Below are 57,671 nucleotides of genomic sequence, written 5' to 3' on the forward strand. Positions count from 1 at the left end.
AGGACTTCGTCCACCACGTCTCCTACGAACTGCGCTCGCCGCTGACCAACATCATCGGCTTCGTGCAGCTGCTCGATGCCGAGACGGTCGGCCCACTCAATGACAAGCAGCGCGAATACGCCTCGCATATCACCAAGTCCTCGGCGGCCTTGCTCGCCATCATCAACGATATTCTCGATCTCGCCACGGTCGACAACGGCGCCATCGCCCTCGCCTGCGAGGAGATCGATATCCGCGAGACGATCGATGCCGCGCTCACCGGCCTGCAGGACCGCTTGGCAGAGCGCGACATCGGGGTCGCCATCGACGTGCCGGCCGACATCGGCCGCTTCGTCGCCGATGCCAAGCGCGTGCGTCAGGTGCTGTTCAACCTGTTGTCGAACGCCATCGGCTTCTCCGATCCCGGCCAGACCGTCACCGTCACGGCGCGCCGCGAGGGCGAGGAGGTCGTCTTCACGGTCAGCGATACCGGGCGGGGTATCGCGCCGGAGGTTCGGGCCCGCGTCTTCGACCGCTTCGAGAGCCACACCCTCGGCTCCGGCCACCGCGGCGTCGGGCTCGGTCTCTCCATCGTGCGCTCCTTCGTCGAGCTGCACGGCGGCACGGTGGCGCTCGATTCGGCGCCCGGCCGCGGCACCACAGTGACCTGCCGCTTTCCCCGCGTGCCGAGCCGCACGGCAGCGGAGTAACGAGTTGGCTTTCGAGTGGACGAGACGATGGTGAGTTCTCCCTTCCCGGCCGGGCAGGCTGCGGCTTCCGGCACGCGCGGCGGCGGCGAGGCGGCGACGGCTACCTGGCAGCTCGACCTGCCGAACGAGGCCGCGACGCAGCGCCTCGCCGAGGTGCTGTGCGAGGAGCTGAAGGCGGGCGATCTCGTCACTTTGTCGGGGGACCTCGGTGCAGGCAAGACCACCTTCGCCCGCAGCCTCATCCGCACCCTCGCGGGCGATGCGGGCCTCGAGGTGCCGAGCCCGACCTTCACCCTGATGCAGCTCTACGACACCGCGTGCCCGCCGGTGGTGCATGCCGATTTCTACCGGCTCGGCGGCGCGGATGAGCTCACCGACCTCGGCTGGGAGGAGGCCTGCGAAGGCGCACTTGTCCTCGTCGAATGGCCGCAGAAGGCCGAGGAGGCCCTGTCACCCGACCGGCTGGACATCGCCTTCCATCTCCTGCCGCACGAGCATCCCGGGCGCCGCCGGATCGTGATGACCGGCTACGGCCGCTTCGCGCCGCGGCTCTTCCGGTTGCGCGCGATCCGCACATTGCTCGACGCTGCCGGCTGGGGCGACGCCGAGCGCCGGCACATCCAGGGCGACGCCTCCTATCGCGAATACGAGCGCCTCATCAGGCCGGACGGCGCAACCGCCGTATTGATGATCTCGCCGCCCCGGCCGCCGGGCCCCGTGCTCCGCGGCATCAAGCCCTATCCGATCGCGGCGAAGCTCGCCCTCACCGTCCATCCCTTCGTCGCCGTCGACAAAGGTCTCAGGGCCCTCGGCTTCAGCGCACCGGACATCTACGCCGCCGATCTCGACACCGGCCTCCTGCTGCTCGAGGACCTCGGCAGTGAGCCAGTCATCGCCGACGGCTCCCCCATCCCGGAGCGCTACCGCGAGGCGACCCTGCTGCTTGCGAAGCTCCACGGCACCACCTTGCCGGACGTCCTGCCCGTGGCAGACGGCATCGATCACGTCATCCCGCCCTACGACCTCGAGGCGCTGTTGACGGAGGTCGAGCTCATCATCGACTGGTATGCCCCTCACATCGGCGGCAAGGCCTTGTCCGCCGTCGCCCGCGCTCAGTTCAACACCTTGTGGACGCGCCTGCTGGCGGATGTCGTGACTGCCCCCTCCACCTGGACGCTGCGCGACTTCCACTCACCGAACCTCATCTGGCTGCCGGAGCGACAGGGGCTCGCCCGACTCGGCCTCCTCGACTTTCAGGATGCTGTCCTCGGCCACCCGGCCTACGACCTCGCAGCCTTGCTGCAGGATGCGCGCGTCACCGTGCCGGCCGAGCTCGAACTGTCGCTGCTCGGCGCCTATGCCCGGGCCCGGCAGGGGCAGGATCCGGACTTCGACGTTGGCGGCTTCGCCGCCGCCTATGCCGTCCTTGCCGCCCAGCGGGGCACCAAGCTGTTCGGCACCTTCGCGCGCCTTGCCAAGCGCGACGGCAAGAGCATCTATCTCAACCACCTGCCGCGGCTCAGGACTTATCTGGTGCGCAACCTGGCCCATCCGGTGTTGTCCGAGCTGCGGCTCTGGTATGAGACGCACCTGCCGGCGCTCGTCGCCGACACCTGACCTTTCGCGATGCGAACACGATGAGCCGCCCTGCCGCCATGCCTCGCCGCACCATGCCTCGCCGTGCCATGATCCTTGCAGCCGGGCTCGGCAAGCGCATGCGCCCGATCACCGCCACGACGCCGAAGCCACTCGTGCGCGTGGCGGGGCGCTCCCTGCTCGACCGGGCGCTCGACAGGCTCGCGGCCGCTGGCGTCGAGGATGTCGTCATCAACGTCCATTATCTCGCCGACCTCGTCGAGCAGCACGCTCGCCGGCGCAAGGGCGGGCCGAAGGTGCACATCTCCGACGAACGGCAGAAGCTCCTCGACACCGGCGGCGGCATCCGCAAGGCGCTGCCCCTCCTCGGCGAGGAGCCGTTCTTCCTCGTCAACAGCGACACCTTGTGGCTTGAGGGCCCGCTGCCGAACCTCGACCTCCTGGCCGACGAATGGGACGCTCAGCGGATGGACATCCTGCTGCTGATGGCCCCGACTGCGACGAGCCTCGGCTACGACGGACGCGGCGACTTCTCCATGGATGCCTCCGGCCGCCTGACGCGCCGTCCCGAGCGCGAGGTCGTGCCGTTTGCCTATGCGGGCGTCGCCATCGTTAAGCCGCAGCTCTTCGCCGACGCGCCGGAGGGCCCGTTCTCGCTCAACCGCATTTTCGATGAGGTGGCGGAGCGGGGCCGGCTTCACGGCGCACGCATCGAGGGCCAGTGGCTGCATGTCGGCACGCCCGAGGCACTGCGCGCGGCCGAGGCCCGCTTCGCCACGACGGACTGACGATGGCAGGGCAGGCGCCGGCACGGGTCTTCACCATCCCCCCGGGGGCGCCGTTCCTCGCAACCTTCGCCGATGCGCTGCTCGCCGGCCGCATCGTGCCCGGTTTCCCGGGCACCGACGATCCCCTCGCGCTCGCCTCGGCCACCATCTACCTGCCGACCCGACGTGCCGCCCGCGCACTCGCCGCGACCCTCGCCGAGCGGCTGCCGCAGCGCAGCGTGCTGCTGCCCGACATCCAGCCGCTCGGCGACCTCGATGCCGCGGAGCTCGCCCTCGCGGGGGAGGCGGAGCGCGCCTTCGGCGACGCGGCCGTGCATCTGCCGCCGGCGCTGGCGCCGACTGAGCGGCGCCTCATCCTTACCCGCCTCGTGCTGCAATGGGCCCGCGCCCTCGACGGCGCCATCCTGCCGGCCGAGGCGCACGAGCCCCTGCTCGTGCCCGCATCGCCGGCCGACGCCCTTGCCCTCGCCGACGATCTCGCCGCCCTCATGGACGGGCTCGCGACCGAGGACATCCCCTGGGCGGCGCTCGCCGGCCTCGTGGAGGAGCGCTACTCGCGCTATTACGGCATCACGCTCGACTTCGTGAAGATCGCCGCCGAGATGTGGCCGGCCATCCTCGCCGAGCGGCAGGCGAGCGACCCCGCCCGGCGCCGCTCGGCCCTCATCGACGCGCGGGCCGCCAGCCTCGCGGCGGCGGCGCCCCAAAGACCGGTGATCGTCGCCGGCTCGACGGGCTCCATCCCCGCCACAGCCCGGCTCATCGCCGCCATCGCACGCCTGCCCAAGGGCGCCGTGGTGCTGCCGGGGCTCGACACCGGGCTCGATGACGACACCTTCGCGCTCATCGGCGCGGGCGCCGACCTAACGGTGCATAACCACCCGCAGGCGATGCTCGCCCGCCTTCTCGCCACCATCGGCATTCCGCGCGCCGACGTCGCCGTCCTCGGCGCGCCCCCGTCGGGCCTTGCCGCTCGCTCGCGCTTCCTCTCCGAGGCCATGCGGCCGGCGGAGACCACGGACCTGTGGGCCGAGCCCGCCCACCGCCCGTCGGAGGCCGATCTTCACGCCGCCTTCGACGGCCTCGCCCTCGTCGAGGCGGCGGACGAGCGGGAGGAGGCGCTGTGCGCGGCCATTGCCCTGCGCGAGGCGCTGGAGGATCCGAAGGCGACGGCGGCGCTGGTGACGCCGGACCGGGCGCTCGCCGAGCGCGTGGCCGCCGAGCTCGCCCGCTGGGGCATCGCCGCCGAGGATTCGGCCGGCCTGCCGCTGCGGCGCAGCCCGCACGGCACGCTCGCCCGCCTCGTCGCCGATGCGGCTGCCGCCGACCACGAGCCCACGATCCTCGCCAGCCTCGTCGCCCATCCCCTCGCCCGCTTCGGCTGGCCACGGGCGACAATGGAGCGCGCTGCCCGCACGCTCGAGATCGGAGTGCTGCGCGGCCCCGCGCCGCCGCCGGGCCTTGCCGGTATCGCCGCCGTGCTCGCCGAGCGGCGGGCGGAAGCAAGCGACCACCGCGCGCCGCGGCCGCTGCGCCGCTTGACCGACACGGATTGGGACCTCGCCGAGACGCTCCTTACGCGCCTTAGCGAAGCCTTCTCCGGCTTTCGCGCCGAGGACGGAGAGGAACTCGACCTCGTCGCCCTCGTCGGCGCCCACCGCGCCGCGCTCGATGCAGTGGCGCGCCCCGGCGCCGACGAGCCGCTGCCCCTCGCCGCGGGAGAGGCGGGAGAGGCCCTGGCCGAGGTCTTCGACGCGGCAACGAGCGCGAAGGTCGACGGCCTCACCGGCCGCTTCGCCGATTATCCGGCCTTCTTCGCGACGCTGATGGCCGACGCGGTGGTGCGCCGGCCGATGTCCGGCCACCGGCGCGTCAAGATCCTCGGCCTGCTCGAGGCGCGCCTCGTCGAGGCCGATCGCCTCGTCCTCGGCGGGCTCGACGAGGAGGTGTGGCCGCCGACGGCGCGCACCGATGCCTTCCTCAACCGGCCGATGCGCGCCGCCCTCGGCCTCGCCCCGCCCGAGCGGCGCATCGGCCAGACGGCCCACGACTTCGTGCAGGCGCTCGGCACGCGCGACGTGGTGCTGACCCGGGCCCTGAAGCGCGGCGATGCGCCGACCGTCCCTTCGCGCTTCCTGCAGCGCATGCAGGCGCTGGCGGGCGACGAGCTGTGCGCGGAGCTGAGGCGACGGGGCGAGCGCCTGCGCCGCTACGCCGGGGCGCTGACGCGCCCGCCCGCACTCAGGCCCATCGAGCGGCCGCGGCCGAAGCCCGACCCGGCGCTGATCCCGCGCCGCCTCAGCGTCACCGAGGTCGAGACGCTGGTGCGCGACCCCTATGCCATCTTCGCCCGCCATGTGCTGAAGCTCGATCCGCTCGATCCCATCGCCGTGCCGCCGGGCGCCGCCGACCGCGGCACCATCGTGCACGAGGCGCTCGGCGCCTTCACCGCCCGCCATCCCGTGACGCTGCCGGCCGAAGCAGCCGAGGAACTGGTCGCCATCGGCCGGCAGGCCTTTGCCCCCATCGCCGCCTATCCGGATGTCGCGGCGCTGTGGTGGCCCCGCTTCCTGCGCCTCGCCGGGGCTTTCATCGCCTGGGAGACGGAGCGACGCGCGGATATCGATGTCGTTCAGGCCGAGGTGGCCGGCGCCCTCGCACTGGCGCTAGCCGACGGCAACCCCTTCCGCATCACGGCACGCGCCGACCGCATCGAGCGCCTGCGCGACGGCCGGGTGGTGATCGTCGATTTCAAGACAGGGCAGCCGCCGAGCTCAAAGCAGGTCTTCGCCGGCTTCTCCCCGCAGCTCACGCTAGAGGCTGCCATCCTTGCCGCAAGCGGCTTCCGCGACGTTGCACCAGTGCCCCCCGGGCTTTGTGAGCTTCTTTACATGCACGCCGGCGGCGCCCGTGACCCTCTGAGGCCCTGCCCGGTCAAGCCGCCGCGCGACGAGACGCGCTCCGTCGCCGAGATCGTCGTCGAGCACGAGAGGAAGCTGACGACCCTTCTGTCGCGCTACGTCACCGGCGAGATCGGCTTCGCGTCGCGACCCTTCCCGCAATTCGCCGGCCGCTTCGGCGCCTACGACCATCTCGCCCGCGTGCGCGAATGGTCGCTCGCCGGCGACGAGGCCGATCTTGGCGAACTCGGAGGCGAGGCATGAGCGGCCCGGCGCCCGGCGGGCTCAAGGTCCCGACGAAGACGATCCTCGACCAGCAGCGCGCCGCCCGGCCGGACGCCTCGGCCTGGGTGTCGGCCAATGCCGGCTCGGGCAAGACCAAGGTGCTCGCCGACCGCGTCATGCGGCTCCTGCTCTCCGGCACGGAGCCCTCGCGCATCCTCTGCCTCACCTTCACCAAGGCGGCGGCGGCGAACATGGAGAACCGCATCTTCGCCGAGCTCGGCAAGTGGGTGCGGCTCGACGACGAGGCGCTCACCGCCGCGCTCGAGAAGCTCGAGGGCCGCCGGCCGGACCGGGCCCGGCTCGCGCGCGCTCGCCGGCTCTTCGCCCATGCCGTCGAAACCCCCGGCGGCCTCAAGATCGAGACCATCCACGCCTTCTGCGAGCGCCTGCTGCACATGTTCCCCTTCGAGGCGAACGTGCCGGCGCGCTTCACGGTGCTTGACGACAACGAGAGCGCGGTTCTGCTCGCCGAGGCGCTGTCCACAGTCATGGCCCGGGCCGCCCTCGGCCGCGAACCCGGCCTGCGCGAGGCCCTGACGCTGCTCGCCGAGAACCATTCGGACACAGCCATCGCCGAGACGATCCGCGAGGCGCTGCGCCACCGCACGGCGCTCCTCGCCTACGCGCGCGAGCCCGACGCCTTCGCCGACACTATGGCCAGCCTTGCCACTGCCCTTGGTCTCGCGGAGGGCGAGACACTGCAGACCATCGCCCGCGCCATGTGCGAGGACGGCATCGCCCCGGCCGAATGGCCGGCGATCGCCGAGGTGCTGCGCGGCGGCAAGAAGACCGACCAGACGAATGCCGAAGCGCTGTCGCTGGCGGCGCGGGCGGACGATCCGTGGGAACGGCTGGCGCATTACCGCTCGCTGTTCTTCACCCAGAAGGGAACGCCGGCGGCCAACAGCAGCGTGGCGACGGCCGGCGTCCCGCGCGATCTTGCCGAGCGTCTTTTTGCCGAGCGCGATCGCCTCGCCGCCCTCGACGAGCGGATGAAGGGCGCAAGGACGCTTGAGCGGACGCAGGCCCTGCTCACCCTCGCGCAGGCTGTCCTCGCTCGCATCGAGGCTGTCAAGCGGGCGAGGGGCGCGCTCGATTTCGACGATCTGGTCGAGCGCACGCTGACCCTGCTCGAGCGCGCTGATACGGCCTGGGTGCTCTACAAGCTCGACGCCGGCATCGACCACCTCCTCGTCGATGAGGCGCAGGACACGAGTCCGACGCAATGGGCCATCCTGAAGCGGCTGACGGAGGAACTCTTTGCCGGTGAGGGCGCCGTCGCGAAGACACGCACGCTCTTTGCCGTAGGCGATCCCAAGCAGTCGATCTACGGATTCCAGGGCGCTGCACCGCAGGAATTCGAGGGCTCGGGCCGCTATTTCCAGACACGGGCAAAGCAGGCTGACCTCCTGTTCGAGCCGGTGGAGCTCACCGTCTCCTTCCGCTCCGCGCCGGCGGTGCTGAGCGCCGTCGATGCCGTCTTCTCGGTCGAGGCCCATTATCGCGGCCTCAGCTTCGCTGATGTCGCGGTCGGCACCGCGCATGAGAGCGCGCGCCCCGATGCCCCGGGCCTCGTCGAGATATGGGAGACGGAGCGGCCGGCAGATAGCGAGGAGCCGGAAGCCTGGGCGCTGCCGCTCGACGAAGTCACCGAAAGCGCGCCCGCCATCCGCGTGGCCGAGCGCATCGCCCGTACCGTCGAGCGGCTGACGCGGCACGGCGACGATGCCGGCCAGCGCTTCGCCCCGGGCGACATCCTCATTCTCGTGCGCAGCCGCGGCGCCTTCTTCGAGGCCGTCATTCGGGCCCTGAAGCGACGCGGCGTGCCGGTCGCCGGCGCCGACCGTCTCGACGTCGGCCAGCACATCGCCGTGCGCGACCTCGTCGCCGCGGGGCGGGCCGCCGTCCTGCCCGACGACGACCTGACGCTGGCCGCCGCCGTTAAGAGTCCGCTCCTCGGCCTTGATGACGACGATCTGATGCGCATCGCCGCACGGCGGGAGGAGAGCGAGAGCCTCGCCGACGCCATCGCGCGGACCAGCGCGGCCGGCGATGCAGCGGCTGCACGGGCGGGCGAGGCGCTCGCGCGCTGGCGCAATGCCGCCGCCCGCCGCGGTCCCTTCGCCTTCTATGCCGGGCTGATCGGCCCGGAAGGCGGCCGCGAACGGCTCGTCGCACGGCTCGGCCAGGAGGCGGGCGACGCCATCGACGCCTTTCTCGCCATGGCGCTCGACTTCGAGCACCGCCACGCGCCGTCGCTGAAAGCCTTTCTCCTCTCCTTCGAGAGCGACGGCCGCGAGGTGAAGCGCGAGATCAAGCGCGACCTCGACGCCGGACGCGACGAGGTCCGCGTCATGACGGTGCACGGTGCCAAGGGGCTGGAGGCGCCCTTCGTCATCCTCGCCGACGACTGCAGACAGCCCAACGGCCGCCATGATCCCAAACTCTTCGCGCTGCCCCTGCAGCACCGCGGCCGCGCCGGCCCGGCCACGGTGCCGGTGTGGTCGCCGAAGCGCGACGAGGACACTCCGGCCATTGCACGGCTCAGGGAAGCGGTACGCACGCGCGAGGCCGAGGAGCACAACCGCCTCCTCTATGTCGCCATGACCCGCGCGAAGGACCGGTTCGTCGTCGCTTCCTATAGCAACGGCAAGCGCGGCAAGGACGGCAACTGGCCCGAGCTGCCCGCCATGTGCTGGACTCGCATGATCCGCCGCGGCCTGGAGGGTCGGCTGGAAGAGGTCGAGGTGGACGGCCTGAGGGTCCAGCGCTGGCGAAGCGGCCCCCTCGACGCTCTCGCAGCCGCGCCGGCCTCCGCCGAGGATAGCGCCGGCATCGCCATGCCCGATTGGCTCGATCGGCCGGCGCCTGCGGAGCCGGAGGCGCCGCCGCCGCTCAGCCCCTCGAGCGCGCTCGCCGCCGCCGACAGGCCGCACCGTCCGGGTGACGGGCCCTTCGCCGCCGACGCGCGCCTTGCCGGCACGCTCGTACACCAGCTCGTCGAGCATCTGCCCGGCCTGCCTGCCGCGGCGCGCCGGACGGCGGCCGAGCGATTCGTCGCCGCGCGGGCCGGGCGCCTCGACGAGGCGAAGCGGGCCGGCGTTGTCGCCCAGGCCCTCGCCCTTCTCGACGAGCCGGCGCTCGCGCCCCTCTTTGGCCCTGACGCGCGCGCCGAGGTCGCCGTTGCCGGCGAGATCGCTGTCGGCAGCACGAGGCGCGCCGTCTCGGGACAGATCGACCGGCTCGTGGTGAGCGACGAGACCGTCGTCTTCGCCGATTTCAAGACGAGCGTCCGCCCTCCGGCGGATCTCGCGGCGGTGCCCGAGGCGCATGTCGTGCAGCTCGCCGTCTATGCGGCGCTGCTTGCGGACATCTTCCCCGGACGCAGCCTCAGGGCCCTTCTCGTCTACACCGCCGGGCCGCGTGTGCTGGAGGTTCCCGGCGAGGCGCTCGCCGCCGCGCTCGGCCGGATCCCGGTGTTGTGAACGGCCAGGGTGCCACCAGATCTAGCGTCAACGTGTGGGCACGCACACAAGTTGCCTTGACCGGAACGGGGGGCCTTCCTACGTTCGAATCGACTTGCTGCGCAGACTGCGCCGCGCATATGGAAAGGAACTCATCATGGCGACTGCGAAGGTGACAGATGCGAGCTTCGAGGCCGATGTCCTGAAGTCCGCAGAGCCCGTCGTCGTCGATTTCTGGGCCGAATGGTGCGGACCCTGCCGCATGATCGCGCCCGCGCTCGAGGAAATCGCCACCGAGATGGCCGGCAAGGTCAAGGTCGTCAAGCTCAACGTCGACGAGAACCCGAACACAGCCGCCCAGTTCGGCATCCGCTCGATCCCGACCCTCATGATGTTCAAGGACGGCAAGCTCGCCGGCCAGAAGGTCGGTGCCCTGCCGAAGAGCGAACTGTCCAAGTGGATCTCGACCGCCGTCTGAGTCGCGGCGCATCGACGCTGGAAGAAGGGCCCGCCGGGGCCCTTTTTTCTTGCCGCGATTGCCTGTTGCCGCCGCCGGGCCGCCGTGGCATGCCGGAACCATGCAGGACACGGACCTCCCCATCGCCCATCTCGTCCTCGGCGGCGCCCGCTCGGGCAAGAGCCGCCATGCCGAGGCGCTGGTCAGGGCGATGCCGGGACCGTGGATCTATATAGCCACTGCCGAGGCGCGCGACGCCGAGATGTTGGAGCGCATTGCCCGCCACCGTCATGACAGGGAACCCCAATGGCGGACTGTGGAGGCGCCTCGCGCCCTCGTCGCGGCCATCGCCGCGGCGCCGGAGGGCGCGCCCGTCCTCGTCGACTGCCTGACCCTCTGGCTCACCAACATCATGCTCTCGGACGAGGATGTCGAGACCGCTTGCCGGCAACTAACGGAGGCGGTAGCCCGCCGAAGGCGGCCGCTCGTCCTCGTCGCCAACGAGGTCGGCTTCGGCATCGTGCCGGACAATGCGCTCGCCCGCCGCTTCCGCGACCATGCCGGCCTCCTCAACCAACGCCTTGCCGCCGTCGTCGACCAGGTCACCCTCGTGGTCGCCGGCCTACCGCTCACCGTGAAGGGACGCGACCGATGACCGCCATCTCCCCCGAGGAAGCCGCCCGCCATCGCGAGAAGATGGTGAAGCGCAAGGCGGTGCAGGATGCGGAGGTGGCGGCAAAGACACGCGAGAAGGGCCTCCTCATCGTCAACACCGGCCCCGGCAAGGGCAAGTCCACCGCCGCCTTCGGCCTCATGCTGCGGGCGCTCGGCCACGGCTGGAAGGTGGGCGTCGTCCAGTTCATCAAGGGCAGCTGGGAGACGGGCGAGCGCCGCGCCATGGAGCGCTTTTCCGACCTCGTCGAATGGCACAGCATGGGCGAGGGCTTCACCTGGGAGACGCAGGACAAGGCCCGCGACATCGCCGCCGCCTCGCGCGCGTGGGACAAGGCGAAGGAGTTGATGGCGCGGGACGACGTCCGCCTGGTCATTCTCGACGAACTCAACATCGCCCTGCGCTATGATTACCTGCCGCTCGACGCGGTGGTGGCGACGCTCACGGCGCGGCGGTCGGATCTGCACGTGGTCGTCACCGGTCGCAACGCCAAGCCGGAGATGGTCGCCGCCGCCGATCTCGTCACGGAAGCGGGGCTCGTCAAGCATCACTTCGCCGCTGGGGTGAAGGCACAGGAAGGTATCGAATTCTGATGGTAACGCCCGCGGTGATGCTCCAGGGCACCGGCTCCAACGTCGGCAAGTCGCTGATCGTCGCGGGCCTGTGCCGCCTCTTTGCCCGCCGCGGGCTCACCGTGCGCCCCTTCAAGGCGCAGAACATGTCGAACAACGCCGCTGCAGTGGCCGGCGGCGAGATCGGCCGCGCCCAGGCGCTGCAGGCGCGGGCCGCCCGCGCCGAGCCTACCGTGCACATGAACCCGGTGCTGCTGAAGCCCGAGAGCGACCGCGGCTCCCAGCTCATCGTGCAGGGCCGGCGCCACGGCCATCTCGATGCACGCGACTTCACCGGCCGGCGCAAGGCGCTGATGCCCTTCGTGCTCGGCAGCTTCGCCAAGGTCTGCGAGGGGGCCGACCTCGTCATCGTCGAGGGCGCGGGCAGCCCGGCCGAGATCAACCTGCGCGCCGGCGACATCGCCAACATGGGCTTCGCCACCGAGGCCGACGTGCCGGTGGTGCTCGTCGGCGACATCGACCGCGGCGGCGTCATCGCCAGCCTCGTCGGCACCCATGCCGTGCTCGACGAGGCCGACCGGGCCATGGTGCGCGGCTTCCTCGTCAACAAGTTCCGCGGCGACCCCGCCCTCTTCGCCGCGGGCATGACGGCGATCGCCGAACGCACCGGCTGGCAGCCGCTCGGCCTGCTGCCCTGGCTTCCGGAGGCGAGCCGGCTGCCCGCGGAAGATGCGCTCGACCTCACCGGCACCGGCCGCAAGCCTGGCGACACGTTCCTCGTCGCCGCCCCCGTCCTGCCGCGCATCGCCAATTTCGACGATCTCGACCCGCTCAGGCTGGAGGAGGGCGTCTCCCTCGTCCTCGTGCCGCCCGGCCGGCCGATCCCGTCCGATGCCGACCTCATCGTCCTGCCGGGCTCGAAGGCGACCATCGCCGACCTCGCCCATCTCAGGGACGAGGGCTGGGACATCGACATCCTCGCCCATGTGCGCCGCGGCCGGCGCGTCGTGGGCCTGTGCGGCGGCTACCAGATGCTCGGCCGCACCATCGCCGATCCCGAGGGCATCGAGGGCACGGCCGGTGTCGTGCCGGGGCTCGGCCTTCTCGACATCGACACGGTCCTGACGGGCGATAAGACGGTGCGGCCGGTCGAGGCCGTCCATGCAGGGACGGGCTATGCGGTCACCGCTTACGAGATCCACCTCGGCCGCAGCGAAGGGCCCGATTGCGTGCGCGCGCCCTTTCGCGTCGCCGGCGAACGCGAAGGGGCCATGTCGCCGGACGGGCTCGTCATCGGCACCTATCTGCACGGCATGTTCGCCGCCGACGACTTCCGCCGGGTCTTCCTCGCCCAGGCGAGCGGCGGCACCTTCCGCGCCAGCCTCGCCTACGAGCGCAGCATCGAGGAAGCCCTCGACAGGCTCGCCGCCCATGTCGGCCGGCACATGGACGTCGCCGCACTCCTCGCCATCGCGCAGGAGCGAGGCGGCGAGTCGATCCGCTAACGCTCCCCGTTCACCTTGGCACGCACCTCGGCCGCAAGCGCCTCGATGGCGGCCGGCGTCGACGGCCCGCCGCAGATGGTGAGCCTGTCGGACAGGAAGAGGCGCCGCTCGGGCGGCAGCACGCGGGCAAGCGCCGGGTGGACGAGAAAGGCCGTGCCGTTGTCGATGGCGCGGGCATCGGCCTCGTCCATCACCACGAAGTCCGGCGGGTCCATGACGAGTTGCTCGAGGCGCACGAGGCCGCCCTGCGTCAGGCCGAGGCGGGCCTGCATCGGCTGAAGGCCCATGTGGCCGAGGAGTTCGCCGACGAGCGAGCGTTCCCCCGGCACATAGCCGCGCCGGTAGAGAACGAGCGCGGTGGCCGGGCGCCGTGCGATGCCCCTGGTACGCGCGAGCGCCGCCTCGATCTCGGCGGCAAGCGCCGCGCCGCGCTCCGGATGGCCGAGCCGGGCCGCAACGGCCCTGAGCTGCTCGCGCCCCCCGGCGATGTCGCGCCAGGGGTCGAGCACCATCAGCTCCACGCCGTGGCGCTCCAAAAGCTCGCGCTTGACGCGCGTCCCGTACCGGCCACTGAGCACGAGGTCCGCCTCGCCGACAAGGATCTCCTCCCCCGTGCCGCCGTTGACCGGAAGGTCATCAACCAGCCCCGCGAGGAAGGAATAATCCTCATCGCGCGACAGGGGGCTGAGCGAGGCGATCTGGCCGCGGTCGGCGAGTGCCAGCAGGAGTTGGTCGGCGCACAGGTTGAGCGAGACGACCCGCGCCGGAGGCGTTTCGGTGTAGCGGACAACGGACGGCACGGTTTCCGATCGGCCGGCCGCGGCGAGGCGCACCATATCCCCCTCCCCCCGCTCGCGGCGGGAAGGGGTCAGGGGTGGGGGGCCGGCGGGTGCAGGCCGGAAGCCTTCCGGGCCGACGGACACACCACCTGCAATCGTCGAACGCCCGCCGGCGGAACCGCCCCCCACCCCGGCCCTCCCCACCACTGCGTGGGGGGAGGGAGGAGAGAGGCGCTCCGGCTCGCTGCTGCCGGAAGCCGGCCCAAGGCCGAGCCCTGTTGCAAGCACGATCGCGAACGCGACAGCCGTCCTCATATCCTCATGTCCTTGCCTGCCCTTACGGGCGCAATCTCGGCCGCAGCCTTACGGCGCTCCTTGCGCCGGCGCAAATGCACGGGCGGTGTATCCGCTCCGCGTGCTTGCGGCCGAGCCGCGGTCTGCGTAAAGAGGCCCTGCGTTGGTGCCCCGCCGCAGCGGGGTGAAACGGGAACGCGGTGCAAGACCGTGGCTGCCCCCGCAACTGTGAGCGGCGAGCGGCGATTCGACGAAGCCACTGGGGCCATCGGGCACCGGGAAGGCCGAATCGCCGCAGGGACCCGCAAGCCAGGAGACCGGCCAGCGCGCGAGGCAACCCTGACATCCGCCGGAGGGGCGGAATGGAGGTTTTCATGGCCGGTTCCGCCGGCCGCCGGACGCTCTCCGGCGGTATCTTCCTTTTGTCTTCCCTCATCCTTGCCGCCACCGATGCCGCCAGCAACGAGATAGCCCTGCGCGAGATCGTCGTCACGGCGACGCGCGGCCCGCAGGCCATTGCCCGCAGCGGCAGCGCCGTTACCGTCATTACCGGCGAGGAGATCGCCCGCGCGGGCGCTCGCACGCTCAACGAGGCCCTGCGCCGCGTGCCCGGCCTCGACCTCACCGAGAGTGGCGGCACGGGCGCCACCGCCTCTGTGCGCCTGCGCGGCGGCGAGCCGGGCCAGACCCTGGTGCTGATCGACGGCGTGCGCGTCAATGATCCGTCCACCGGCAACGGCCAGTTCGACTTCTCGTTGCTGGTGCCGACCGGCATCGAGCGCATCGAGGTGCTGCGCGGCCCCCAATCGGCCCTCTACGGCTCGGACGCGATGGGCGGCGTCGTCAACATCATCACCCGCAAGGGCCGCGGCGAGCCGCGCGCAGCCATCGCCGCCGAGGGCGGCAGTTACGGCAGCAGGGGGGTGCAGGCCGCCGTGTCCGGCGGCGATCCGCGCTTCAACTATGCCATCTCGCTCAACGGCTACGACACCGCCGGCTTCTCGCGCTGGGGCCACCGCATCGGCCGCCTCCGCGCCCGGCACCCATGGCCGCTGGAGAACGACGGCGCGCGCCGCTTCGGCCTCTCCGCGCGCTTCGGCTTCTCGCCGAGCGAAGACGTCGCCTTCGACGTCGGCGGCTCGGCCTATGTCAATGCCACGCAATACGACGCGGCCTTCGGAGCCTTTCCCGACACCCCGTCGTCGAGCGTCCAGCGCCTCGGGCAGGTCCATGCCAGGGCGACCGTCCACGCCTTCGACCGGCGGCTGAAGAACACCTTTCTCGTCTATGCCAACCGCACCGAGCGCGACTATCGCTCCATCAGCTATTACGGCAGCACGGCAGCGCCGGTGACGGACTGGTCGAAGGATGGCTATGTCGGCGGGCGCGTCGGCGCCTCCTATCAGGGCGATCTCTCGCTTGATGCCTTCGGCCTCCTTACCTTCGGCGGCCAGGTGGAACGCGAGACGTTGACGAGCACGAGCCAGCCGGTGCTGCCGGTGCCCGGCCTACGCACGACGCTCGACGATGCCGCCCAGACCACCCGCTCGCTCTTCGCCCTGCACCAGATCGCCCTCGCCGAGCACTTGAACCTGTCGCTCGGCGGGCGCATTGACGACATCGAGGGGGCGGACCGCTTCGCCACCTGGCGCGCCACCCTCGCCTACGACATCGCGGAGAGCGGCACCGTGCTGCGCGCAAGCGCCGGGACGGGCGCCAAGGCTCCGACGCTCTACCAGCGCCTCGATCCGCTCTACGGCAATGCGGCGCTCAGCCCGGAGCGCTCCTTCGGCATCGACGCCGGCATCGACCAGAAGCTGTTCGACGGGCGGCTCACCCTTTCCGGCACGCTGTTCCTCAACCGCTTGCGCGATCTCATCAATTTCCAGAGCGATCCGTCCTGCCGGCCGGACCAGCCCTTTGGTTGCTACGTCAATGTGGCGCGGGCCGAGACCAGCGGCTTCGAACTGGCGGCGAAGGCCGAGCTCATTCCCGGGAGGCTTGGGCTCGACATCGCCTATACGAACCTTGTCGCCATCGACCGCACCACCGACCTCAGGCTCGCCCGCAGACCGGAGAACGCCGCGCGCATCGGCCTCACCTTGACGCCCGCGCCGGGCCTCGTCATCGCGCCGACGCTCGTTCTCGTCGACGCGCGCTATTCCGCGGCGCACGAGAAGGACAGGCTCGCCCCCTATGCCCGGCTCGACCTCTTCGCCTCCTATGAGGTGTCGGAGGGCGTGTCGCTCTTCCTGCGCGGTGAAAACCTCACCGATGCGCGCTATGAGGAGGTGAAGAACTACGGCACGGCGGGGCGCTCGCTCTACGCCGGCCTCAAGGCCAGCTGGTGAGGCGATGGACGGCGCAGGGGGCAGGGAGATCGAGGAGGAGGCGGCCCGCCGCTCCGGGCGCTGGCTGGTGCCGGCGCTCGTCGTCATCCTCCTCGTCCTGTGCGTCCTGTCGCTGATGCTCGGCCCGGCGCGGCTCACGCCAGCCACGGTGATCGAGGGCCTCCTCGGCGACAGCGGTGGTGCGGGCGTCGTCGTGCGCGACATCCGCCTGCCGCGCACCCTGCTCGCCGTCATCATCGGCGCGACGCTCGGCCTTGCGGGCGCCGCCTTGCAAGGTCTGCTGCGCAACCCGCTCGCCGCACCCTCCGTCTTCGGTGCGCCGCAGGCGGCGGCGCTCGGGGCCGTCGTCGTCATCTATTTCGGCTATGCGGAGGTCTATTCGCCCGCCCTGCCGCTCGCCGCCATCGCCGCCTCCTTCCTGTCGGTGCTCGTCGTCATCCTCATCGCCGGTGAGGGTGCGAGCCTCGTCGTCCTCGTCCTTGCGGGGCTTGCCATCTCTAGCCTCGCCGGGGCGGCCACCTCGCTCGCCATCAGCCTGTCGCCCAACGCCTTCGCCGTCACCGAGATCGTCTTCTGGCTCATGGGCTCGCTGGAGGACCGGACCATGCGCCACGTCGCGCTCGTGGCGCCCTTCGCGCTTCTCGGGGCCGCGCTCCTCCTCTCCCAGGGTGGGGCGCTGCGCACGCTGGCGCTCGGCGAGGAAGCCGCCCGCAGCCTCGGCATCGACGTGCGCCTGCTGCGCCTTGCGGTCGTCACCGGGGTGGCCGTCGGCGTCGGCGCGAGCGTCGCGGTCGCCGGCACCATCGGCTTCATCGGCCTCGTCGCCCCGCACATCGTGCGCCCGCTCGTCGGTCATGACCCGGGCCGCACGCTCGTGCCGGCAGCGCTCGCCGGGGCGGTGCTGCTGACTGCGGCCGATTGCGCCGTGCGTGTCATCCCCTCCGCCACCGAGGTCAAGCTCGGCGTGCTCACCGCCATCGTCGGCGTCCCCTTCTTCCTCTACATCATCGTGCGCCGCCGGGCCGAGCTGACGGGAGCGCCGGCATGACGGGTCCCACTCTCGCCGCCCGCGCCGTCGCCGCGCGCCTCGGCGGCCGGCAGGTGCTCGCCGGCGTCGACCTGACACTTTCGCCCGGCAGCCTGACTGCCATCATCGGCCCGAACGGCGCCGGCAAGACGACATTGGTGCGGGTAATGGCCGGGCTCGTGCGGCCGGAGGTAGGCACGGTGCTCCTCGGCGAACGGCCGCTGCCGGCGCTCTCAACCCGCGAGCGGGCCCGCGCCATTGCCTATCTGCCGCAGGGTGGCACCGTCGCCTGGCCGCTGCCGGCCGCCGACGTCGTCGCCCTCGGGCGCGTGCCGCACGGCGGCGGGCCGGGAACGGGCCGGATTGATCCGGCTGTCGCCCGCGCCATGCGCGCCACCGACAGCGAGGCCTTCGCCGGACGGGCCGTCACCACCTTGTCGGGCGGCGAGCGGGCGCGCGTCCTGCTCGCCCGCGCGCTCGCCGTCGAGGCGCCGGTGCTCATCTGCGACGAGCCGGTCGCCGCGCTCGATCCGCGTCACCAGCTCGCGGTGATGGGCGTGCTCGCCGCCGAGGCCCGGAAGGGCCGCGCCGTCGCCGTCGTGATGCACGACCTCGCCCTTGCCGCGCGCCATGCCGACCGGGTTGTCATCCTCGCCGAGGGACATCTCGTCGCCGCCGGCACGCCGCACGCGGTGCTGACCCCGGCCCTGCTGGCGGAGGTCTTCGGGGTCGCCTCTCTGCGCGAGGAGCGGCCGGACGGGCTGCTCGTCCTGCCCTGGCGCCCGCTTGCGCCCGCATCCCCTGTTTGACGACTGACGCACAACGTCATACCTCTAATCGACATACCCCGGTCCCGAAAGGCGGGACGGAGCATTCGGTTCGAGAGAAGTCGATCATCTGCCATGAAGGACGGCAGCCCAAGCCCGGACACCCGCGCGCGTATCATCGCCGCCGCCGAACAGCTCTTCCGCGACATCGGCTTCCAGAAGACGACCGTTGCCGACATCGCCAAGACCCTCTCCATGAGCCCAGCCAACGTCTACCGTTTCTTCGCCTCCAAGAAGGACATCAACGAGGCGGTGGCCGAGCGCATGACCGGCCGCAAGCGAATCCGGCTCGAAGCCGTCGCCAGCGAGCCGGGCACGGCGCGCGAGCGCATGCGCCGCCTCCTGACTGAGATGCACATCATGATGGCGGAATTCGCCGATGCCGATGCCAAGATCCAGGAGATGGTGGCCGTCGCCATCGCCGAGAGCTGGAGCGTCATCCACGACCACATCCGCGACATCGACACGATCATCGCCAATGTGGTGCGCGAGGGCATCGCCGAAGGCGAATTCTCGGATGTGGATCCGGAGGTGGCCGGCCCCTGCGTGCGCGCGGCGATGACACGCTTCTGCCATCCGAGCGTGCTCGTGATGTGCCGTGACATCCCGCAGCCGACCCTCGACGAGCAGATCGACTTCATCCTGGCGGCCCTCGGTGCGGGGCGGCAGGAGACCCCGCGCCGGGCCCGCGAGGCGACCCGCGCAACCTGAACCGCCCGCAGCTCCCGTCGGTTCGGCGCGTTGACAAACCGCCCCGTCAGGCTGATACCGCGCACACATCCATTCAGAACGGCTCCAGATTCTTGGCACAACTCCTGGCGAAGAAGACGCTGATCATTGCCCACGACCTCGGCGCGACCATCCTTGCCGTGGTCCTGGCCTTTATCGTGCGCTTCGAGGGCCCGCAGCTCGGCGAGCGCCTGGCGCTGCTGCCGCACGTCCTTGTCGTCTTCGTGCCGCTCGCCGCCGTCACCTACTGGTACTTCGGCCTCTACCGCTCGCGCTGGCGCTTCGCCTCGCTGCCCGACCTGTCGAACATCTTCAAGGCGGTCACGATCCTGGCGCTGGCACTGCTCGTCGGCGACTATGTCCTCGCCTCGTCGCGCTTCTACGGCTACTTCTTCTTCGGCAAGATCACCATCGCGCTCTACTGGGTGCTGCAGATGTTCCTGCTCGGCGGGCCTCGGCTTGCCTGGCGCTATCTGAAATACGCCCAGTCGCGCCACAGCATCGAGCGGCAGGACGCCACCGCCTCCCTTGTCCTCGGGCGCAGCGCCGAGGTGGAGGTCGCGCTGCGGGCCATCGAGAGCGGTGCTTTCTCGAAGATCGCGGCCAAGGGCATCCTGTCGCCGCGCGAGTCTGATCTCGACCAGGCGATTCGCGGCGTGCCGGTGCTCGGCACCTTCGTCGAACTTGAGCAGGTCATCGCCGATCTCGCCGAGCGCGGGATCAACGTGCGCCGTCTCGTGATGACGCCGAGCGCCATCAACGCCCCCGAAGCCGACGCCCTGCTCGCCCGCGCGCGGCGCCTCGGCCTGCCGCTGTCGCGGCTGCAGGGCCTTGATGAGGAAGGCCTGCGCGACCTCACCCTTGCCCCCGTCGACATCGAGGACCTGCTGCTGCGCCCGACGGTCGAGATCGACAAGGCGCGCCTCGCCCGCTTCATCCGCGGCAAGCGCGTACTCGTCACGGGCGGCGGCGGCTCCATCGGCAGCGAGATCTGCGCCCGTGTCGCCGCCTTCGGCGCCGATGCGCTTTACGTGCTCGAGAGTTCGGAGCCGGCGCTGCATGCGGTGACCGAGCAGCTCGCCGTGCTCGACGCGCCGACGCGGATCGAGGGCGGCATCGCCGACGTGCGCGACCGCGAACGCATCGAGCATCTCTTCCGGCAGTTCGCACCCGACGTCGTCTTCCACGCCGCGGCCTTGAAGCACGTACCCTATCTGGAGCAGGACTGGAGCGAGGGCATCAAGACCAACGTCTTCGGTTCCGTCAACGTCGCCGATGCGGCAGTCGCTACCGGCGTGCGCGCGCTCGTCATGATCTCGACCGACAAGGCCATCGAGCCGGTATCCATGCTCGGCACGACGAAGCGCCTCGCCGAGATGTATGCCCAGGCGCTCGATGCCGAGACGGCAGCGAATGGGGGCAGCGGCACGCGCCTCATCGCCGTGCGCTTCGGCAACGTCCTCGGCTCCGTCGGCTCGGTGGTACCGAAGTTCAAGGCCCAGATCGCCCGCGGTGGCCCCGTCACCGTCACCCATCCGGACATGGTCCGTTATTTCATGACGGTGCGCGAGGCCGCCGACCTGGTCCTTACCGCCGCCTCCCATGCCGATGCTGAGGGCCGCATGGCCACCGGCGCCGGCCGGCGCGCCGCCGTCTACGTCCTCAAGATGGGCCAGCCTGTCCGCATCTACGACCTCGCCCAGCGCATGATCCGACTCGCCGGCTTCGAGCCCGGCGTCGATATCGACATTGCCATCACCGGCGTGCGCCCCGGCGAGCGCCTGCATGAGATCCTCTTCGCCCGCGAGGAGCCGATGACGGAGACGGGCATCGACGGTGTCATGGCGGCCGAGCCGGTCTTCGCCGACAAGGCGCGCATCGCGGGCTGGCTGGCACGGCTCGAGAAGGCGGCGCGCACCTACGACCGCGCCAGCGCCGAGGCGGTGATGGCGGAGGCCATCCCCGAGTTCAGCCGCCGGCAGCCCCCAGCCGCCGCAGGCCTTCCGGTGTCGTCAGAAGCGGTCGCCAGCCGAGCGCCGTGAGGCGGCCCGGCTCGACGACGAGCGAGCCGGCTAGACGCTCGAGCACTGCTTGGCGGCCGGCAAGCCGCAACAGCTTGGCGATCCACCGCTCGTCAATGTCGATGACCCCCGGGCGCCGTCCCATCCCGGCCCTTAGCGCCGCGATAATCTCCGCCAGCGAGACGGGTGCCGCATCGGCCACCAGCATGGCCCCTGACAGCGGGCCGGGCTGCGCCAGCACATGGACGATAGCATCGGCAAGGTTCTCTACCGCAAGAAGCGAGCGCCGGGCGCCGAGCCCGCCGAAGGGCAACGGCAACGGCAGGCGCGCCAGCCTGACGAGGGCCCCCATGTTGCCCGCAACACCCCGGCCGTAGACCAGCACGGGCCGTAGCGACACATGGTCGATGCCGCGCTTGGCAAGGCCGCGCTCGGCCGCGAGCTTGGAGCGGCCGTAAGGATCGACCGGGGCGGGCGAATCGTCGTCCCTGACAGTCGCCGTCGCGCTCGCTCCGCTCTGAGCGCGGACGGAGGACAGGAAGACGAAACGGCGCACGCGGCCGGCCGCGGCATCGGCCAGCGCGAGCGTCGCATCGGTATTGACTGCCTGATAGCGCGCCTCCGCGACACCGGGCCCCACATGGGCGATGCCGGCCCCGTGCACGATGGCGTCGACGCCGCCGAGCCCCGACGCCCAATCGACCGGCCCGGCAAGATCGCCGATGACGAAAGGCTCACTGCCGGGCGGCACGCGGCCCGCATCGCGCACGGCAGCGCGGACGGCATAGCCGGCTTCGCGCAAGCCGGCAGCCACGTGCCGGCCGACGAAGCCGGAGGCTCCGGTGAGGAGAACCGTGCCGCGCGCGCCCGTCATCATGCCGCGGCGATGCCAGCGCGCGGACGCGAGAAGCGCAGCAGCACAAAACCGACGCCCGCCGCCCCGAGCGCGACGATGGCCACCTGAAGCGCCGGAGAGGTGACGCCCAGCGAAATCGCCGCCAGCACGGCAAGGAAGAGATTGAGGACCAGCACCTGGCCAACGACGGCCGGCACCGAATAGCCGTTATCGGTGGCGCGCTGGTAGAAATGGCTGCGGTGCGCCTGCCATACGCGCTCGCCGCGCGCGAGCCGCCTGAAGAGCGTCAGCGTGGCGTCGGCCAGATAGTAGAGCGGCAGGAGGACGGCGGCGGCGAGCCCGCCATGGGCGGCGAGCACGAGCAGCAGGTAGCCGGCGATGAGCCCGATGGGCAGCGAGCCGACATCGCCGAGGAAGAGCCGGGCCACCGGCCGGTTGAAGGGCGCAAAGCCGAGGAGACCGCCAAGCAGGGCCGCCGCGAGCACGCCCTCCGCCGGTGGCAGTAGGCCGGACAGGGCGAAGGTGGTGAGCGCGGCGCACAGCGGCGCGAATTCCGCCACCGTCATCAGGTCGAGCCCGTCCATGAAATTGACGAGATTGACGAACCAGACGCCAGCGAGCACCAGCAGGGCCTGCTCGCAGCCGAGGGGTAGCCAGTCCGGCCCGATGCGTGCGACGTTCGTCGCTGCGACGACCACGAGACCGACAGCGGCGAACTGCGCGCCGAGGCGCGGCAGCACGGGCAGCGGGCGCATGTCGTCGAAGGCGCCAAGCCCCGCGAGCACGATGGCTGCTATTGCGACGGCGAGGAGCGCGGCACCGCCACCGGCACCAAGCGGCGGCAGGCCGATCGCGAAGGCCACCGCACCGGCCGCGAGCGCGGCACCGAGCACGGCGATGCCCCCGCCCTGCGGCGTCGGGATGCGATGGCTCGAGCGCGCGTTGGGCCGCGCCAGCGCATAACGCTGCAGCAGCGGGCGCAGCAGGATGATGGCGAGCCCTGCCAGCAGGGCGGCGCCGAGGCAGGTGGTGGCGAACAGCGCCGTCACGTCGCGCTCCGGATGACGAACCGATCCCGCTCTCCGGCGGGCGGCGCGACAATAGCCGATGGTGCCACAGCCGCAAGCGGCGAGGCTGTCGTGCGGTCGCGATCAGGCGGCTACGCGCGCGGCGGCGAGGTGAACCTCCTGCCCCTCGCGCGCGACGAACGAACCGGGCAGCATGGCGGCGAGGCGCCGCTCCATGTCGGCGAGATCGGCATCCGTGTGCCAGGGATGCACGTGGAAGGCCGCGAGCCGGCCGACGCCGGCCGCCCGGCAGAGCGCGACGCCCGCATCGCAGGTCGAGTGGCCCCAGCCGCGGCAGCGGCAATATTCCGCTTCCGTATACATGGCGTCGTAGATGACGAGGTCGGCGTTGCGCACGAAAGCGAGCAGTTCCTCGTGCGGCCAGGGGCCGAGCTCGTCGTGCTCGATGTCGCTGACGTAGCAGACGGCCCGCCCGCCGTGGTCGAAGCGATAGGCGGTGGCGCCGGAGGGATGCTGCAGCGGGCACGTGCGGACCCTGAGCCCATCGTCGAAGGTCAGCGTCTCACCGGCATGGAAGCCGACGTGCTCAATCGTCGCCGGCAACTGGGCGAGCGTCACTGGGAAGAGCGGCGGCGCAAACAGCCGGTTGAGCGCCGCCTCGGCACTCTCGCCGCCGAGATTGCCGCAGTGCAGCCGCAGCGTCGTGCCCTTCATCAAAGCCGGCCGGAAGAAGGGCAGACCGATGACATGGTCGAGATGAAGGTGGCTCAGAAGCAGGTCGATGTGCGCCGGAGCATCGGCGCCGAGCGTCTGTCCGAGGCGGGTGATGCCCGTGCCGGCGTCGATGACAAACAGCCGCTCACCACAACGTACCTCGACGCAGGCCGTATGACCGCCGAACGTGCATACGTCCGGCCCCGACACGGGATGCGAGCCCCGGACGCCCCAGAAGCGGACGCTGAGATCACTCTCCGTCGGTTTCTTGTCCATAGCCATCTATCATCTCTACCTTAGAAAAACCGCAAACGACGTGCGCTAGCGCACATGCAAGTCACGATTCGGGAGAGTCATGATTGCTCCGCCATTTCCGCCGCCGTCCGTGGCTGCGCCAGCCCGGAGCGCGAGAAATGGACGGTCCTGCCAAGGCAGTCTTCGGACAGGCCCGGCGGCAGCACGGCGACGAGGCTGCGGCTCTCGAACCCCTGGCGCAGACGGCCGACGAGTGCCTCGGCATCGCTCCGCGTCATGCCGTCGAAAATGTGGCTGACCACGAGCACCTGCGGCTCGCGCGCCAGGCAGCGGATAAGATCGACCAGCCGGTCCGGCACCGGCGAGACGAGCCCCTTGCGCGGGCCGACGCGGGCGGAGAGCCCGAGCCGCAGCACCTCGGCGTCGAGATCGAGCGAGGCGAGGACGCGGCGCACGGCGGCATGCACCCGCTCCTCCGCCCCGGCGATGTCGTAGGCCACGCGGCCGAAGAGCAGGTTGTCGCTGAGCGAGGCAGCGCTGCACAACCGCTCCGCTTCCCAGAACTCGATGGCCGGCGCAAGGCCCGGCGGCAGCAGGCGCGCGAAGGTGCGCCGGGCCGCAACGATGCGCGCCTCCAGCGTCTCGTCGAGCAGGCCGAGGCGGTGCCGCGTCTCCACATAGCGCAGGGCAAGCGCGATCAAGAGATCGCGGTCCTCGGCCTGTTCGCTGCGCCGGCGCTGGGCGCGGCGTGCGATCAGGCCCTCGTAGCGGCCGCGCTCCTCGGCGCTGAAGAAGGAGAAGCGCTCGATGAGAGCGTTGTCGTCGGGAATGCCGGCGAACATCTCCACCATCTGCGTGGCGATGGCGAGCCCCATCTCCGTCAGCGGCCGCGTCAATTCCTCCGCCTCCAGCACAGCCCTGAGGAAGGGGTTGCGGGCGAGACGCCGCTCCTCGAACGTGTCGCCCACGGGCACGCCGAAAAGGATGTTCTCGGCCACGGTGCCGTGGCGGTTGTAGCGCTCGGCCGCAAACGGATCGACGAGATCTTCGGTTCCGTCGGAAGCGAGTTCCTCCCTCACCGCCCGCCGAGCGTCGGCGATGAAGGGAGCGAGGCGGCCCGCCGCATGGGCGCCGACGGCCCCATTGAGCCCCAGGCTGTAGACCTCCGCATCGACCCCGACGAGCTTGAGCGCGGCGATGAGCCGGGCATCGCACGCATCCTTGTCCCGCGTCAGCTCCGGCGGCACGCCGTAGGTCAGGTTGTCCCTGAGGCTGCCGTCGAGCATCACGGGATCGGCCCCGGCGAAGGCGATGACGGCCGCCCTGTAGCCGTCGGACATCTCGCCGACGTCGACACCGTCGAAGAGGACGCGCCCCTCCGTGGGATCGAGCGCGCCGCCGAGGATCGCGGCGAGCACATCCGCGCCGGACCCTGGCGGCCCGACGAGAGCGACGTGTGCCGGCAGGTCGAATGCCAGGTCGACGTCCTCGAGCCTGTGTCCGGAATGGGGATCGAAGGCCGCGAGACCCTTGACCTCGATGCGCTGCGGCGAGGGTTGCGGCAGGCGCGCCGCCCGCCGGCGCCGCTCGCCACGCGCATTGAGGCTGCCGACGGCGCGGGCCAGTTCCTCGAGGGCGGCCCGGCCCTCGCGCTGCCCGGCGATCCAGCGCGTGAGCACATCCACAGGCCGTAGCATCAGGAAGGCGGCGAAGAGCGCGGCGACAAAGGCACCGGCGGACAGCATCCCTTGGGCCGCGAGATTGCCTGCGATCACGATGAAGAGCGCGGGAAGGCCGTAGCGGACGACGGCAACGAGCGCCTGCAGGACAATGTGGCGCCGCGCCTGCGCGGCCTGCCGGGCAGACAGGTGCGCCAGCATGGCGCCGAAGCCCGAGAGCTCCGCCTTGCCCGTGCCATGAATGCGGATGGCTGGCAGCCGCCGCGCCGCCTCCTGGGCCATGCGCCCCGATTCGCGATCGCCCTCGCGCGCAACGAAGCCCAGCGCGGCCCTTGCCTCGTCGAGAGGCCGCATCAGGACGGCGGCAGCGATGGCCCCGCCGAGGAACAGGAGCCCGATGAACAGATGCTGCGCGAAGCCGAAGGCGAGAATGACGAGGATTTCCGGACCGACGCTGAGCGGCACGGCGAGCGCTTCCCCGAGCACCGACGCGAGCCGGCCGACACCCTCGCCGATCTGCCGCGCGGCCGCCTCCGCCTCGTCCCGCGCCGAGGGCCGGGCCGTGACGATGCGGCCGAAGATATCCTTCCTCAGCCCGTTCGTGGCGCGGCTCGCTGCCGTCGCAGCAAGAAGGGAGACCAGCGCCCTGAGCCCCACCTGCAGGAGGACGAGGGCAATGAGCGTCGCGATGGCCGCCGCCATATAGGCATCGCGGCCAAGGAGAATGCCCTCGGACACGACGACCTCACCGCCGCCGAAGACCGCGGGCAGCCCGAAGGCGAGGCGCAGGAAAGGCGCCTGCGCATCGATATCGGTGAAACCCCCGCCGATTATGACGTCATCGATCAGGGTCGCCAGCACGACGAGGAAGAGGAGGACGGCGGCCGCCAGCATGAGGCCGACAAGAGCGATCACCAGATTAAGGCCGCGATTGCTGCGCCAAGCAAGTCGTAGGGGATCGCGTTCCATGGTTCTCCGGCGGCCAGTGGCGGGCCGCGGTGCGGCAACCCGTGGCCCCGACCCTACTGACGTTTCGCAAAAGTTTGAACCGCTTTTGCAGGACGATGGCCGGGCGCGGTGCGGCGAGCCGACTGCGGTCTGGCCAAAGCATCACCGCAGCGTGGCTTGCCATGAGCCGCCGCCCCGTGTCCTTCTGCACACCAGATAACAGCAAGGCTCGGGGAGGACGGCGTGGCACCTGCGACCGGGGAGGGGGAAACCTTCGACTACATCGTCGTCGGCGCCGGCTCGGCCGGCTGCGTGCTCGCCAACCGCCTGTCGGCGGACCCGAAGCGGTCCGTCCTCCTTCTGGAGGCCGGCGGCCGCGACGACTGGATATGGTTCCACATCCCCGTCGGCTATCTCTTCGCCATCGGCAATCCGCGCGCCGACTGGATGTTTCGCACGGAGGCCGTGGCCGGCCTCAACGGCCGCGCGCTCGCCTATCCGCGCGGCAAGGTCATTGGCGGCTGCTCCGCCATCAACGCCATGATCTACATGCGCGGCCAGGCGGCAGACTACGAGCGCTGGCGGCAGATGGGCCTTCCAGGCTGGGGCTGGGACGACGTCCTGCCGCATTTCCTGTCGATGGAGAACCACGTCGCCCCGCCCAATGCGCTGCACCGCAGCGGCGGGGAATGGTGCGTCGACTATCCGCGCATGCGCTGGGACCTGCTCGACGCCGTGCAGGACGCCGCCGAGAGCCTCGGCATCCCCAAGGTTGACGATTTCAACACCGGCGACAATTTCGGCTCCTCATACTTCCAGGTTAACCAGAAGAACGGCCGGCGCTGGAGCGCGGCGCGCGGCTTCCTGAAGCCGGTCCTCGGCCGTCGGAACCTTCGTCTGGAGACGGGAGTGCACGTGGAGCGCATCCTCGTCGAGGACGGCCGCGCCACGGGCGTCGTCTTCTCGCGCGGCGGCGAGCGCTTCACCATGCGGGCCCGCGGCGAGGTGGTGCTCGCCGCCGGCGCCATCGGCACGCCGCAGCTGCTCGAAGTGAGCGGCATCGGCGATGCCGCCCGGCTCGCCGGGCTCGGCATCGATCCCGTGCGCGACCTGCCGGGCGTCGGCGAGAACCTGCAGGACCATCTGCAGCTCCGCCCCATCTTCAAGGTCTCCGGCGTGCGCACCCTCAACGAGGATTACGCAAGGCTCGTCAGACGCGCTGCCATGGCGCTCGAATTTGCCCTCTTCCGACGCGGGCCGCTGACCATGGCCCCGTCGCAGCTCGGCATCTTCACCCGCTCCTCGCCGGAGTACGAGACGCCGAATCTTCAGTTCCACATTCAGCCGCTGTCGCTCGACAAGTTCGGCGACCGGCTGCATCCCTTCCCCGCCTTTACTGCGAGCGTCTGCAACCTGCGCCCGACGAGCCGCGGCTCGGTTCATGCGAAGAGCCCGGAGGCGCGTGTGCCGCCGGCGATCGCCCCGAACTACCTCGCCACGGAGGAGGACCGGCGGGTCGCGGTCGACGCCATTCGCCTCGCGCGTCGGCTGGCCGCCGCGCCGCCGCTCGCGCGCTTCTCGCCCGAGGAATTCAAACCGGGGCCGCATCTGACGAGCGACGACGATCTCGCCGGGGCGGCGGGCGATCTCGGTACCACCATCTTCCATCCCGTCGGTACGGCCCGCATGGGCCGTGACGACGATCCCCTCGCCGTCGTCGACGCGCGCCTTCGGGTACGCGGCATCGCCGGCCTGCGCGTCGCCGATGCCTCGGTGATGCCGACCATCACCTCCGGCAACACCAATTCGCCCACGATGATGATCGCCGACAAGGCGGCCGCCATGATGGCGGAGGATGCGCGCGTCGCCTGAGCGGGCGCGACCGCAGCCGGTTTCCGCCCGGGCGTTTCCGGCATATGTTGCGTCGTTTCGCCGCGGCGGGAGCTGCGGCCTCCGGCAGGGAGAATGTCACATGGGGCTGGTCGACAGGGCAAGGAACATCATCGTCACGCCACGAACCGAGTGGCCCATGATCGCGGCCGAGGGGGGCACGGTCGGCGACGTCTACCGGAATTACGTCGTCCCGCTTGCGCTCATCCCGGCCGTCTGCGGCTTCATCGGCATGTCGGTGCTGGGCTTCAGCATGGGCGAGGGGCACATGCGCATGCCCTTCTTCAGCGGCCTCGTGATGGCGGCCCTGCAGTTCGGGCTCGGGCTCCTCATCGTCTATCTCGTGGCACTTGTCATTGATGCGCTGGCGCCCAGCTTCGGCGGCCGCAAGGGCATGCTTCCCGCCTTCAAGCTGGCGGCCTATTCCTACACGCCGGCCTGGCTGACGGGCGTCTTCCTCCTCGTGCCGGTGCTCGGCTTCCTCGCCATCCTCGGGCTCTACGGCATCTATCTGCTCTATGTCGGGGCGCCGCGGCTCATGGGGGTGGCCGAGAGCAAGGCCGGCCTGTTCACCGCCATCGTCGTGATCATCGCGCTCGTCATGAGCTTCATCCTGTCGCTCGTGATCGCCTCCTTGATGCCCATGCCCGCCATGATGTGAGACCAAAGCTGTGCGAAGGCAGGAGCGCCGGCGAAGAACGGCGAAGTGACGGGCGGATGATATCGATGGGTGACATGGCCTCTCGGGCGGGGAGCGTGCTGGTTTTGCCGGAGGACGGGCGCCAGTCGCCCGTCGCACTCGCCGTCCAGCGGGGCGTGCGCCGGCTCTTCGCCGGTCTCGGGCAGGTGACGGTAACGGAGCTCACCCTTGCCTCCGGCCGGCGGGCCGACGTCGTGGCGCTCGCCCCCGACGGGCGCATCACCGTCGTCGAGGTCAAGTCGTGCCTCGCCGACTTCCGCACCGACGGCAAGTGGCAGGACTACCGGGCCTATTGCGACCGCCTCTTCTTCGCCGTCACCGACGACTTCCCGCAGGAGGTGCTGCCGGAGGCGACAGGGCTCATCGTCGCCGACCAGTACGGCGCCGCCGTACTGCGTGAGGCGCCCCTCCATCCGCTGCCCGGCGCCCGCCGCAAGGAGGTGACGCTGCGCTTTGCCCGCGCCGCCGCCTCGCGCCTCCACGCCGCCTTCGATCCCGAAGGCGCGCGCGGCATCATCTGAGGTCCTCTCCGCCATCCGGCACGCCGCTTGCTGGGCAAAGGCCGGAAGAGCGTACGCCGGACACCGACCGGGCCGGCGTCGCATTGCGGGACAGGGCGTGCCATAACGGGAGCAGCCAGCATGACGTCGCCATTGCCGACCGGCGAGCGCATCGCCTGGGTCGATACCGCCAAGGGCATCTGCATCATCCTCGTCGTCATGATGCATGCGACGCTCGGCCTCGGCGAGGCGGTAGGTCGCGAGGGCTGGATGCATGAGGTCGTCGCCTTCGCCAAGCCCTTCCGCATGCCCGACTTCTTCCTCGTCTCCGGCCTCTTCCTCGGCCGGGCCGTGGCGCGCGACTGGCGCACCTTCGCCGACCGGCGCATCGTGCATTTCCTCTATTTCTACCTTGTCTGGTATGTCATCCAGTTCGCCATGAAGGGCTGGGGCCTCGCCGGCGGCGATCCGGCCGAGCTTGTCCGCCTCTTCGCGCTCGGCTTCATCGAGCCCTTCGGCACCCTGTGGTTCATCTACATGCTCGCCGTCTATTCGGTGGCGGTGAAGCTGCTGCGCCGCCTGCCGCCGGCCGTGATCCTCGCCGGCGCCGCCGCCCTGCAGATCGCCCACGTCGAGAGCGGCTGGCTCGTGATCGACGCCTTCGCCGCCTATTTCGTCTATTTCGCCGCCGGCTATGTCCTCGCCCCGCGTGTCTTCGCCATTGCCGCCTGGGCGGGCCGCAACGCGGCGCTCGCGCTCCTCGGGCTCGCCCTCTGGGCGCTCGTCAACGGTTTCGCCGCCTTCGCGCCGAGCGGGGTGAGCGGCCACGCGACGGTCGCGGCCCTGCCGGGGGTGAGCCTGGTCCTCGGTCTCGCCGGCGCCATCGCCATCACGGCCATCGCCGCGCTGCTCGTCGCGCGCGGCCTCGCCGGCCCGCTGACCTATTGCGGCGAGCGCTCCATCGTCGTCTATCTCGCCTTCTTCCTGCCCATGGCGGTGATGCGCCTCATCCTCGTCAAGACCGGCCTCGTCGAGGTCATCGGCGTCGGCTGGGGCGCCGCCGTCGTCACGGCGGCGGGGGTCGTTGCGCCCCTCATCTTCGAGCGGCTGATCCGCGGCACGATGCTCGACGCGCTTTTCGTGCGGCCGCGGGCCTGCCACATCGCCGCGCCGGCACGCCTCGCGACGGCCGGCTAAAGGCGGCTTTCCGGGACGGCGAGCGAAACGGATCGCGAACGCGGACAAGGCGTGGCATAGTCCCGCCCCGACCTTACCGGCGATTCCCGAAAAGCATCCGTCCGAGAGCCATGTCCGAGCAAGCCGCCCCCGCCGTTGCCGTCCACGCCGCCCGTGCGCTGAAGCCGGGGGATCACGTCTTTCTCGTCGACGGCTCATCCTTCGTCTTCCGCGCCTATTTCCAGTCCATGAACCAGGACCGGAAATACAACTACCGCTCGGACGGCCTGCCCACCGGTGCCGTGCGCCTGTTCTGCACCAAGTTGTTCCAGTTCATCCGCGAGGGCGCGGTCGGCATCGTCCCGACCCATCTCGCCATCATCTTCGACAAGTCGGAGCAGTCCTTCCGCAAGGAAATCTATCCGCCCTACAAGGCAAACCGGCAGGAACCGCCGGAAGATCTCATCCCGCAGTTCCCGCTGATGCGCGAGGCGGTCCGCGCTTTCGGCCTCAAGCCGGTGGAGCAGGACCGCTACGAGGCGGACGATCTCATCGCCACCTATGCGCGCGAGGCGACGGAGGCCGGCGCCGACGTGCTCATCATCTCCGCAGACAAGGACCTCATGCAACTCATCCGGCCCGGTGTCGCCATGTACGACCCGGCCTCCGGCACCCAGTCGAAGGGCAGCTTCCGGCCCGAGCGGCGTATCGGCCGCGACGAGGTGCTGGAATATTTCGGCGTCGAGCCGCACAAGGTGGTCGACGTGCAGGCGCTCGCCGGCGATTCGACCGACAACGTGCCCGGCGCTCCCGGCATAGGCATCAAGACGGCCGCCCAGCTCATCGCAGAATACGGCGATCTCGACACGCTCATCGCGCGCGCAGGCGAGATCAAGCAGCCCAAGCGGCGCGAGACGCTGACGAACCCGGACATCGTCGAGCAGATCCTCATCTCCCGTCGGCTCGTCTCGCTCGTCGACGACGTGGCCGTGGAAACCCCGCTCGCCGACCTCGCGCTCGTGCCGCCGGATCCGCGGAACCTCGTCGCCTTCCTGAAGGCGATGGAGTTCACAACCATCACCAAGCGCGTTGCCGAGCTCTACGAAATCGACATCGCCGCCGTTGAGCCAGACGCGCGCCTCGCCGCCCCAGGCGCCGGCCTTGGCTGGAGCCCCGGCGAGACGGCCGCGGCAACCGCGCCTGCCACCCCGTCGGCCGCATCGGCCCGGCCAGGCGACGAACTCCTCGTCCCGGCCGCTCTCGTCGCGAGCCGCGCGGCCGAGGCCGCCGTCCCGGTCGACCGCAATGCCTACGAGACGGTAACGAGCCTCGCGCGCCTTGACGAATGGATCGCCGAGGCGCGCGAGCGCGGCCATGTCGCCGTCGATACGGAGACGAACTCGGTCGACGCCATGCGGGCCGAACTCGTCGGCTTCTCGCTCGCGACCGATCCCGGCAAGGCCTGCTACGTACCGCTGCAGCACAGAGACGGCGACGACCTCTTCGGCAACGGCCTCGCCGCCGGCCAGCTTCCGTTGCGCGAGGCGGTAGCGCGGCTGAAACCGCTGCTCGAGGACCCTTCCGTCCTCAAGATCGGCCAGAACCTGAAATACGACTGGCTGATCTTCGCCCGCCACGGCATCACGCTGGCGCCCTACGACGACACCATGCTGATTTCCTACGTGCTCGATGCCGGCCGCGGCTTGCACGGCATGGATGCCCTGTCGGAGAAGCATCTCGGCCACACGCCCATCGCCTTCTCGCAGGTCGCCGGTTCCGGCAAGACGCAGGTTACCTTCGACAAGGTGGCGATCGACAAGGCGACCGCCTATGCCGCCGAGGATGCGGACGTCACCTTGCGCCTGTGGCTCGCTCTGAAGCCGCGCCTCGTCGCGGAGAGCCGCACGAGCGTCTACGAGACCCTGGAGCGGCCGATGGTGGCGACGCTGGCACGCATGGAGAGCCGCGGCATTGCCATCGATCGCGCCATCCTCTCGCGTCTGTCCGGCGAGTTCGCCCAAAAGCTCGCCGGGCTCGAGGAGGAGATCTATGCCCTGGCCGGCGAGCGCTTCACCATCGGCAGCCCCAAGCAATTGGGCGACATCCTCTTCGGCAGAATGGGCCTGCCCGGCGCCAGGAAGACGAAGACCGGCCAGTGGGCGACCGGCGCCGGGGTGCTGGAGGACCTCGCCGCCGAGGGCCATCCGCTGCCGTCGAAGATCCTCGAATGGCGCCAGCTCGCCAAGCTGAAGTCCACCTACACCGATGCGCTGCCCGGCTACGTCAATCCCGAGACGCACCGCGTGCACACGTGCTTCTCGCTCGCCGCGACCACGACCGGGCGGTTGTCATCATCGGAGCCGAACATCCAGAACATCCCGGTGCGCACGGAAGAAGGGCGCAAGATCCGCACCGCCTTCGTCGCGTCGCCGGGCACGAAGCTCGTATCGGCCGACTACAGCCAGATCGAGCTGCGCGTCCTTGCACATATCGCCGACATCCCGCAGCTGCGGCAGGCCTTCGCCGACGGCATCGACATTCACGCCATGACCGCCTCGGAGATGTTCGGCGTGCCGGTGAAGGGCATGGACCCCCTGGTGCGCCGGCGCGCCAAGGCCATCAACTTCGGCATCATTTACGGCATCTCGGCCTTCGGTCTCGCTAACCAGCTCGGCATCCCGCGCGAGGAGGCCTCGGCCTATATCAGGAAATATTTCGAGCGCTTCCCCGGCATCCGCGACTACATGGACGAGACCAAGCGCTTCTGCCGCGAGAACGGCTATGTAACGACGCTGTTCGGCCGCATCTGCCATTATCCGCAGATCAGGTCGTCCAACCCCTCCGAGCGCGCCTTCGTCGAGCGCCAGGCGATCAATGCCCCGATCCAGGGCACTGCCGCCGACATCATCCGTCGCGCCATGGTGCGCATGGACGAGGCGCTCGAGAAGGCGGGCCTCAATGCGCGCATGCTGCTGCAGGTTCACGACGAACTCGTTTTCGAGGTGCCGGAGAGCGAGGTCGACAGGACGCTGCCGGTCATCACCCATGTGATGCGCGAGGCGCCCAAGCCCGCCGTGGCGCTCGCCGTGCCGCTCGAGGTCGAGGCGAGAGCCGCGAGCAATTGGGAAGAGGCGCATTGAACCGCGGCTGCGGACGCTTCCAGCAGGGCGCCACCATGCCCCGCAGGGCGAGACGGCGGTTTTCGGCTGACAGGCAGAAGCAGGTCAAAAGGGCCGCGCCCGGACAAGCGTGGGCATGACGGGGAGGCCATTCGGCTCAGCGGATATCAGCCACGTCCACCTGGGCGATGCCGAGCGCCGCGAACGCCGCCTCGGTCGCGGCCAGCGACCCGTCGAGATCGATAGCGCGGCAGGCGTCCTCGACGACGGTGACCGCGAAGCCGTGGCCGTGCGCGTCCTCGGCCGAGTAGCGCACGCAGAAGTCGAGCGCGAGGCCGGCGAGGAAGACGCGCCTCAGGCCCCGCTCCTTGAGATAGCCGCCGAGCCCCGTCGGCGTCATGCGGTCGTTCTCGTAGAAGGCCGAGTAGGAATCGATCGCCGGGTCGAAGCCCTTGCGCAGGATGAGTTCGGCATGAGGCACGTCGAGGTCCGGGTGGAATTCGGCGCCCGGCGTGTCTTCGACGCAATGGTCCGGCCACAGCACCTGCGGTCCGTAGGACATCTCGACGGTCTCAAAGGGCCTGCGGCCGGGATGGGCCGAGGCGAAGGACAGGTGGCCCGGCTTGTGCCAGTCCTGCGTCAGGATGACGTGGGCGAAGCGCCGCGCCAGCGCATTGACCACCGGCACGATGGCGTTGCCGCCATCGACGGCCAGCGCCCCGCCGGGGCAGAAGTCGTTCTGCATGTCTACGACGAGGAGGACGTCCGTTTCGTCGACCTTGATACCCGCCATGACCCGCCCCTGTTCGCGTCCCCAGCATCCGGCGCGCCGGACACTCCGTCAATGCCCGCCATTGACACGGCCGCCAATGGCTGGGAAGAACGCGCCAACCGTGGTTCCAGGCTGCCGGAGCCGGCGAGGCCTGTCCTCCCTGCCATCCGCCGCCGCAAAATTTTTCGATGTCCCATGCATAGCCCCCTCGTCAACGGCGGGCCCGCCGACCCCATCGCGCGGCGGCGCACCTTCGCCATCATCTCCCACCCGGATGCGGGCAAGACGACGCTCACCGAGAAGCTGCTGCTCTTCGGCGGCGCCATCCAGCTCGCCGGCGAGGTCAAGGCCAAGCGCAACCGCGTGCAGACGCGCTCGGACTGGATGGGCATCGAGCGCGAACGCGGCATCTCGGTCGTCACCTCGGTGATGACCTTCGAGTACGGCGGCTGCGTGTTCAACCTGCTCGACACGCCGGGTCACGAGGACTTCTCGGAGGACACCTACCGCACGCTCACCGCCGTCGATGCCGCCGTCATGGTCATCGACGCGGCCAAGGGCATCGAGGCGCGCACGCGCAAGCTCTTCGAGGTGTGCCGCCTGCGCGACATCCCCATCGTCACTTTCGTCAACAAGCTCGACCGCGAGAGTCGCGACCCCTTCGACCTGCTCGACGAAATCGAGAAGACGCTGGCGCTCGACACCGCCCCCATCAACTGGCCGATCGGCGCCGGCAAGAGCTTCGCCGGCACCTACACCTTCGGCACGAAGACGGTGCGGCGTATCGCCGACGATGAGACCATGACGGTCAGCGGCGCCGAGGATTCGGCTGTGGCAGCACTGTTGCCGGCGCACGAGGCCGGGGCCTGGCAGGAGGAGGCGATGCTCGCCGAGGCCGCGCTGAAGCCCTTCGACCTCGCCGCCTTCCGCGAGGGGCACCTGACGCCCGTCTTCTTCGGCAGCGCCTTGCGCAACTTCGGCATCCGCGAGCTCATCGATGCCATGGCGGCCTATGCCCCCTCCCCGCGCGGGCAGGAGGCGGACAAGCGCACGGTCGAGGCCGACGAGCCGAAGATGACCGGCTTCGTCTTCAAGATCCAGGCGAACATGGACCCCAATCACCGCGACCGCATCGCCTTCATGCGCGTGTGCTCCGGGCGGTTGACCCGCGGCATGAAGGCCAAGCTCGTGCGCACCGGCAAGGCTATCAGCCTCAATGCGCCGCAGTTCTTCTTCGCGCAGGATCGCACGGTGGCGGACGAGGCCTATGCCGGCGACGTGGTTGGCATCCCCAACCACGGCACGCTGCGCATCGGCGACACACTCACCGAGGGCGAGGACATCGTCTTCCGCGGCGTGCCGAGCTTCGCCCCCGAGATCCTGCGCCGCATCTCCATCAAGGATGCGATGAAAGCAAAGAAGCTGCGCGAGGCGCTCGAGCAGCTCGCCGAGGAGGGCGTCGTGCAGCTCTTCATCCCCAACGACGGCTCGGGCGCCATCGTCGGCGTCGTCGGCGCGCTGCAGCTCGACGTGCTGATCGAGCGGCTGAAGACGGAATACGGCCTCGACGCCGCCTACGAGACGACGCGTTTCTCCGTCTGCCGCTGGGTGAGCGCGGACGATAAGGCCGAGCTCGACAAGTTCGCCACGGCGAACAATTCCGCCATGGCCGCCGACCTCGACGGGGCGCCGGTGTTCATGGCCTCGAGCCCCTTCTCGCTGCGCTACGACGAGGAGCGCTGGCCCACCATCCGCTTCTCGGACGTGAAGGACTACCAGAAGAAGGCGGCCTGAGGCCGGCCCCTACACGAGCACCGGCCGCTCGGTGCGCTCCTCGAGCTCGAAGACGCGCTTGTAGCGCTCGACCTCGGCCGCCGGGCCCATGGCCTTGGCGGGATTGTCCGAGAGCTTCACGGCCGGGCGGCCGTTGGCCGAAACCACCTTGCAGACGATCGATATGGGATCGAGCGCCCCGTCCGGCGCGAAGCCGCGGAAGTCGTTGGTCAGCAGCGTGCCCCAGCCGAAGCCGAAGCGCATGCGCCCGGCGAAGTGATAATGGATGCGCTCGATGGCGGTGACGTCGAGCGCATCCGAGAAGATGGCGAGCTTCTTGCGCGGGTCCTCGCCGCGCTCGCGCCACCAGCGGATCGCCTCCTCGCCGCCCTCGATCGGATCCTTGGAATCGATGCGGATGCCCGTCCAGCTCGACACCCAGTTCGGCGCGGCGGCCAGGAAATGCGTGGTGCCATAGGTGTCGGGCAGGATGATGAGCAGGTTGCCCTCGTAGTCCTCCTGCCAGTCGCGCAGCACCTGGTAAGGAGCGGCGGCGAGCTCCGCATCGCTGTCGGCGAGCGCCGCATAGACCATCGGCAGTTCGTGCGCGTTCGTGCCGACGGCCTCGACCTCCCGGCGCATGGCGATGAGGCAGTTCGATGTGCCGGTAAAGGCATTGCCCAGCCCCTCGATCATCGCTTGCACGCACCAGTCCTGCCACAGGAAGCCATGCCGGCGGCGCGTGCCGAAATCGGCGATCTGCAGACCGGGAAGGACCTTGAGGCGCTGCACTTTCTCCCATACCCGAGTCATGGCCCGGGCATAGAGCACCTGCAGTTCGAACTTGCCCATGGCGGCGAGTACGGCGCGCGAACGCAGCTCGTTGAGGATGGCGAGCGCTGGGATTTCCCAGAAGGTCGTCTCCAGCCACGGTCCGTCGAACTCGAGCTCGTACTGGCCGTCGCGCACCCGCAGGTCGTAGGCCGGCAGCTGGAAGCCCTCCAGCCATTCGATGAACTCGGGCGCGAACATCTGGCGCTTGCCGTAGAACATGTTGCCGCGCAGCCAGGTCGATTCCCCGCGGGTGAGCTTCAGGCTGCGGGCATGGTCGAGCTGCTCGCGCAGGGCGCTTTCCTCGACGAGCTCGGCGAGACGGATGTCCTTCGACCGATTGAGGATCGAGAAGGTGACGCGGGTGTCGCGATGGCGCCGGAAGATGGTCTGCGCCATCAGCAGCTTGTAGAAGTCCGTGTCGAGCAGGGAACGGATGATCGGGTCGATCTTCCACTTGTGATTGTAGACACGTGTGGCGATGTCCGTCATGCTCCGGCTCCGTCGGCCCGTCTCATTCACTGTTCTCCCGTGCCGAAACTAGGCTTTGCCTTGCGTCGCACGCAAGAACGGCACGCGCATGCCGGCGCCGCGTTAGGCGGGTGGCCGTCCTCCCTCGAGGCGCGCCAGAACCTCCTCGGCGATTGCGAGCGAGGCGGTGAGGCCGGGGCTCTCGATGCCGAGGAGATTGACGAGGCCGGCCATTCCATGGGTTTGGGGCCCGTCGATGCGGAAATCGGCGGCCGGCTCTCCCTCGCCCACGATCTTGGGGCGGATCCCGCTGTAGCCGGGCGACAGGGCCTCCTCGTCGAGGCCGGGCCAGTAGCGGCGGATGGCCGCGACGAAGGCCGCCCGGCGCCCGCCGTCGACCTCGTATCGGACGGCGTCAACCCATTCGGTATCTGGCCCGAAGCGGGCCTGCCCGCCGAGGTCGAGGGTCAGGTGCACGCCAAGGCCGTGGGCGCTGGGCGCCGGATAGATGAGCCGCGAGAAGGGCGCCCGACCGGCGAGGATGAAATAGCTGCCCTTGCAGAAGTGCGTGCGCGGCACCGCATTCGATGACAACCCTGCGATGCAATCCGCCACGTCCGATGCGGAAAGGCCGGCAGCATTGACGAGTTCGCGACAGGCAAGGCGCATGGGCTCAACGCCGCCCGTCCTGACGAGAAACCCTTGGGCAGCGGGCTCGGCCGCGACGAAAGGCGTGTTGAAGGCAACAACGGCGCCAGCGTTCTCGGCGTCGCCCTGTAGCGCCAGCATGTAGGCGTGGCTGTCGATGATGCCGGTCTGCGGCGACCACAGGGCAGCGACCGCGGTCAGCTCCGGCTCCATGCGCCGCGCCTCGGCGCCGGAGATCATGACGAGGTCCTCGGCGCCGTTGACGCGGCCGCGCTCGGCGATCGTCGCGACGGCGGCGATCTCGTCCTCGCTCGCCGCCACCAGCAGCTTGCCGCAACGGCGGTGCGGCACGCCGCGCGCGGCGCAATAGGCATAGAGCGCGCGCCGGCCTTCGACACAAAAGCGCGCCTTCAGGCTTCCGGGTGGATAATAAAGCCCGGCGTGGATGACCTCACTGTTGCGCGAGGACGTGCCGGTGCCGATGGCGCCCTCGCGCTCCAGCACCACGACCGCGCGGCCGGATAGCGCGAGCGCCCGCGCGACGGCCAGCCCGACCACCCCCGCGCCGACGACGATCGCGTCGACAAAATCATCCGCTTCGCTCATCGCCGGCCGAATCTCCCCTGCCCGAGCGCCGTCCTTGGGCGCGTATCTAGCGGTGGCCGGCGCGCCGCGAAAGGCGCTTCTCGCACGGGCCGCCAGCCCGGGCTTGCCATGCGCCGCACCCGACTGGCACAACGGCGCCGACATGCGGCCGCACCGGCCACGAGGAGATATAGCGATGGATCTTGGACTGAAGGGCAAGCGGGCGCTGGTTCTGGGCGCGAGCCGCGGCCTCGGGGCGGCGATCGCCCGCACGCTGGCGGAAGAGGGCGCAAGCGTCGTCGCGGCCGCGCGCAGTGACGAGAAGATCAGGGCCTGGGCCGGCGCCCTGCCGGCCGAGGTCGGCGGGCGCGTCACCGCCGCGCGGCTCGACCTCGCCGACCTCGCCAGCGTCGAGGCGCTCGTCGAGCGGCTGATCGCGGAGGGCGGCGTCGACATCCTCGTCAACAATTCCGGCGGGCCGCCGCCGGCCGATGCGCGCGAGGCCAAGCGTGCCGACTGGCTGGTGCAGTTCGAGGCGATGGCGGCCAACCTCTTCCACCTCACCCAGCGCCTCCTGCCCGGCATGCTGGCGAAGAAGTGGGGCCGCATCATCACCATCGCCTCCTCGGGCGTCGAGCAGCCGATTCCCCGCCTTGCCCTGTCGAACGGCATCCGCTCGGCGGTGGTGGGCTGGTCGAAGACGCTGGCGAGCGAGGTGGCGGGTCAGGGCGTGACGGTGAACGTGGTGCTGCCCGGGCGCATCGAAACCGAGCGGGTGGAAGAGCTCGACGCGGCCAATGCGCAGCGCCAGGGCAAGACGCCAGAGGAGGTGGCGGAAGCCTCCAAGGCGACGATCCCGGCCGGCCGCTACGGCACGCCGCAGGAATTCGCCGATGTGGTCGCCTTTCTCGCGAGCGAGAGAGCCTCCTACGTCACGGGCGCCAAGATCCGCATCGACGGCGGCGCGACCCGCGGCATCTGAGGCGGCAAGGTGAGAAACAACGGTAGCCGGGCTGGCCGCAGCCGTCAGAACCCTTTCCCCGGCTGCGGGGAGAGGGAATGACGCACGGTTCGAAGGATGCTCACGCCGCAGCGCTGTGGGGCTGCGGCGCCGACTGTCCGTAGGCTCGGCCGAAACGGTTGGCGAGGAAGGCATCGAGCGCGATGTCCTCCTGGCGCACAAAGCCCCGCCGCGGCAGTTCGCCCGTCGCCAGCATGTCGAGCACCGCACAGATGCCCGAGGCCGTGGTGATCTGGATGGCGCTGCGGGTGATGCCGTTGACGCGCGCGCTGTAGATCTTGTTGGCGTAGGTCTCCTGCACCAGGCGGCCGCCCCGGCGCCCGCTCACGGTGACGAAGATGACGACGACGTCCTGCAGGGTCGTCGGCAGCGCGCTTTCCAGGATGTCCTTGAACAGCTCGCGACGGTGGCGCAGGCCGAGGTCGTTCAAGAGCGCCTTCATGATGGCGCAGTGGCCGGGATAGCGGATGGTGCGGTAGTTGAGCGTGCGCACCCGGCCCTTCAGCGTCTCGCACAGGGTGCCGAGCCCGCCCGAGGTGTTGAAGGCCTCGTAGGTGACGCCGTCGAGCGAGAATTCCTCGCGCTCCTCCAGCGCCGGCACTTCGACCCGTTCGCCCTCGACGATGGCCTCGCACGGCTCGCAATATTCGTTGATGACGCCGTCCGTGCTCCAGGTGAGGTTGTAGTTGAGGGCGTTGGACGGATATTGCGGCAGGGCACCGACGCGCATGCGCACGCTGTCGAGCGTGTCGAAGCGCCGGGCGAGGTCGTGGGCGACGATGGAGATAAAGCCCGGCGCCAGCCCGCACTGGGGAATGAACGCACTCTTCGCACTCGCCGCGAGTTCTCTGACGCACCGCGTGCTGGCGACGTCCTCCGTGAGGTCGAGATAGTGCACGCCGGCCTTGGCCGATGCCTGGGCAATGCGCGTCGTCAGGTGATAGGGCGCGGCGCTGAGTACGGCGAATTTCCCCGGGAGCAGCCGGTCGAGCGCTCCGTCCTCGGCGATGTCGAGCCGGACCCTGGCAACGGGCAGGGCAGCGTCGAGCGCGTCGAGTTGGGCCTGATCGCGGTCGACGACCGTCACGTCATAATCGCCGGAGCCCGTCAGCAGGTCGGCGATGGTGGCGCCGATCTTGCCGGCCCCGACGACGAGAATGGCTTTGCGGTCACGCATGGCTGTGGTTCCCCGTTTGGCAATTGCCGTCAGGAATCGCACCTTGGCCGTCGAATTGAAGATTCCGCTTCGCCGAAACGCGAAGATCGCTTAGTGAAAACGACGATTCATTCCTGCGAAACGACGATGGACGACACCGACCGCCAGCTCATCGCCCTCCTGCGCGAGAATGCCCGCACGCCGACGGCCGATCTCGCGCGGCGCCTCAGGCTGTCGCGCACCACGGTGCAGAGCCGCATCGAGCGGCTGGAGCGGCGCGGCATCGTTGCGGGCTACACGGTGCGCCTGGCGGACGATTACGAGCGCGGCCTCGTGCGCGCGCATGTGCTCATCACGGCGCTGCCCAAGTTCGCCCGCAAGGTCGAGGAGGCGCTCGCCGGCATCGTGGAGGTGCGCACCCTCCACTCCATCAGCGGCAGCTACGACATGATCGCCGTCGTCGCGGCGCCCTCGATCGCCGAACTCGACCAGCTCATCGACCACATCGGGGCGCTGGAGGGCGTGGAGCGCACCATGTCCTCGATCATCCTGTCCACACGCATCAGCCGGTAGGGCCTCATGACGGACAACAGGAAAACGGTGGCCGTCATCGGAGCCGGCCCGGCCGGGCTCATGGCGGCGGAAGAGCTGGTGCGGGCCGGCCTTGCCGTCACCGTCTACGAACGCATGCCCTCGCCGGCGCGCAAGCTCCTCATGGCCGGGCGCGGCGGCCTCAACCTGACGCACGGGGAAGGGCGTGAGGCCTTCCTCGCCCGCTACGGCGCCGCCGAGCCGTGGCTCACCCCGATGATCGAGGCCTTTCCGCCGGCCGCGCTGCGCGCCTGGTGCGAGGGGCTCGGCGAAAAGACCTTCGTCGGCTCGAGCGGGCGCGTCTTCCCGGAGAGCTTCAAGGCCTCGCCGCTCCTGCGCGCCTGGCTGCGCCGCCTCGACGGGCTCGGCGTGGCCCTGGCGACGCGCCACCGCTGGCAGGGCTGGGACGGGGACGGACGCCTCCTCCTCGAGAGGGAGGACGGCGATGCGCTTCACCTCGCGCCCGACGCCACATTGCTGGCGCTCGGCGGCGCGAGCTGGCCGCGCCTCGGCTCCGACGGGACGTGGACGGAGATTCTTGCCGCACGCGGCGTCGCGCTCACCCCGCTCGCGCCGGCCAACTGCGGCTTCGAGCATGTGTGGTCGCACCATTTCGCCGAGCGCTTCGCCGGCACGCCGCTGAAGCGCATCGCCATCGGCTTCGACGGCATGAGCGTCATGGGCGAGGCGGTCATCACGCGCGAGGGGCTGGAGGGCGGCGCCATCTATGCCCTGTCGGGGCGGTTGCGGGAGGCCATCGCCGCGCACGGCCCGCAGACGGTGACGCTCGACCTCAGGCCCGATCTCAGCCCGTCGCATCTTGCCGCCCGCCTCGCGCGGCCGCGCGGCAAGCAATCCACCGCCTCCTTCCTGCGCAAGGCGGGCGGCCTGATGCCCGTTGCCGTCAATCTCCTCAGGGAGGTCCTGGGCGAGTTGCCGGCCGAGCCTGCGGCGCTGGCGAAGGCGGCGAAGGCCCTGCCGCTCACCCTCACCGCGCCGCGGCCGATCGCCCGCGCCATCTCCAGCGCCGGCGGCATCCGCCGCGAGGCACTCGACGACAACCTCATGCTGCAGGCCCTGCCCGGCGTCTTCGCCGCCGGCGAGATGCTGGACTGGGCGGCGCCGACCGGCGGCTACCTGCTGCAGGCCACCTTCGCGACCGGGGTGGCCGCTGCCCAGGGCATCCAGCGATGGCTCGGCGTGGAGCAAGCGTCGGGCGAAGCGGGGCCGAAATAGCCCTCCGCATAGACCTTGGCGCCGCGATCGGGCATCCTTTCTTCATCAGGCACAGCGACGTGCAGGGGGCCCCAGGCCGCGCCTGCCGCGCTTTTGGGCAGTTGCCATGCGACACGCCTCGCCCTTGCCCGAAAAAGCGGGACGGCTGCCGCTTGACAGTGCCGCTCATCCAGTTGCAGATTATTTGTATACCAACAAAAAACTGATCGGCATTGCTGATGCCGTCAGAGGGTGAACATCAGTTTCGGGAGGCATCGATGTACCTCCGTCCGCGGACCCTCGACGAAGCGCTCGGCGCGCTCGCGACAACGGGCGCGCAAGTCCTGGCCGGCGGCACGGATGTCTTTCCGGCCCTCGGCGACCGGCCGCAGGCGCGCCCCTTCCTCGACATCTCGGCGCTGCCGGAGCTGCGCGGCATCGGCATGGGGCCGGACCATGTGCGCATCGGCGCCGCAACCACCTGGACCGAGGTCGCGAGGGCAGACCTGCCGCGCGGCTTCGACGCCCTGAAGGCCGCTGCACGCGAGGTCGGCTCCATCCAGATCCAGAACCGCGGCACGATCGCCGGCAATCTCTGCAACGCCTCGCCCGCCGCCGACGGCGTGCCGCCGCTGATCGCGCTCGATGCCGAGGTCGAGCTCGCCTCCCGCGCCGGCATCCGTCGCCTGCCGCTCGCCGCCTTCATCTCGGGCTATCGCCGCACGGAGCGGCGCGAGGACGAGATCGTCACGGCGGTGCTCGTGCCCCATGCCATGACGGATGCCCGCTCCGTCTTCCTCAAGCTCGGCGCGCGGCGCTATCTCGTCATCTCCATCGTCATGGTCGCGGCCATGCTGCGCACCGACGAGACGGGCCGCATCGACGCGGCGCGCGTCGCGGTGGGTTCCTGCTCGGCCGTGGCCCAGCGCCTGCCGGCGCTGGAAGCGGCGCTCATCGGCAAGCCGGCCGCGGCCGGTATCGGCACGGCCTTCGCGGCCGCGCATCTTGCCCCCCTTTCCCCCATTGACGACGTGCGCGCCACCGGTGCCTACCGCGCGGATGCGGCCGAGACGCTCGTCGCCCGCGCGCTCGAAGCCTGCGTGCGCGATGCGGCCAAGGAGGCCGCCTGACATGCTCGACCGGGTTGCCGCAACCGAGAGCCACGCCGGCCTCGCCCTCACCGTGAACGGCCGGACGGTCGAGGTCACCGCCTCGCCCGCCGCGCGCCTCTCCAGGGTGCTGCGCGACGACCTCGGCCTCACGGGCACCAAGGTCGGCTGCGACGCCGGCGACTGCGGCGCCTGCTCCGTGCTCGTCGACGGCGAGGCCGTCTGCTCCTGTCTCGTCGCCGCCGGGCAGGTCGAGGGCTGCAGCGTCACTACTGTCGAAGGCCTGCCGACCGACCACCCCGTCGCCGGGCGCCTCGAGGAAGCCTTTCTACGCCACGGCGCCGCCCAGTGCGGCATCTGCACGCCGGGCATGCTGGTCGCCGCCGTCGCGCTGCTCGCCCGCAACGAACGGCCGGGCGAGGTCGAGGTGCTCGACGCCATCGGTGGCGTGCTCTGCCGCTGCACCGGCTATCGCAAGATCGTCGCCGCCATCCTCGACGTGGCGGCCGAGGCGCGGGCCGAAGTGCTGCCGGAGGGCGGCGAGGCCGTCGGCGCCCGCATCCGCCGTCTCGACGGGCTGAAAAAGGTGCGCGGCACCGACATCTTCGGCGCCGACGAGGCGCCGGCCGATGCGCTCGTCCTCCGGGCCGTGCGCAGCCCCTACCACCGCGCCGCTTTCACCTTCGGCGACATCGACGCCTTCCTCGCCCGCCATCCCGGCATCGTGCGCGTCTTCACGGCGAAGGACGTGCCGGGCGAGAACTGCTACGGCGTCATCCCGCCCTTCGCCGACCAGCCGGTCTTCGCCGAGACGGAGGCGCGCTTCCGCGGCGAGGCTGTGGCGGCCATCGTCGGCGAGGCCGCGGCCATGGCCGCGCTCGACCTGTCCGACTTCCCCGTCACCTGGCAGGAGCTGCCGGCCAATACGACGATCGATGCGGCGCTCGCGGAAGACGCGCCGCTCGTGCACACGGGCCGCGCGGGCAACATCCTCGTCGGCGGCCGCGTCGTCAGGGGCGATGTCGAGGCCGCGCTCGAGAAGGCCGACGTGGTTGTCGACGGCGAATTCGAAACCGGCTTCGTCGAGCACGCCTATATCGAGCCGGAGGCCGGCTTTGCCCGCCGCGTCGGCGAGCGCATCGAGGTGCAGGCCTGCACCCAGGCGCCCTACATGGACCGCGACGACGTCGCCAAGGTGCTCGGCATCACGCCCGAGGCCGTGCGCATCATACCGACCGCCGTCGGCGGCGGCTTCGGCTCCAAGCTCGACCTCTCGGTGCAGCCCTTCGTCGCCGTCGCCGCGTGGCACCTCGACCGGCCGGTGCGCATGACCTACACGCGCCCCGAGTCGATCATGACGACCACGAAGCGCCACCCGGCGCGTATACGGGCACGGGCCGGCGCGATGAAGGACGGCAGGCTCGTCGGACTCGATTTCCACGGCGACTTCAACACCGGCGCTTATTCCTCCTGGGGCCCGACGGTGGCAAACCGCGTGCCGGTGCACGCCTCCGGTCCCTATTACGTGCCGCATTACCGGGCGTTGACGCGCGCCGTGCACACGCACCTGGTGCCCGCCGGCGCGTTCCGCGGCTTCGGCGTGCCGCAGGCGAGCATCGCGCAGGAGCAACTCTACGACGAGCTCGCCGACAGGATCGGCATGGACCGGCTGGAATTTCGCCTGCGCAACGCGCTGCGCGCCGACCAGCCGACCGTGACCGGCCAGGTGCTCGGCGAAGGCGTCGGCATCCGCGCCTGTTTCGAAGCCCTCGTGCCGCACTGGCAGCGCGCGCGGGCCGAGGCGGCCGCCTTCAATGCGACGAGCGAGCGCAAGGACGACGGCCGGCTGCGCCGCGGCGTCGGCGTCGCCGGCATGTGGTACGGCTGCGGCAACACCTCGTTGCCCAACCCCTCCACCATCCGCGTCGGCCTCAAGCGCGACGGGCGCATCGGGCTGCATCAGGGCGCGGTCGACATCGGCCAGGGCTCCAACACCGTCATCACCCAGATCTGCGCCGACGCGCTCGGCGCGCCGATTGCCCGCTTCGACCTCGTCTCGGCCGACACGGATCTGACGCCCGACTGCGGCAAGACCTCCGCCTCGCGCCAGACCTTCGTGACCGGCAAGGCCGCCGAACTCGCGGGCCGCGCGCTGCGCGCCGCCATCCTGCGCCTCGCCAATGCCGGCGAGGGCGCGACGGTCACTTTCGCCGACGATACGGTCACCGTGCGCGACGGCGGCCACGAGCGCGCCATCGCCCTGGCCGATCTGCCGGCCGACGAGCACGGCTACCTGCTGACCGGCGAAGCCACCTTCGACCCGCCGACGAGCCCGCTCGATGCCGACGGCCAGGGCGTCCCCTACGCCGTCTACGGCTTCGGCGCCCATATGGTGGAGGTCGAGGTTGACACCGCGCTCGGCACGGTGAAGGCCCTCAAGATCACCGCGGCGCACGACGTCGGCCGCGCCATCAACCCGACCCTCGTCGAGGGACAGATCGAGGGCGGCGCCGCGCAGGGCCTCGGCCTCGCCCTCATGGAGGAGTTCTTCCCTGGCAAGGGGGAGAACCTGCACGACTATCTCGTCCCCTCGGCCGGGGACATGCCGCCGGTCGAGTCCATTCTCATCGAGGATGCCTCGCCCATCGGTCCCTTCGGCGCCAAGGGCATCGGCGAACAGGCGCTGATCCCGACCGCCCCGGCCATCCTCAACGCCATTCACGACGCCGCCGGTGTGCGCATCCGCCGCGTGCCGGCAACGCCCGACCGGGTGCGCGCCGCGATTCTCGCCGCCAGAAGCGTACGAGGCTGACATGCAGAACGACCAGGCGGCCGCCCCGGGCGCGGCCAGGGACGACAAGATCCGCTGTGATGCCTGCCCCGTGATGTGCTACATCAAGCCGGGCATGACCGGTGCCTGCGACCGCTACGCCAACCACGAGGGCGAGTTGGTCCGCGTCGACCCGCACGTCGTGCTGGAGCGTACGCTCGCCCAGGGCGGCAACGTGGTGCCCTTCAACAGGGGCGAATGGGACGGCACCATCGTCCAGGGGGAGGAGACCTTCGTTACCGCCATCGGCGCCGGCACCACCTATCCCGACTACAAGCCCGCGCCCTTCATCGTCTCGTCCGAGGTGGACGGAGTGGACATGGTGACGGTCGTCACCGAAGGCATCTTCAGCTATTGCGGCGTCAAGGTGAAGATCGACACCGACCGCCACCTCGGCCCGGAGCAGGCGACCGTGCGCGTCGAGGGTGAGGCCGTCGGCCACGTCACCACCGGCGAATACGGCTCGCAGATGCTGTCGCTCGGCGGCGTGCATCACCTGACCGGCAGCTCGAAGAAGGAGGGCCGCGTCACCTGCGACGCGCTGCTCGACCTGTGCAACGGCAAGGCGGTGGAAATGACCATCGACGACGGCGCCACCGTCGTCGTTCAGGCCGGCAAGCCGCCGATCGTCAACGGCGTCGCTGAGGAGCGCATGCGCGTCGGCTGCGGCTCGGCCACCATCGGCATGTTCGCCAAGCAGTGGCACGGCAAGGTCGACGAGGTGGTGGTAGTCGACGATCACATCACCGGCGTTCTCTCCGAGCACCAGGCCGGCAAGCTGCTCGACATCCCCGAGACCGGCATCAAGATGAAGGGCCGGCGCTCGACCCCGGGCCGCTACTTCCAGGTGGCGGAGCCGGGCACGGGCTGGGGCGGCACCAACATCTCCGATCCCCTGTCGATCCTCGGCCCCTTCGATCCCAAGGTGGCGCGACCGGGCCTCCGGCTCCTCATGGTCTCCACCACCGGCGAGCACCATGCCTATTACGAGCTCGACGAGGCGCTCACGCCGGTCGAGCGCGCGCTGCCCGAGGCGCTCAGCCAGTCGGTCGAGCGCATCAAGGAGAACTGCGAGCCCGCCCTGTGCACCGTGCTCTTCATGGGCGGGGCCGGCGGCTCGCTGCGCGCCGGCGTCACCGAGAACCCAGTTCGCCTCACCCTCTCCGTCAAGGACGCGCTCACCTATGTCACCTGCGGCGGCGCTCCGGTCTATGTCTGGCCTGGCGGCGGCATCACCTTCATGGTGGACGTGACGCGCGTGCCGGAGAACGCCTTCGGCTACGTGCCGACACCGGCCCTCGTCGCGCCCATCGAGTTCACCATGCGGCTGAGCGACTACGAGGCGCTCGGCGGCCATATGGGCGAGGTCCGGCCGGTCTCGTCGCTCGAGCCGGGCGAGGCGCGCCGGCAGGTCCCGCACCGCCTGGACAATCCGTGGCCGCTATCGCCGCAGAAGGCGAAAAGGTCGCACGGATGAGGGACGCCGCCACCGCCCGCATGCTGCCCGACGGGCGCCGGCTGCACCTGCAGCACGGCCCGATCGACCTCGTCATCGAGGCCTTCGGCGAAGCGAGCGAGGTGGCGCGCGCCTACGAGGCGGCCGCGCGCCGCTTCGCGACCCTGCTCGACGAGCTGTGCGCCGAACTGCCGGCCCTGCGGCGGCAGGCGCGCCCCGGCGATCCGCCGCTCGCCGGCACCGTCGCGCGGCGCATGCAGGGCGCCGTCATGCCCTATGCGGGGGCTGGCTTCATCACGCCCATGGCGGCCGTTGCCGGCGCCGATGCGGACGAGGTCCTCGCCGCCATGCTCACCGTGGCACGGCTCGACAAGGCCTATGTCAACAACGGCGGCGACATCGCGCTCCATCTTAGCGCGAGCAGCACCTTCTCCATCGGCATGGTCGACAGGCCGGACGAGCCGGGCCTCTTCGGCACCCTCAGCCTCACCGCCGCGCATGGCGTACGAGGCATCGCGACGAGCGGCCGGCACGGGCGCAGCTTCTCGCTGGGCATCGCCGACGCGGTCACCGTGCTCGCCCGCGACGCGGCGGCGGCGGATGCGGCCGCAACCATGATCGCCAACGCCGTCGACCTGCCGGGCCATCCCGCCGTCATGCGCGTGCCCGCCTCGGCCCTCGCGCCGGAGAGCGACCTCGGCGAGCGCCCGGTGACGCGCGCCGTGCGCTGCCTCGACGCCATCGACATCGCGGCGGCGCTCGACGCCGGCTGCGGCTTCGCGCAGGCGCTTCTCCACCGCGGACTGATCGTTGCCGCGGCATTGCATTTGCAAGGTCACACGCGAACGGTAGGCTCGCTGCCGGCCGCACCCACCGTCGCGGCGCCCGCGCCGCGGCTGGCTGACACTTTCCGGGAGACGGGTCCGATCCATGCCTGACGTCGATGTCCGCAAGCGCCTGATCACGGTGGAGGAGATCTTCCACGAGGGCGGCCAGCCGGCCGCAAGGCCCCTCAAGCGCGGCGCCATCGTCGCCGTGATCGCCAATCCCTTCGCCGGCCGCCATGTCGAGGACATCGCCGGCTTCATGGACGACCTGAAGCCCCTCGGCCTCGCCATGGCGCGGGACCTCATCGCCGCCCTCGGCGGCGACGTCGCGGCGATCGAGGGCTACGGCAAGGGCGCCATCGTCGGCGCCGCGGGCGAATTGGAGCACGGCGCGCTGTGGCACGTGCCCGGCGGCTATGCCATGCGCGAGGCCCTGGGCGATGCCAAGGCCATCGTGCCCTCGACCAAGAAGGTCGGCGGGCCGGGCGCGCGCCTCGACGTGCCGGTCACGCACATCAACGCTTCCTACGTGCGCAGCCATTTCGACGCCATGGAGGTGGGCATCCCCGATTCCCCGCGCGCCGACGAGATGGCGGTCATCCTCGTCATGACGACGGGGCCGCGCATCCACGCCCGTGTCGGCGGGCTGAAGGCGAGCGAGATCAAGGGAGAGGACGGCCTGAGATGAAGGCGAAGATCCGCAAGATCGCGACATTCGTCGAGGAAATCCACACCGAGATGGGCCGGCTGGTGAGCCCGCCGACCCGCAAGGCCGCGGCTGTCGCCGTGATCGAGAACCCCTTTGCCGGGCGCTATGTCGAGGACCTCGGCGAGCTCATGGACATCGGCGAGGAGCTCGGCGGTCTCCTGGCGGAGAAGGCCGTCGCGGCGCTGGGCATCGAGGGGACTGCGGCCGAGAGCTACGGTAAGGCCGCTCTCGTCGGCGAGAACGGGGAACTGGAGCACGCCGCCGCCATCCTGCACCCGCGCATGGGCACGCCCGTGCGCAAGGTGCTGGGCAAGGGTGCGGCCCTCATTCCTTCGTCGAAGAAGCGAGGCGGGCCGGGCGCGGTGCTCGACATCCCGCTCGGCCACAAGGATGCCGCCTATGTGCGCAGCCACTTCGACGGCATGGAGGTGAGCCTCAATGACGCGCCGCGGGCCGGCGAAATCCTGGTGGCGGTCGCCGTCACCGATTCCGGCCGACCGCTGCCGCGCGTCGGCGGGCTGACGAAACAAGAGATCAAGGGTGAGGACGGCTTGCGCTGACGGTCCAGACCAGAGGGGACGGGCGCGGACGACAACGGGAGAGAGCACATGCGGACGAGATTGCGAAAATCGGTAGCCTTTGCAGCCCTGGCCATTGTCGCGGCCACCGGCGTCGCCCGAGCCCAGGGCGAGATCAAGATCGGCGAGATCAACAGCTATTCGGCCCTGCCGGCCTTCACCGAGCCCTACCGCAAGGGCTGGCAGCTCGCCATCGAGGAGATCAATGCCAAGGGCGGCGTCGACGGCAAGAAGCTCGTCGTCATTTCCAAGGACGACGCCGGCAAGCCGGCCGAGGCCGTGACGGCTGCCAACGAGCTCGTCTCGCGCGAGGGCGTGGCGCTCATCACCGGCACCTTCTTCTCGCACATCGGCCTGGCCGTGGCCGATTTCGCCAAGCAGAAGCAGGTGTTCTTCATGGCGGCCGAGCCGCTGACGGACGCCATCACCTGGTCCAAGGGCAACGACTACACCTTCCGCCTGCGTCCCTCCAACTACATGCAGGCGGCGATGCTGGCCGAAGAGGCGGCCAAGCTGCCGGCCAAGCGCTGGGCGACGGTGGCGCCGAACTACGAATACGGCCAGTCGGCCGTCGCCGTGTTCAAGGAGCTTCTCTCGAAGGCCCGCCCGGACATCGAATGGGTGGACGAGCAGTGGCCGCCGCAAGGCAAGATCGACGCCGGCGCGGTGGCGCAGGCGCTGCTCGCGTCGAAACCCGAAGCCATCCTCAACGTCACTTTCGGCGCCGACCTGGTGAAATTCGTGCGCGAGGGTAACACCCGCGGTCTCTTCAAGGACCGTTCGGTCGTCAGCTTCCTCACCGGCGAACCGGAATATCTCGACCCGCTCAAGGACGAGACTCCCAAGGGCTGGATCGTCACCGGTTACCCCTGGTACGACATCAAGACGCCGGAACACGACGCCTTCCTCAAGGCCTACCAGGCGAAGTTCAACGATTATCCACGCCTTGGCTCCATCGTCGGCTACGGCACGATGAAGGCGGTCGCGGCCGTCCTCGCCAAGGCCGGCTCGACGGAGACCGACAAGCTCGTCGCCGCCGCCAAGGGCGTCGAGGTCGACACGCCCTTCGGCAAGATCGTCTTCCGGGCGACCGACCACCAGTCGACGCTCGGCGCCTATGTCGGCAAGACCGATGTGCGCGACGGCAAGGGCGTGATGGTCGATTCCGTCTATCGCGACGGCGCGAACTACCTGCCGTCCGAAGAGGACGTGAAGCGGCTCCGGCCGCAGGGATGAAGTTGCGGCTGAGGCCTCGGGGAGCGCCGCTGCCGTAACGAGAGCGGCTGTTCCCCTCGCGCTCGGGGGCAGGGGCGGAGGGCGGTACGACCGACGCTGCGCCCCGGGCAGCAGCCCTTGCAGCGCACCCTTTCCCGCCCTCCCACACAGGGCGGCGAGGGACCGGGGCACTGTCGCTCACGTTCGTGCAAGCTACCGCCCGAACCTGGCGCATGACGCCGGGGCTGACCAGAACCAGAGGGTCGCGTCCGTGGAATTCATCGTCGTCCAGTTCCTGACAGGCCTCGCCAGCGCGGCCTCCCTGTTCCTCGTCGCGTCCGGCCTGTCGATCATCTTCGGCGTCACGCGCATCGTGAACTTCGCCCACGGCGCCTTCTACATGCTCGGCGCCTATGTGGCCTATACGCTCACGGAGCGCTTCGAGGGCTTCTTCGGCTTCTGGGGCGGCATCGTCGCCGCGGCCCTCGTCGTCGCGGCCGTCGGCGCACTGCTGGAGATCGTGCTGCTGCGCCGCATCTATCGCGCGCCGGAGCTGTTCCAGCTGCTCGCCACCTTCGGCGTGACGCTGATGGTGCAGGACCTCGTCGTCATGATCTGGGGGCCGGAAGACCTCGTCGGCCCGCGGGCGCCGGGCCTGCGCGGCGCCGTCGATATCCTCGGTCTCGCGGTGCCCACCTACGACCTCTTCCTCATCGTGCTCGGCCCGCTCGTTCTCGGCGGCCTGTGGATCCTCTTCCACCGCACGCGCTGGGGCGTGCTCGTGCGCGCGGCGACACAGGACCGCGACATGGTGGCGGCCCTCGGTGTCAACCAGACCTGGCTGTTCACCTCGGTCTTCGCGCTCGGGATCTTCCTCGCCGGCCTCGGCGGCGCGCTGCAGATCCCGCGCAACGCCGTCACCCATCTCATGGACCTTTCGATCATCGTCGAGGTCTTCGTCGTCGTCGTCATCGGCGGCCTCGGCAGCGTGCTCGGCGCCTTCATCGCCGCCGTGCTCGTCTCGGAACTCAACGCCTTCGGCATCCTGATCTTCCCCAAGATCTCGATCGTCCTCGTCTTCCTCGTCATGGCCTGCGTGCTCATCGTGCGGCCATGGGGCCTGCTCGGGCGCCCCGAAGGGCCGGCGCGCCAGCCGGCCGGGCTCAGCATCCGCCCGTGGCAGCCGATGAGCCAGAACCAGCGCCTCGTCATGCTCGCCGTCGTCGTCGCCGCGGGTTTTGCGCCCTTCGTCACCGGCGACTACGCGCTGACGGTGCTGGCCGAGATCGCCGTCTTCGCCCTCTTCGCGGCGAGCCTGCACTTCCTGATGACGGTCGGCGGCCTCGCCTCCTTCGGCCATGCGGCCTATTTCGGCCTCGGCGCCTATGGCGCGGCCTTCGCCACCACCATGTTCGGCATGCCGATGATCGGCTCGCTCCTGCTCGGGCCGCTGCTCGGGGTGGCCGGCGCCATCCTCTTCGGCTGGTTCTGCGTGCGCCTGTCGGGTGTCTATTTTGCCATGCTGACGCTCGCCTTCGCGCAGATCGCCTGGTCCATCGCCTTCCAGTGGGTCGAGGTCACCGGCGGCGACAACGGCATCCTCGGCGTGTGGCCGGCGAGCTGGGCCGCTAGCCCCGCCGCCTTCTACTGGCTCGCCCTCGCCGTCTCCGTCGCCGGCATCGTGGCGCTGCGCGTACTCGTCTTCTCGCCCTTCGGCTACGCGCTCAGGGCAACGCGCGATTCCGCCCTGCGCTCGGAGGCGATCGGCATCGACCGCTCGCGCGTGCAGTGGGCCGCCTTCGTCATCGCCGGAACGTTCGCGGGCATCGCTGGGGCGCTCTTCGCCTTCCTGAAGGGCAGCGTCTTCCCGGACAACCTCGCCATCCCGATGTCGGTCGACGGCCTCGTCATGGTGCTGCTCGGCGGCATCGAGACGGTGTCGGGGGCCGTCGTCGGCGCCATCGTCTACAAGGCGCTCGCCATCTGGCTCGTCAGCCAGACGGACCTGTCGAAGCTCGTGCTCGGCGCCATCATCGTGCTGCTCGTCGTCGCCTTCCCCAAGGGCATCGTCGGCTTCGCGGAGGACCTCCTGGCCCGCCGCCGCGCCAAGGCCGACGACGGCGGCGCCGCGGCGCGGACCACACCCGCCAAGGCACCCGCCAAGGCGCCCGCTGCGACCTCCGGCAGCGGCGCCGCCCCGATCGCCGCCCCCAAGATGGAGGCCGCAAGATGAGCGCGCCCATCCTCGAAGTCGAGAAGCTGTCGAAGTCCTATGGCGGCGTGCATGCGGTCAGAGGCGTTTCCTTCACCCTCGCCGCCGGCGAGATCCTCGCCCTCATCGGCCCCAACGGCGCCGGCAAGAGCACGTGCTTCAACATGCTCAACGGCCAGATCGGCCGCGATACGGGCTCGGTGAAGATCCTTGGCCGCGACACGACGGGCCTGCGTCCGCGCGAGATCTGGCGCCTCGGCGTCGGCCGCACCTTCCAGATCACCGCCACCTATCCCTCGATGACCGTGCGCGAGAACGTGCAGGTCGCGCTGCTCTCGCACCACCGCGAGCTCGGTCGCCTGTTCGGCTTTGCTGGCGCGCGCCACCGCGCCGAGGCCGACCGGCTGCTCGGACTCGTCGGCATGCGCGACCTCGCGGAGCGACCGTGCGGCGAGCTCGCGTACGGCGACCTGAAGCGCCTCGAACTCGCCATCGCCCTCGTGAATGAGCCGAAGCTCCTCCTGATGGACGAGCCAACGGCCGGCATGGCACCGAGGGAGCGGGTCGCGCTGATGCGCCTTACCGCGACGATCGCGCGCGAGCAGTCGATCGGCGTGCTCTTCACCGAGCACGACATGGACGTGGTCTTCGAGCATGCCGACCGGATCATGGTGCTGAACCGCGGCAGCCTCATTGCGGGCGGCACGCCGGCGGAGGTGCGCAACAACCCGGACGTCAAGGCCGTGTATCTCGGCGAAGGCAGCGTCTACGGCGGAGAGGCCGCGGCATGAAACTCGAAGTCCGCCAGCTCAACAGCTTCTACGGGCCCGCCCATATCCTCTTCGACGTCGACATCAATGTCGGCGCCGGAGAGGTGGTGGCTCTGCTCGGCCGCAACGGTGCCGGAAAGTCCACCACCTTCCGCTCCATCGTCGGGCTCGTCGCCCGGCGCGAGGGGCGCATCCTCTTCGAGGGCGAGGACATCACGGCGCGCCCGACGCACGAGATCGTGCGCCGCGGCCTCGGCTACGTGCCCGAGGACCGGCGCATCTTCACCGAGCTGACGGTCGAGGAGAACCTCATGGTCGGCGAGCAGCCGGAGCGGACGGGCGCCCCCCGCTGGACGCCGGAGAAGCTCTATGCGCTCTTTCCCAATCTCGGCGAGATGCGGGGGCGCCTTGGCGGACGCATGAGCGGCGGCGAGCAGCAGATGCTGACCATCGCCCGCACGCTGATGGGCAACCCTTCCCTCGTCCTCCTCGACGAGCCGTCGGAGGGGCTCGCCCCCAAGATCGTCGAAGAGATGGCGAACGCCATCCTCGCCATGAAGAACGAGGGCCTCAGCATCGTCCTGTCGGAGCAGAACCTGCATTTCGCGCGGCTGATCTCGGACAGGGCCTATATCATCGAAAGCGGGCGCATCCGCTTCGGCGGCACGATTCGCGAGCTCGAGGAGAGCCCCGACATTCGTGACGCTTATCTTGCAGTGTGATAGGCGGCGAGAGATCGCCGCCCGGACCGGAGTATCGATGACCTCAGCCGTTTCGATGCCAGCCTATGTTCTCGACGAGCAGATCGGCTTCATCCTGCGCCAGGTGAGCCAGCGCCACACGACCATCTTCATGACCATGATGGGCGAGGACCTGACGCCGACCCAATGGGCGGCGCTCGCCAAGCTCCACCAGGCCGGCCCGCTGTCGCAGAACCTTCTCGGCCGGCAGACGGCCATGGACGCCGCCACCATCAAGGGCGTCGTCGACCGGCTGACGAAGCGCGGCCTGACCGGGACGAGCCCCGACCCCGACGATGGCCGGCGCCTGCTCGTGGCCCTGACGCCGGAGGGCGAGGCGACCGTCGCACGCTGCCTGCCCCGGGCGGCCGCCATCTCCGAGGAAACGCTGAAGGAACTGAGCGCCGCGGAACGCGCGACGCTGATCGCCCTGCTGCAGAAGATGCTCTGACGCGCTTCCGGCCCCGCGGCCGGAAACGCGTGCGCCCTATCGGGCCACGATCTCCGGCATGCGCGTCGCCGGCGGGGTGTTGCGGCTGCGCTGCGTGCGCACGATGCCGTCGATGATGGTCATGCCGATGCCCGGCAGGTCGCCGAGGCGCACGGACTCGAGCAGGTCCTTGCCCGCCGAGTGCTGGGCCTTGTCCATCAGCACGAAATCGGCCGCGCGGCCGACCTCGACCAGGCCGCAGTCGAGCTGGCGCATGCGCGCCGTGTTGCCGGTGGCGAAGCAGAAGGCCACCTCTGCCGGCACGTCGCCGAGCGAGGAGAGCAGCGAGACCATGCGCAGGATGCCGAGCGGCTGCACGCCGGAGCCCGCCGGCGCATCCGTGCCGAGGATGACGCGGTTGAGGTCGCCCATCTCGCGCGCGATGCGCAGGGTGTAGAGCGCGGCCCGCTCGTTGCCGTTGTGCACCAGCTCGAGGCCGCGCTTGCAGCCCTCGCAGATGCAGCGGATCTGGTCGTCCGGCAGGGCCGTGTGGCCGCCGTTGATGTGACCGACGACATCCGTGTCCGCCTCCAGCACCACGTCCTTGTCGATGAGGCCGGAGCCGGGGATGGACGGCCCGCCGGTGTGGATGGTCGACTGGATGCCGTACTTGCGCGCCCAGGCCACCATCTTGCGCGCCGTCGGCCCGTCCTTGACGCCGCCGAGGCCGACCTCGCCGAGCAGCTTGACGCCCGCGTCGGCCAGGTCCTTGAAGTCCTGTTCCGTCATGTCCGGCTCGATGCAGGGCGCGCCGGCGTGGATCTTCACGCCGCTCGGGCGGAAGGCGGAGAAGGTGCGCTGGGCGTAGATCGCCATGGCCTTGAGGCCGACGACGTCGCGCGGCCGGCCCGGCGTGTGCACCTCGCCGGCCGAGATCATGGTGGTGACGCCGCCGTGCAGGTTGCTGTCGATCCAGTTGAGCTGCTGCTGGCGCGGCGTCCAGTCGCCGGCCACGGGATGGACGTGGCTGTCGATGAGGCCGGGCGTCAGCACCGTGCCGTTGGCATCGATGACTTCGCTCGCGCCGTCGGTGTCGACGTCCTTCTCGCGGCCGACGGCGGCGATCCGGCCGTCGATCGCGACCACCGTGTCGCCGTCGAGGATCGGCCGCTCGAGATCGCCGCTCAGGATCAGGCCGATGTTGCGAATGACGAGCTTGCCCTTCCCGCCCTGCTGTACCGCGTCGTGCGCCATAGGTTCCCTCTCTCCCGTTGCTTCGACCAGCCTCTCGCCGCCCGCGTCGCGACCCGATTGACAAGCCGGATCAGGTGCGCTAATTTGTTAGTATACAAACAATCTAGAGGCGAGCAAGAGCCCTTCCGGAGGTTCGCATGACCTATGTCGTGACCGATGGCTGCATCCGTTGCAAGTACCAGGATTGCGTGGAGGTGTGCCCGGTCGACTGCTTCTACGAGGGGGAGACGATGCTCGTCATCCATCCGGACGAATGCATCGACTGCGGCGTGTGCGAGCCGGAATGTCCGGCCGACGCGATCGTCTCCGACACTGACCCGCGCGCCGACCGCTGGCTGCCCGTCAATGCGAAATATACCGCGATCTGGCCCAACATCACCGATAAGGGACCGGTCCCGGACGATGCGGACGCGTGGAAAGACGTCCCCGGCAAGGAGAAATTTCTATTTAGTACGGAAAAATGTAAATACTTGCAATTCCGTACGAGATCGTGCAAATAGAAGCTGGTTACCCCTTTTCCCCCGCGCGGCGCCCCGCTATGTGAAGGCGCGGCACTCAACCCCGCGGCACCGGCCGCGACGCAGATCCGGGAGCATGGACGAGAAGCCATGAGCAACTTCAACCAAGAGCGCGTCCTGAGCGTGCATCACTGGACG

46 protein-coding genes and 1 riboswitch (2 of these 47 running past the window's edge) are annotated in these 57,671 nt (G+C 70.0%); of the genes, 36 read left to right on the top strand and 10 right to left on the bottom strand.

The window, feature by feature from the left end:
* From P2T65_RS06420 to P2T65_RS06460, 9 genes are all read left to right on the top strand, one after another.
* On the top strand, window positions 1-689 hold the end of the coding sequence (locus P2T65_RS06420; RefSeq protein WP_276199433.1) for a PAS domain-containing sensor histidine kinase. Its footprint begins 1,804 nt before the window's first position; the window shows 689 of its 2,493 coding nt (coding positions 1,805-2,493); its start codon lies beyond the left edge, outside the window; its stop codon occupies window positions 687-689.
* Between the two features lie 27 nt (window positions 690-716).
* The gene (tsaE, locus tag P2T65_RS06425) at window positions 717-2,306 is read left to right on the top strand and encodes a tRNA (adenosine(37)-N6)-threonylcarbamoyltransferase complex ATPase subunit type 1 TsaE (protein ID WP_245316255.1); all 1,590 of its coding nucleotides are present in this window, start codon (window positions 717-719) and stop codon (window positions 2,304-2,306) included.
* A gap of 20 nt (window positions 2,307-2,326) precedes the next feature.
* Window positions 2,327-3,073 (top strand): nucleotidyltransferase family protein, encoded by a 747-nt coding sequence (locus P2T65_RS06430; protein WP_210165994.1) that lies wholly within the window; start codon window positions 2,327-2,329, stop codon window positions 3,071-3,073.
* 2 nt (window positions 3,074-3,075) lie between these two features.
* The gene (gene addB / locus P2T65_RS06435) at window positions 3,076-6,237 is read left to right on the top strand and encodes a double-strand break repair protein AddB (protein WP_276199434.1); all 3,162 of its coding nucleotides are present in this window, start codon (window positions 3,076-3,078) and stop codon (window positions 6,235-6,237) included.
* Window positions 6,234-9,743 (top strand): double-strand break repair helicase AddA, encoded by a 3,510-nt coding sequence (gene addA / locus P2T65_RS06440; protein WP_276199435.1) that lies wholly within the window; start codon window positions 6,234-6,236, stop codon window positions 9,741-9,743. Before addB ends, addA begins: the two co-directional genes overlap by 4 nt.
* Window positions 9,744-9,879: 136 nt before the next feature.
* Window positions 9,880-10,200 (top strand): thioredoxin, encoded by a 321-nt coding sequence (trxA, locus tag P2T65_RS06445; RefSeq protein ID WP_019403177.1) that lies wholly within the window; start codon window positions 9,880-9,882, stop codon window positions 10,198-10,200.
* Between the two features lie 100 nt (window positions 10,201-10,300).
* On the top strand, window positions 10,301-10,834 hold the full coding sequence (gene cobU, locus P2T65_RS06450) for a bifunctional adenosylcobinamide kinase/adenosylcobinamide-phosphate guanylyltransferase (protein WP_055459418.1): 534 nt from the start codon (window positions 10,301-10,303) through the stop codon (window positions 10,832-10,834).
* A complete protein-coding gene (gene cobO / locus P2T65_RS06455) occupies window positions 10,831-11,445 on the top strand; it encodes a cob(I)yrinic acid a,c-diamide adenosyltransferase (RefSeq protein WP_276199436.1) in 615 nt (204 codons plus the stop codon). The genes cobU and cobO overlap by 4 nt, the downstream gene beginning before the upstream one ends.
* Window positions 11,445-12,929 carry a cobyric acid synthase gene (locus P2T65_RS06460; protein ID WP_276199437.1) on the top strand — a complete coding sequence of 495 codons (1,485 nt, stop codon included), beginning with the start codon at window positions 11,445-11,447 and terminating at the stop codon, window positions 12,927-12,929. Before cobO ends, P2T65_RS06460 begins: the two co-directional genes overlap by 1 nt.
* Here P2T65_RS06460 and P2T65_RS06465 read toward each other — a convergent pair.
* Window positions 12,926-13,765, bottom strand: coding sequence for an ABC transporter substrate-binding protein (locus P2T65_RS06465; protein ID WP_276199438.1), 840 nt, complete (start codon window positions 13,763-13,765; stop codon window positions 12,926-12,928). The genes P2T65_RS06460 and P2T65_RS06465 overlap by 4 nt on opposite strands.
* 384 nt (window positions 13,766-14,149) lie before the next feature.
* Window positions 14,150-14,343, top strand: a riboswitch (cobalamin riboswitch).
* A 33-nt stretch (window positions 14,344-14,376) separates the two neighbouring features.
* Here P2T65_RS06465 and P2T65_RS06470 point away from each other — a divergent pair.
* From P2T65_RS06470 to P2T65_RS06490, 5 genes are all read left to right on the top strand, one after another.
* On the top strand, window positions 14,377-16,353 hold the full coding sequence (locus tag P2T65_RS06470; protein WP_276199439.1) for a TonB-dependent receptor: 1,977 nt from the start codon (window positions 14,377-14,379) through the stop codon (window positions 16,351-16,353).
* 4 nt (window positions 16,354-16,357) lie between these two features.
* Window positions 16,358-17,401 carry an iron ABC transporter permease gene (locus P2T65_RS06475; RefSeq protein ID WP_186438007.1) on the top strand — a complete coding sequence of 348 codons (1,044 nt, stop codon included), beginning with the start codon at window positions 16,358-16,360 and terminating at the stop codon, window positions 17,399-17,401.
* Window positions 17,398-18,189: an ABC transporter ATP-binding protein gene (locus tag P2T65_RS06480; protein ID WP_055459423.1), complete on the top strand. Its 792-nt coding sequence runs from the start codon at window positions 17,398-17,400 to the stop codon at window positions 18,187-18,189. The genes P2T65_RS06475 and P2T65_RS06480 overlap by 4 nt, the downstream gene beginning before the upstream one ends.
* 93 nt (window positions 18,190-18,282) lie before the next feature.
* Window positions 18,283-18,918 carry a TetR/AcrR family transcriptional regulator gene (locus P2T65_RS06485; RefSeq protein ID WP_055459424.1) on the top strand — a complete coding sequence of 212 codons (636 nt, stop codon included), beginning with the start codon at window positions 18,283-18,285 and terminating at the stop codon, window positions 18,916-18,918.
* 92 nt (window positions 18,919-19,010) lie between these two features.
* On the top strand, window positions 19,011-20,978 hold the full coding sequence (locus tag P2T65_RS06490; RefSeq protein WP_055459425.1) for a nucleoside-diphosphate sugar epimerase/dehydratase: 1,968 nt from the start codon (window positions 19,011-19,013) through the stop codon (window positions 20,976-20,978).
* Here P2T65_RS06490 and P2T65_RS06495 read toward each other — a convergent pair.
* From P2T65_RS06495 to P2T65_RS06510, 4 genes are all read right to left on the bottom strand, one after another.
* Window positions 20,905-21,831 (bottom strand): NAD-dependent epimerase/dehydratase family protein, encoded by a 927-nt coding sequence (locus tag P2T65_RS06495; protein WP_063186903.1) that lies wholly within the window; start codon window positions 21,829-21,831, stop codon window positions 20,905-20,907. The genes P2T65_RS06490 and P2T65_RS06495 overlap by 74 nt on opposite strands.
* Window positions 21,831-22,862, bottom strand: coding sequence for a glycosyl transferase (locus tag P2T65_RS06500; protein WP_055459426.1), 1,032 nt, complete (start codon window positions 22,860-22,862; stop codon window positions 21,831-21,833). The genes P2T65_RS06495 and P2T65_RS06500 overlap by 1 nt, the downstream gene beginning before the upstream one ends.
* Before the next feature lie 102 nt (window positions 22,863-22,964).
* Window positions 22,965-23,831: an MBL fold metallo-hydrolase gene (locus P2T65_RS06505; RefSeq protein WP_082464806.1), complete on the bottom strand. Its 867-nt coding sequence runs from the start codon at window positions 23,829-23,831 to the stop codon at window positions 22,965-22,967.
* A 77-nt stretch (window positions 23,832-23,908) separates the two neighbouring features.
* Window positions 23,909-26,458, bottom strand: coding sequence for an ABC transporter ATP-binding protein (locus tag P2T65_RS06510; protein WP_276199440.1), 2,550 nt, complete (start codon window positions 26,456-26,458; stop codon window positions 23,909-23,911).
* A gap of 222 nt (window positions 26,459-26,680) precedes the next feature.
* On the opposite strand from P2T65_RS06510, the gene P2T65_RS06515 reads away from it, so the two are divergent.
* The 5 genes from P2T65_RS06515 (at window position 26,681) to polA (ending at window position 33,843) form a co-directional block, all read left to right on the top strand.
* Window positions 26,681-28,309, top strand: a complete 1,629-nt coding sequence (locus tag P2T65_RS06515; RefSeq protein WP_276199441.1) for a GMC family oxidoreductase N-terminal domain-containing protein — start codon at window positions 26,681-26,683, stop codon at window positions 28,307-28,309.
* Window positions 28,310-28,409: 100 nt separating this feature from the next.
* Entirely contained in the window at window positions 28,410-28,988 is a 579-nt protein-coding gene (locus tag P2T65_RS06520; RefSeq protein WP_276199442.1) for a Yip1 family protein, read from the top strand.
* A gap of 74 nt (window positions 28,989-29,062) precedes the next feature.
* Window positions 29,063-29,548, top strand: a complete 486-nt coding sequence (locus tag P2T65_RS06525) for an MmcB family DNA repair protein (protein WP_063186670.1) — start codon at window positions 29,063-29,065, stop codon at window positions 29,546-29,548.
* 120 nt (window positions 29,549-29,668) lie between these two features.
* Window positions 29,669-30,724: an acyltransferase family protein gene (locus P2T65_RS06530; RefSeq protein WP_276199443.1), complete on the top strand. Its 1,056-nt coding sequence runs from the start codon at window positions 29,669-29,671 to the stop codon at window positions 30,722-30,724.
* A 110-nt stretch (window positions 30,725-30,834) separates the two neighbouring features.
* Entirely contained in the window at window positions 30,835-33,843 is a 3,009-nt protein-coding gene (gene polA / locus P2T65_RS06535; RefSeq protein ID WP_276199444.1) for a DNA polymerase I, read from the top strand.
* A 136-nt stretch (window positions 33,844-33,979) separates the two neighbouring features.
* On the opposite strand, the gene pncA is transcribed toward polA, so the two are convergent.
* On the bottom strand, window positions 33,980-34,615 hold the full coding sequence (pncA, locus tag P2T65_RS06540; RefSeq protein WP_055459433.1) for a bifunctional nicotinamidase/pyrazinamidase: 636 nt from the start codon (window positions 34,613-34,615) through the stop codon (window positions 33,980-33,982).
* Between the two features lie 174 nt (window positions 34,616-34,789).
* Here pncA and P2T65_RS06545 point away from each other — a divergent pair, with 174 nt between their 5' ends.
* The gene (locus P2T65_RS06545; protein WP_055459434.1) at window positions 34,790-36,388 is read left to right on the top strand and encodes a peptide chain release factor 3; all 1,599 of its coding nucleotides are present in this window, start codon (window positions 34,790-34,792) and stop codon (window positions 36,386-36,388) included.
* Window positions 36,389-36,397: 9 nt separating this feature from the next.
* On the opposite strand, the gene pncB is transcribed toward P2T65_RS06545, so the two are convergent.
* Together pncB and P2T65_RS06555 are read right to left on the bottom strand one after the other, a co-directional pair.
* A complete protein-coding gene (pncB, locus tag P2T65_RS06550) occupies window positions 36,398-37,690 on the bottom strand; it encodes a nicotinate phosphoribosyltransferase (RefSeq protein ID WP_276199445.1) in 1,293 nt (430 codons plus the stop codon).
* Window positions 37,691-37,792: 102 nt separating this feature from the next.
* Entirely contained in the window at window positions 37,793-38,923 is a 1,131-nt protein-coding gene (locus P2T65_RS06555) for an NAD(P)/FAD-dependent oxidoreductase (protein WP_071923034.1), read from the bottom strand.
* A 175-nt stretch (window positions 38,924-39,098) separates the two neighbouring features.
* Here P2T65_RS06555 and P2T65_RS06560 point away from each other — a divergent pair, with 175 nt between their 5' ends.
* The gene (locus P2T65_RS06560; protein WP_276199446.1) at window positions 39,099-39,884 is read left to right on the top strand and encodes an SDR family oxidoreductase; all 786 of its coding nucleotides are present in this window, start codon (window positions 39,099-39,101) and stop codon (window positions 39,882-39,884) included.
* A gap of 100 nt (window positions 39,885-39,984) precedes the next feature.
* Here the strand turns inward: P2T65_RS06560 and P2T65_RS06565 are convergent, their stop codons facing one another.
* Window positions 39,985-41,100, bottom strand: a complete 1,116-nt coding sequence (locus P2T65_RS06565; protein ID WP_276199447.1) for a saccharopine dehydrogenase family protein — start codon at window positions 41,098-41,100, stop codon at window positions 39,985-39,987.
* A gap of 126 nt (window positions 41,101-41,226) precedes the next feature.
* Between P2T65_RS06565 and P2T65_RS06570 the strand changes: the two genes are divergently transcribed.
* The 13 genes from P2T65_RS06570 (at window position 41,227) to P2T65_RS06630 (ending at window position 55,782) form a co-directional block, all read left to right on the top strand.
* Window positions 41,227-41,652, top strand: a complete 426-nt coding sequence (locus P2T65_RS06570) for an Lrp/AsnC family transcriptional regulator (protein WP_055459438.1) — start codon at window positions 41,227-41,229, stop codon at window positions 41,650-41,652.
* Between the two features lie 6 nt (window positions 41,653-41,658).
* Entirely contained in the window at window positions 41,659-42,906 is a 1,248-nt protein-coding gene (locus P2T65_RS06575) for a TIGR03862 family flavoprotein (RefSeq protein ID WP_276199448.1), read from the top strand.
* Between the two features lie 257 nt (window positions 42,907-43,163).
* Window positions 43,164-44,015 (top strand): FAD binding domain-containing protein, encoded by an 852-nt coding sequence (locus P2T65_RS06580; protein WP_276199449.1) that lies wholly within the window; start codon window positions 43,164-43,166, stop codon window positions 44,013-44,015.
* A gap of 1 nt (window position 44,016) precedes the next feature.
* Entirely contained in the window at window positions 44,017-46,806 is a 2,790-nt protein-coding gene (locus P2T65_RS06585) for a molybdopterin cofactor-binding domain-containing protein (RefSeq protein ID WP_276199450.1), read from the top strand.
* 1 nt (window position 46,807) lies between these two features.
* Complete coding sequence (locus P2T65_RS06590; RefSeq protein WP_276199451.1) at window positions 46,808-48,301, top strand: 6-hydroxynicotinate reductase; 1,494 nt, start codon at window positions 46,808-46,810, stop codon at window positions 48,299-48,301.
* The gene (locus tag P2T65_RS06595; protein WP_276199452.1) at window positions 48,298-49,218 is read left to right on the top strand and encodes a UPF0280 family protein; all 921 of its coding nucleotides are present in this window, start codon (window positions 48,298-48,300) and stop codon (window positions 49,216-49,218) included. The genes P2T65_RS06590 and P2T65_RS06595 overlap by 4 nt, the downstream gene beginning before the upstream one ends.
* Complete coding sequence (locus tag P2T65_RS06600; RefSeq protein ID WP_071923041.1) at window positions 49,211-49,795, top strand: amino acid synthesis family protein; 585 nt, start codon at window positions 49,211-49,213, stop codon at window positions 49,793-49,795. Before P2T65_RS06595 ends, P2T65_RS06600 begins: the two co-directional genes overlap by 8 nt.
* Complete coding sequence (locus P2T65_RS06605; protein WP_276199453.1) at window positions 49,792-50,376, top strand: amino acid synthesis family protein; 585 nt, start codon at window positions 49,792-49,794, stop codon at window positions 50,374-50,376. The genes P2T65_RS06600 and P2T65_RS06605 overlap by 4 nt, the downstream gene beginning before the upstream one ends.
* Before the next feature lie 48 nt (window positions 50,377-50,424).
* Window positions 50,425-51,630, top strand: a complete 1,206-nt coding sequence (locus P2T65_RS06610) for an ABC transporter substrate-binding protein (protein WP_055459446.1) — start codon at window positions 50,425-50,427, stop codon at window positions 51,628-51,630.
* 250 nt (window positions 51,631-51,880) lie between these two features.
* Window positions 51,881-53,842: an ABC transporter permease gene (locus tag P2T65_RS06615; protein WP_276199454.1), complete on the top strand. Its 1,962-nt coding sequence runs from the start codon at window positions 51,881-51,883 to the stop codon at window positions 53,840-53,842.
* Window positions 53,839-54,612, top strand: coding sequence for an ABC transporter ATP-binding protein (locus P2T65_RS06620; protein WP_055459448.1), 774 nt, complete (start codon window positions 53,839-53,841; stop codon window positions 54,610-54,612). Before P2T65_RS06615 ends, P2T65_RS06620 begins: the two co-directional genes overlap by 4 nt.
* The gene (locus P2T65_RS06625; RefSeq protein WP_276199455.1) at window positions 54,609-55,313 is read left to right on the top strand and encodes an ABC transporter ATP-binding protein; all 705 of its coding nucleotides are present in this window, start codon (window positions 54,609-54,611) and stop codon (window positions 55,311-55,313) included. The genes P2T65_RS06620 and P2T65_RS06625 overlap by 4 nt, the downstream gene beginning before the upstream one ends.
* Before the next feature lie 37 nt (window positions 55,314-55,350).
* Window positions 55,351-55,782, top strand: a complete 432-nt coding sequence (locus P2T65_RS06630) for a MarR family transcriptional regulator (RefSeq protein ID WP_055459450.1) — start codon at window positions 55,351-55,353, stop codon at window positions 55,780-55,782.
* Between the two features lie 36 nt (window positions 55,783-55,818).
* On the opposite strand, the gene P2T65_RS06635 is transcribed toward P2T65_RS06630, so the two are convergent.
* A complete protein-coding gene (locus P2T65_RS06635) occupies window positions 55,819-57,015 on the bottom strand; it encodes an amidohydrolase family protein (RefSeq protein WP_055459451.1) in 1,197 nt (398 codons plus the stop codon).
* Window positions 57,016-57,152: 137 nt separating this feature from the next.
* Between P2T65_RS06635 and fdxA the strand changes: the two genes are divergently transcribed.
* Entirely contained in the window at window positions 57,153-57,515 is a 363-nt protein-coding gene (fdxA, locus tag P2T65_RS06640) for a ferredoxin FdxA (protein WP_276199456.1), read from the top strand.
* Between the two features lie 108 nt (window positions 57,516-57,623).
* Window positions 57,624-57,671 carry the start of a ferredoxin--NADP reductase gene (locus tag P2T65_RS06645; RefSeq protein ID WP_063186709.1) on the top strand. The gene runs 726 nt beyond the window's last position, so the window shows 48 of its 774 coding nt (coding positions 1-48); its start codon is at window positions 57,624-57,626; the stop codon falls past the right edge of the window.

The sequence above is a fragment of the Chelatococcus sp. XZ-Ab1 genome (assembly GCF_029309855.1).
In the GTDB taxonomy this organism is placed as follows: Bacteria; Pseudomonadota; Alphaproteobacteria; order Rhizobiales; family Beijerinckiaceae; genus Chelatococcus_A; species Chelatococcus_A sambhunathii.

Bases quoted from the DNA above. Each gene is read 5' to 3' on its own strand.
- tsaE (WP_245316255.1), top strand. From the start codon at position 717: ATGGTGAGTTCTCCCTTCCCGGCCGGGCAGGCTGCGGCTTCCGGCACG.
- P2T65_RS06430 (WP_210165994.1), top strand. From the start codon at position 2,327: ATGAGCCGCCCTGCCGCCATGCCTCGCCGCACCATGCCTCGCCGTGCC.
- addB (WP_276199434.1), top strand. From the start codon at position 3,076: ATGGCAGGGCAGGCGCCGGCACGGGTCTTCACCATCCCCCCGGGGGCG.
- addA (WP_276199435.1), top strand. From the start codon at position 6,234: ATGAGCGGCCCGGCGCCCGGCGGGCTCAAGGTCCCGACGAAGACGATC.
- trxA (WP_019403177.1), top strand. From the start codon at position 9,880: ATGGCGACTGCGAAGGTGACAGATGCGAGCTTCGAGGCCGATGTCCTG.
- cobU (WP_055459418.1), top strand. From the start codon at position 10,301: ATGCAGGACACGGACCTCCCCATCGCCCATCTCGTCCTCGGCGGCGCC.
- cobO (WP_276199436.1), top strand. From the start codon at position 10,831: ATGACCGCCATCTCCCCCGAGGAAGCCGCCCGCCATCGCGAGAAGATG.
- P2T65_RS06460 (WP_276199437.1), top strand. From the start codon at position 11,445: ATGGTAACGCCCGCGGTGATGCTCCAGGGCACCGGCTCCAACGTCGGC.
- P2T65_RS06465 (WP_276199438.1), bottom strand. From the start codon at position 13,765: ATGGTGCGCCTCGCCGCGGCCGGCCGATCGGAAACCGTGCCGTCCGTT.
- P2T65_RS06470 (WP_276199439.1), top strand. From the start codon at position 14,377: ATGGCCGGTTCCGCCGGCCGCCGGACGCTCTCCGGCGGTATCTTCCTT.
- P2T65_RS06475 (WP_186438007.1), top strand. From the start codon at position 16,358: ATGGACGGCGCAGGGGGCAGGGAGATCGAGGAGGAGGCGGCCCGCCGC.
- P2T65_RS06480 (WP_055459423.1), top strand. From the start codon at position 17,398: ATGACGGGTCCCACTCTCGCCGCCCGCGCCGTCGCCGCGCGCCTCGGC.
- P2T65_RS06485 (WP_055459424.1), top strand. From the start codon at position 18,283: ATGAAGGACGGCAGCCCAAGCCCGGACACCCGCGCGCGTATCATCGCC.
- P2T65_RS06495 (WP_063186903.1), bottom strand. From the start codon at position 21,831: ATGACGGGCGCGCGCGGCACGGTTCTCCTCACCGGAGCCTCCGGCTTC.
- P2T65_RS06505 (WP_082464806.1), bottom strand. From the start codon at position 23,831: ATGGACAAGAAACCGACGGAGAGTGATCTCAGCGTCCGCTTCTGGGGC.
- P2T65_RS06510 (WP_276199440.1), bottom strand. From the start codon at position 26,458: ATGGAACGCGATCCCCTACGACTTGCTTGGCGCAGCAATCGCGGCCTT.
- P2T65_RS06520 (WP_276199442.1), top strand. From the start codon at position 28,410: ATGGGGCTGGTCGACAGGGCAAGGAACATCATCGTCACGCCACGAACC.
- P2T65_RS06525 (WP_063186670.1), top strand. From the start codon at position 29,063: ATGGCCTCTCGGGCGGGGAGCGTGCTGGTTTTGCCGGAGGACGGGCGC.
- P2T65_RS06530 (WP_276199443.1), top strand. From the start codon at position 29,669: ATGACGTCGCCATTGCCGACCGGCGAGCGCATCGCCTGGGTCGATACC.
- polA (WP_276199444.1), top strand. From the start codon at position 30,835: ATGTCCGAGCAAGCCGCCCCCGCCGTTGCCGTCCACGCCGCCCGTGCG.
- pncA (WP_055459433.1), bottom strand. From the start codon at position 34,615: ATGGCGGGTATCAAGGTCGACGAAACGGACGTCCTCCTCGTCGTAGAC.
- P2T65_RS06545 (WP_055459434.1), top strand. From the start codon at position 34,790: ATGCATAGCCCCCTCGTCAACGGCGGGCCCGCCGACCCCATCGCGCGG.
- pncB (WP_276199445.1), bottom strand. From the start codon at position 37,690: ATGACGGACATCGCCACACGTGTCTACAATCACAAGTGGAAGATCGAC.
- P2T65_RS06555 (WP_071923034.1), bottom strand. From the start codon at position 38,923: ATGAGCGAAGCGGATGATTTTGTCGACGCGATCGTCGTCGGCGCGGGG.
- P2T65_RS06560 (WP_276199446.1), top strand. From the start codon at position 39,099: ATGGATCTTGGACTGAAGGGCAAGCGGGCGCTGGTTCTGGGCGCGAGC.
- P2T65_RS06565 (WP_276199447.1), bottom strand. From the start codon at position 41,100: ATGCGTGACCGCAAAGCCATTCTCGTCGTCGGGGCCGGCAAGATCGGC.
- P2T65_RS06570 (WP_055459438.1), top strand. From the start codon at position 41,227: ATGGACGACACCGACCGCCAGCTCATCGCCCTCCTGCGCGAGAATGCC.
- P2T65_RS06575 (WP_276199448.1), top strand. From the start codon at position 41,659: ATGACGGACAACAGGAAAACGGTGGCCGTCATCGGAGCCGGCCCGGCC.
- P2T65_RS06580 (WP_276199449.1), top strand. From the start codon at position 43,164: ATGTACCTCCGTCCGCGGACCCTCGACGAAGCGCTCGGCGCGCTCGCG.
- P2T65_RS06585 (WP_276199450.1), top strand. From the start codon at position 44,017: ATGCTCGACCGGGTTGCCGCAACCGAGAGCCACGCCGGCCTCGCCCTC.
- P2T65_RS06590 (WP_276199451.1), top strand. From the start codon at position 46,808: ATGCAGAACGACCAGGCGGCCGCCCCGGGCGCGGCCAGGGACGACAAG.
- P2T65_RS06595 (WP_276199452.1), top strand. From the start codon at position 48,298: ATGAGGGACGCCGCCACCGCCCGCATGCTGCCCGACGGGCGCCGGCTG.
- P2T65_RS06600 (WP_071923041.1), top strand. From the start codon at position 49,211: ATGCCTGACGTCGATGTCCGCAAGCGCCTGATCACGGTGGAGGAGATC.
- P2T65_RS06605 (WP_276199453.1), top strand. From the start codon at position 49,792: ATGAAGGCGAAGATCCGCAAGATCGCGACATTCGTCGAGGAAATCCAC.
- P2T65_RS06610 (WP_055459446.1), top strand. From the start codon at position 50,425: ATGCGGACGAGATTGCGAAAATCGGTAGCCTTTGCAGCCCTGGCCATT.
- P2T65_RS06620 (WP_055459448.1), top strand. From the start codon at position 53,839: ATGAGCGCGCCCATCCTCGAAGTCGAGAAGCTGTCGAAGTCCTATGGC.
- P2T65_RS06625 (WP_276199455.1), top strand. From the start codon at position 54,609: ATGAAACTCGAAGTCCGCCAGCTCAACAGCTTCTACGGGCCCGCCCAT.
- P2T65_RS06630 (WP_055459450.1), top strand. From the start codon at position 55,351: ATGACCTCAGCCGTTTCGATGCCAGCCTATGTTCTCGACGAGCAGATC.
- P2T65_RS06635 (WP_055459451.1), bottom strand. From the start codon at position 57,015: ATGGCGCACGACGCGGTACAGCAGGGCGGGAAGGGCAAGCTCGTCATT.
- fdxA (WP_276199456.1), top strand. From the start codon at position 57,153: ATGACCTATGTCGTGACCGATGGCTGCATCCGTTGCAAGTACCAGGAT.